54 protein-coding genes, 1 tRNA gene and 1 pseudogene (2 of these 56 running past the window's edge) are annotated in these 55,490 nt (G+C 62.7%); 25 read left to right on the top strand and 31 right to left on the bottom strand.

The window, feature by feature from the left end; genetic code table 11:
- A protein-coding gene (locus BLU15_RS05310) for a DUF2000 family protein (protein WP_060522237.1) crosses the window boundary here: on the top strand, positions 1-131 show its final stretch. Its footprint begins 277 nt before the window's first position; 131 of the gene's 408 nt are visible here — the last part of the coding sequence; its start codon lies beyond the left edge, outside the window; the stop codon is at positions 129-131.
- A gap of 46 nt (positions 132-177) precedes the next feature.
- On the opposite strand, the gene BLU15_RS05305 is transcribed toward BLU15_RS05310, so the two are convergent.
- The 4 genes from BLU15_RS05305 to BLU15_RS05290 all read right to left on the bottom strand — a co-directional run bounded on the left by BLU15_RS05305 (position 178) and on the right by BLU15_RS05290 (position 5,373).
- Positions 178-1,227: an adenylate/guanylate cyclase domain-containing protein gene (locus BLU15_RS05305; protein ID WP_034803810.1), complete on the bottom strand. Its 1,050-nt coding sequence runs from the start codon at positions 1,225-1,227 to the stop codon at positions 178-180.
- A gap of 160 nt (positions 1,228-1,387) precedes the next feature.
- On the bottom strand, positions 1,388-2,560 hold the full coding sequence (gene rnd, locus BLU15_RS05300; protein WP_060522151.1) for a ribonuclease D: 1,173 nt from the start codon (positions 2,558-2,560) through the stop codon (positions 1,388-1,390).
- Positions 2,561-2,637: 77 nt separating this feature from the next.
- Positions 2,638-4,038, bottom strand: coding sequence for a multicopper oxidase family protein (locus BLU15_RS05295; protein ID WP_090294571.1), 1,401 nt, complete (start codon positions 4,036-4,038; stop codon positions 2,638-2,640).
- 93 nt (positions 4,039-4,131) lie between these two features.
- Entirely contained in the window at positions 4,132-5,373 is a 1,242-nt protein-coding gene (locus BLU15_RS05290) for an MFS transporter (RefSeq protein WP_089043952.1), read from the bottom strand.
- Positions 5,374-5,700: 327 nt separating this feature from the next.
- Here BLU15_RS05290 and aspS point away from each other — a divergent pair, with 327 nt between their 5' ends.
- Positions 5,701-7,488, top strand: coding sequence for an aspartate--tRNA ligase (gene aspS, locus BLU15_RS05285; RefSeq protein WP_060580900.1), 1,788 nt, complete (start codon positions 5,701-5,703; stop codon positions 7,486-7,488).
- A 427-nt stretch (positions 7,489-7,915) separates the two neighbouring features.
- Here the strand turns inward: aspS and groL are convergent, their stop codons facing one another.
- The 5 genes from groL to BLU15_RS05260 form a co-directional block, all read right to left on the bottom strand.
- Positions 7,916-9,541 (bottom strand): chaperonin GroEL, encoded by a 1,626-nt coding sequence (groL, locus tag BLU15_RS05280; RefSeq protein WP_090294569.1) that lies wholly within the window; start codon positions 9,539-9,541, stop codon positions 7,916-7,918.
- 95 nt (positions 9,542-9,636) lie between these two features.
- Positions 9,637-9,870 (bottom strand): hypothetical protein, encoded by a 234-nt coding sequence (locus tag BLU15_RS05275; RefSeq protein WP_034803790.1) that lies wholly within the window; start codon positions 9,868-9,870, stop codon positions 9,637-9,639.
- A gap of 134 nt (positions 9,871-10,004) precedes the next feature.
- The gene (locus BLU15_RS05270; RefSeq protein ID WP_162731779.1) at positions 10,005-11,012 is read right to left on the bottom strand and encodes a lysophospholipid acyltransferase family protein; all 1,008 of its coding nucleotides are present in this window, start codon (positions 11,010-11,012) and stop codon (positions 10,005-10,007) included.
- A complete protein-coding gene (locus tag BLU15_RS05265; protein ID WP_226020675.1) occupies positions 10,999-12,327 on the bottom strand; it encodes a cytochrome P450 in 1,329 nt (442 codons plus the stop codon). The genes BLU15_RS05270 and BLU15_RS05265 overlap by 14 nt, the downstream gene beginning before the upstream one ends.
- 583 nt (positions 12,328-12,910) lie before the next feature.
- Entirely contained in the window at positions 12,911-14,110 is a 1,200-nt protein-coding gene (locus tag BLU15_RS05260; protein WP_034803785.1) for a hypothetical protein, read from the bottom strand.
- Positions 14,111-14,556: 446 nt separating this feature from the next.
- On the opposite strand from BLU15_RS05260, the gene parC reads away from it, so the two are divergent.
- Entirely contained in the window at positions 14,557-16,833 is a 2,277-nt protein-coding gene (parC, locus tag BLU15_RS05255; RefSeq protein ID WP_034803783.1) for a DNA topoisomerase IV subunit A, read from the top strand.
- A 173-nt stretch (positions 16,834-17,006) separates the two neighbouring features.
- Positions 17,007-17,300: pseudogene (locus BLU15_RS05250) on the top strand (transcriptional regulator); the annotation flags it as partial.
- Positions 17,301-17,426: 126 nt separating this feature from the next.
- Here the strand turns inward: BLU15_RS05250 and BLU15_RS05245 are convergent.
- The 5 genes from BLU15_RS05245 to BLU15_RS05225 all read right to left on the bottom strand — a co-directional run bounded on the left by BLU15_RS05245 (position 17,427) and on the right by BLU15_RS05225 (position 21,057).
- The gene (locus tag BLU15_RS05245) at positions 17,427-18,323 is read right to left on the bottom strand and encodes a DMT family transporter (RefSeq protein ID WP_060522160.1); all 897 of its coding nucleotides are present in this window, start codon (positions 18,321-18,323) and stop codon (positions 17,427-17,429) included.
- A gap of 3 nt (positions 18,324-18,326) precedes the next feature.
- Positions 18,327-19,115 (bottom strand): arginyltransferase, encoded by a 789-nt coding sequence (locus tag BLU15_RS05240; RefSeq protein WP_034803779.1) that lies wholly within the window; start codon positions 19,113-19,115, stop codon positions 18,327-18,329.
- A 187-nt stretch (positions 19,116-19,302) separates the two neighbouring features.
- Positions 19,303-19,767, bottom strand: a complete 465-nt coding sequence (locus BLU15_RS05235; RefSeq protein WP_034803777.1) for an RDD family protein — start codon at positions 19,765-19,767, stop codon at positions 19,303-19,305.
- 88 nt (positions 19,768-19,855) lie between these two features.
- Positions 19,856-20,872, bottom strand: coding sequence for a porphobilinogen synthase (gene hemB / locus BLU15_RS05230; protein ID WP_090294563.1), 1,017 nt, complete (start codon positions 20,870-20,872; stop codon positions 19,856-19,858).
- Positions 20,869-21,057 carry a hypothetical protein gene (locus tag BLU15_RS05225; RefSeq protein WP_060522162.1) on the bottom strand — a complete coding sequence of 63 codons (189 nt, stop codon included), beginning with the start codon at positions 21,055-21,057 and terminating at the stop codon, positions 20,869-20,871. The genes hemB and BLU15_RS05225 overlap by 4 nt, the downstream gene beginning before the upstream one ends.
- Here BLU15_RS05225 and BLU15_RS05220 point away from each other — a divergent pair.
- From BLU15_RS05220 to BLU15_RS05190, 7 genes are all read left to right on the top strand, one after another.
- Positions 21,056-21,493, top strand: a complete 438-nt coding sequence (locus tag BLU15_RS05220; protein ID WP_090294561.1) for a DUF6163 family protein — start codon at positions 21,056-21,058, stop codon at positions 21,491-21,493. The genes BLU15_RS05225 and BLU15_RS05220 overlap by 2 nt on opposite strands.
- Positions 21,494-21,623: 130 nt before the next feature.
- Complete coding sequence (gene ldtR, locus BLU15_RS05215) at positions 21,624-22,136, top strand: transcriptional regulator LdtR (protein ID WP_034803764.1); 513 nt, start codon at positions 21,624-21,626, stop codon at positions 22,134-22,136.
- Between the two features lie 493 nt (positions 22,137-22,629).
- Positions 22,630-23,958, top strand: a complete 1,329-nt coding sequence (locus tag BLU15_RS05210) for a L,D-transpeptidase family protein (RefSeq protein ID WP_034803761.1) — start codon at positions 22,630-22,632, stop codon at positions 23,956-23,958.
- Between the two features lie 184 nt (positions 23,959-24,142).
- A complete protein-coding gene (glyA, locus tag BLU15_RS05205) occupies positions 24,143-25,438 on the top strand; it encodes a serine hydroxymethyltransferase (protein WP_034803759.1) in 1,296 nt (431 codons plus the stop codon).
- A gap of 10 nt (positions 25,439-25,448) precedes the next feature.
- Positions 25,449-25,922: a transcriptional regulator NrdR gene (gene nrdR / locus BLU15_RS05200; RefSeq protein WP_034803756.1), complete on the top strand. Its 474-nt coding sequence runs from the start codon at positions 25,449-25,451 to the stop codon at positions 25,920-25,922.
- Positions 25,923-25,940: 18 nt separating this feature from the next.
- Positions 25,941-27,050 carry a bifunctional diaminohydroxyphosphoribosylaminopyrimidine deaminase/5-amino-6-(5-phosphoribosylamino)uracil reductase RibD gene (ribD, locus tag BLU15_RS05195; RefSeq protein ID WP_090294560.1) on the top strand — a complete coding sequence of 370 codons (1,110 nt, stop codon included), beginning with the start codon at positions 25,941-25,943 and terminating at the stop codon, positions 27,048-27,050.
- Positions 27,050-27,670 (top strand): riboflavin synthase, encoded by a 621-nt coding sequence (locus BLU15_RS05190; RefSeq protein ID WP_060522164.1) that lies wholly within the window; start codon positions 27,050-27,052, stop codon positions 27,668-27,670. Before ribD ends, BLU15_RS05190 begins: the two co-directional genes overlap by 1 nt.
- Before the next feature lie 74 nt (positions 27,671-27,744).
- On the opposite strand, the gene BLU15_RS05185 is transcribed toward BLU15_RS05190, so the two are convergent.
- The 5 genes from BLU15_RS05185 to BLU15_RS05170 all read right to left on the bottom strand — a co-directional run bounded on the left by BLU15_RS05185 (position 27,745) and on the right by BLU15_RS05170 (position 30,325).
- Positions 27,745-28,095: a hypothetical protein gene (locus BLU15_RS05185; RefSeq protein WP_060522165.1), complete on the bottom strand. Its 351-nt coding sequence runs from the start codon at positions 28,093-28,095 to the stop codon at positions 27,745-27,747.
- A gap of 282 nt (positions 28,096-28,377) precedes the next feature.
- Positions 28,378-28,953, bottom strand: coding sequence for a GNAT family N-acetyltransferase (locus BLU15_RS05180; protein ID WP_089043957.1), 576 nt, complete (start codon positions 28,951-28,953; stop codon positions 28,378-28,380).
- A gap of 24 nt (positions 28,954-28,977) precedes the next feature.
- Positions 28,978-29,478, bottom strand: coding sequence for a cupin domain-containing protein (locus BLU15_RS05175; RefSeq protein WP_090294558.1), 501 nt, complete (start codon positions 29,476-29,478; stop codon positions 28,978-28,980).
- Between the two features lie 191 nt (positions 29,479-29,669).
- Complete coding sequence (locus tag BLU15_RS39960) at positions 29,670-29,858, bottom strand: hypothetical protein (protein WP_244546713.1); 189 nt, start codon at positions 29,856-29,858, stop codon at positions 29,670-29,672.
- Positions 29,859-29,878: 20 nt separating this feature from the next.
- Positions 29,879-30,325 (bottom strand): HAD family hydrolase, encoded by a 447-nt coding sequence (locus BLU15_RS05170; RefSeq protein ID WP_244546710.1) that lies wholly within the window; start codon positions 30,323-30,325, stop codon positions 29,879-29,881.
- A 245-nt stretch (positions 30,326-30,570) separates the two neighbouring features.
- Here BLU15_RS05170 and ribH point away from each other — a divergent pair, with 245 nt between their 5' ends.
- The 4 genes from ribH (at position 30,571) to BLU15_RS05145 (ending at position 35,077) form a co-directional block, all read left to right on the top strand.
- Positions 30,571-31,032 (top strand): 6,7-dimethyl-8-ribityllumazine synthase, encoded by a 462-nt coding sequence (ribH, locus tag BLU15_RS05160; RefSeq protein WP_034803742.1) that lies wholly within the window; start codon positions 30,571-30,573, stop codon positions 31,030-31,032.
- A complete protein-coding gene (nusB, locus tag BLU15_RS05155; RefSeq protein WP_034803740.1) occupies positions 31,029-31,511 on the top strand; it encodes a transcription antitermination factor NusB in 483 nt (160 codons plus the stop codon). The genes ribH and nusB overlap by 4 nt, the downstream gene beginning before the upstream one ends.
- Positions 31,512-31,516: 5 nt before the next feature.
- A complete protein-coding gene (locus BLU15_RS05150) occupies positions 31,517-32,746 on the top strand; it encodes an MFS transporter (protein ID WP_060529814.1) in 1,230 nt (409 codons plus the stop codon).
- Between the two features lie 195 nt (positions 32,747-32,941).
- Positions 32,942-35,077, top strand: coding sequence for a sodium-translocating pyrophosphatase (locus BLU15_RS05145; protein ID WP_090294555.1), 2,136 nt, complete (start codon positions 32,942-32,944; stop codon positions 35,075-35,077).
- 70 nt (positions 35,078-35,147) lie between these two features.
- Here the strand turns inward: BLU15_RS05145 and BLU15_RS05140 are convergent, their stop codons facing one another.
- A complete protein-coding gene (locus BLU15_RS05140; protein ID WP_034804258.1) occupies positions 35,148-35,654 on the bottom strand; it encodes an outer membrane protein assembly factor BamE in 507 nt (168 codons plus the stop codon).
- Positions 35,655-35,792: 138 nt separating this feature from the next.
- On the opposite strand from BLU15_RS05140, the gene BLU15_RS05135 reads away from it, so the two are divergent.
- The 6 genes from BLU15_RS05135 (at position 35,793) to BLU15_RS05110 (ending at position 40,316) form a co-directional block, all read left to right on the top strand.
- Positions 35,793-36,332, top strand: a complete 540-nt coding sequence (locus tag BLU15_RS05135) for a ubiquinol-cytochrome C chaperone family protein (protein WP_034803730.1) — start codon at positions 35,793-35,795, stop codon at positions 36,330-36,332.
- 88 nt (positions 36,333-36,420) lie between these two features.
- Complete coding sequence (locus tag BLU15_RS05130; protein WP_034803727.1) at positions 36,421-36,972, top strand: YceD family protein; 552 nt, start codon at positions 36,421-36,423, stop codon at positions 36,970-36,972.
- 202 nt (positions 36,973-37,174) lie between these two features.
- Positions 37,175-38,233, top strand: a complete 1,059-nt coding sequence (gene plsX / locus BLU15_RS05125; protein WP_034804255.1) for a phosphate acyltransferase PlsX — start codon at positions 37,175-37,177, stop codon at positions 38,231-38,233.
- 4 nt (positions 38,234-38,237) lie between these two features.
- Positions 38,238-39,209 (top strand): beta-ketoacyl-ACP synthase III, encoded by a 972-nt coding sequence (locus BLU15_RS05120; protein WP_090294554.1) that lies wholly within the window; start codon positions 38,238-38,240, stop codon positions 39,207-39,209.
- Between the two features lie 92 nt (positions 39,210-39,301).
- Complete coding sequence (locus BLU15_RS05115; RefSeq protein WP_034803721.1) at positions 39,302-39,640, top strand: integration host factor subunit alpha; 339 nt, start codon at positions 39,302-39,304, stop codon at positions 39,638-39,640.
- Positions 39,641-39,779: 139 nt separating this feature from the next.
- On the top strand, positions 39,780-40,316 hold the full coding sequence (locus tag BLU15_RS05110) for a MerR family transcriptional regulator (protein WP_060580887.1): 537 nt from the start codon (positions 39,780-39,782) through the stop codon (positions 40,314-40,316).
- Between the two features lie 191 nt (positions 40,317-40,507).
- Here BLU15_RS05110 and BLU15_RS39450 read toward each other — a convergent pair whose 3' ends face one another.
- On the bottom strand, positions 40,508-40,672 hold the full coding sequence (locus BLU15_RS39450) for a hypothetical protein (RefSeq protein ID WP_089043959.1): 165 nt from the start codon (positions 40,670-40,672) through the stop codon (positions 40,508-40,510).
- 374 nt (positions 40,673-41,046) lie between these two features.
- On the opposite strand from BLU15_RS39450, the gene BLU15_RS05100 reads away from it, so the two are divergent.
- Positions 41,047-41,123 (top strand) — tRNA-Pro (locus BLU15_RS05100).
- 334 nt (positions 41,124-41,457) lie between these two features.
- Complete coding sequence (locus BLU15_RS05095) at positions 41,458-41,751, top strand: hypothetical protein (protein ID WP_034803714.1); 294 nt, start codon at positions 41,458-41,460, stop codon at positions 41,749-41,751.
- A 94-nt stretch (positions 41,752-41,845) separates the two neighbouring features.
- Here the strand turns inward: BLU15_RS05095 and BLU15_RS05090 are convergent, their stop codons facing one another.
- From BLU15_RS05090 to BLU15_RS05070, 5 genes are read right to left on the bottom strand one after another with little or no spacing between them, the layout of a single operon-like run.
- Complete coding sequence (locus BLU15_RS05090) at positions 41,846-43,039, bottom strand: glycosyltransferase (protein ID WP_090294552.1); 1,194 nt, start codon at positions 43,037-43,039, stop codon at positions 41,846-41,848.
- A gap of 2 nt (positions 43,040-43,041) precedes the next feature.
- Positions 43,042-44,286, bottom strand: coding sequence for an O-antigen ligase family protein (locus BLU15_RS05085; protein WP_090294551.1), 1,245 nt, complete (start codon positions 44,284-44,286; stop codon positions 43,042-43,044).
- Complete coding sequence (locus BLU15_RS05080) at positions 44,283-45,845, bottom strand: undecaprenyl-phosphate glucose phosphotransferase (RefSeq protein WP_034803694.1); 1,563 nt, start codon at positions 45,843-45,845, stop codon at positions 44,283-44,285. The genes BLU15_RS05085 and BLU15_RS05080 overlap by 4 nt, the downstream gene beginning before the upstream one ends.
- Before the next feature lie 59 nt (positions 45,846-45,904).
- Entirely contained in the window at positions 45,905-47,077 is a 1,173-nt protein-coding gene (locus BLU15_RS05075) for a glycosyltransferase family 4 protein (RefSeq protein ID WP_090294549.1), read from the bottom strand.
- Positions 47,078-47,082: 5 nt separating this feature from the next.
- A complete protein-coding gene (locus BLU15_RS05070) occupies positions 47,083-47,658 on the bottom strand; it encodes a polysaccharide biosynthesis/export family protein (protein ID WP_034804249.1) in 576 nt (191 codons plus the stop codon).
- Between the two features lie 203 nt (positions 47,659-47,861).
- On the opposite strand from BLU15_RS05070, the gene BLU15_RS05065 reads away from it, so the two are divergent.
- Positions 47,862-50,045 carry a GumC family protein gene (locus tag BLU15_RS05065; protein WP_090294548.1) on the top strand — a complete coding sequence of 728 codons (2,184 nt, stop codon included), beginning with the start codon at positions 47,862-47,864 and terminating at the stop codon, positions 50,043-50,045.
- Positions 50,046-50,102: 57 nt separating this feature from the next.
- Here the strand turns inward: BLU15_RS05065 and BLU15_RS05060 are convergent, their stop codons facing one another.
- The 3 genes from BLU15_RS05060 to BLU15_RS05050 all read right to left on the bottom strand — a co-directional run bounded on the left by BLU15_RS05060 (position 50,103) and on the right by BLU15_RS05050 (position 52,486).
- Positions 50,103-51,347: a GNAT family N-acetyltransferase gene (locus BLU15_RS05060; RefSeq protein WP_090294546.1), complete on the bottom strand. Its 1,245-nt coding sequence runs from the start codon at positions 51,345-51,347 to the stop codon at positions 50,103-50,105.
- A gap of 152 nt (positions 51,348-51,499) precedes the next feature.
- Positions 51,500-52,240, bottom strand: coding sequence for a metallophosphoesterase family protein (locus BLU15_RS05055; RefSeq protein ID WP_060580882.1), 741 nt, complete (start codon positions 52,238-52,240; stop codon positions 51,500-51,502).
- 33 nt (positions 52,241-52,273) lie between these two features.
- A complete protein-coding gene (locus BLU15_RS05050; protein ID WP_034804246.1) occupies positions 52,274-52,486 on the bottom strand; it encodes a DUF2842 domain-containing protein in 213 nt (70 codons plus the stop codon).
- Between the two features lie 173 nt (positions 52,487-52,659).
- Here BLU15_RS05050 and BLU15_RS05045 point away from each other — a divergent pair, with 173 nt between their 5' ends.
- On the top strand, positions 52,660-53,763 hold the full coding sequence (locus tag BLU15_RS05045; protein WP_090294545.1) for a COX15/CtaA family protein: 1,104 nt from the start codon (positions 52,660-52,662) through the stop codon (positions 53,761-53,763).
- Positions 53,764-53,839: 76 nt separating this feature from the next.
- Here BLU15_RS05045 and argC read toward each other — a convergent pair whose 3' ends face one another.
- The gene (argC, locus tag BLU15_RS05040; protein ID WP_090294544.1) at positions 53,840-54,772 is read right to left on the bottom strand and encodes an N-acetyl-gamma-glutamyl-phosphate reductase; all 933 of its coding nucleotides are present in this window, start codon (positions 54,770-54,772) and stop codon (positions 53,840-53,842) included.
- A 145-nt stretch (positions 54,773-54,917) separates the two neighbouring features.
- Positions 54,918-55,490: the 3' portion of an agmatinase gene (gene speB, locus BLU15_RS05035; protein ID WP_090294542.1), read on the bottom strand. The gene runs 390 nt beyond the window's last position; 573 of the gene's 963 nt are visible here — the last part of the coding sequence; the start codon falls outside the window, past its right edge; the stop codon is at positions 54,918-54,920.

Raw genomic sequence — 55,490 nt, 5'->3', positions numbered from 1 at the left:
GTCACGACCACGCCAACCGTGCGGTTTTCGCCGAGACCAGGCCGGACGACGCGGCAGTCGCCGGCATTGCCATTCATGCGGACAAGAAGCTGGTCGACAAGATCACCAAGGGTGCCAAGCTGCACGGCTGACGGCGATCGCGATCCGGCCGATCGATGCCCTGCGCGCCGGCCGGGATCACTCGGCCGCGGTCGATGCCAGCTGAGGAGCCGCGCTGCCTGCGCGCAACGACAGAACGCCAAGCTTCTGCCCGCGTCCTCTGACGGCGTGCTCGCCGAGATCCTCGACCCGCACATAATGCGGCAGACGCATCTTGCGGGCGAGATCGGTGGAGATCAGTACCTGGTGGCCGAGCGTCTTGCAGAAACCTTCGAGCCGGGCGGTGGTGTTCACCGTATCGCCGAAATAGGTGATCTTGTGCCGGTCGAGCCCGATTTCCGCCGCAACGATGGTGCCGCCATGAAGCGCCGCGCGCAGCCGCGGAACCTCGCCGAACTCCTTTTGCCAACGGCGCGCATCCGCATCGATCATTTCCAGAATGTCGAAGACGCAATGAATGCAGGCCGCATTGTTGGTGGCGCGATCGAAAGGCCAGGTAATGACGGCGGCGTCACCGATATAGTCGTCGATCGAGCCGCGGTAGCGCATGACCGGGTCGGCGATCGTCGCAAACAGCCTGCCGAGATACTCCTGCATCCGCAGGTCGCCGTGTTTCTCGGCATAGGCGGTCGAGCCGGCCAGGTCGATGAAGAGGAAGACGCGTTCTTCCTCGACCGGTCTGCGATAGCGGCCGGTGAGCAGGCTCAAAAAGACGTCGCGCCCGAGGAGTTCGCGAACCCTGAGGATGAAGACGAGCGAACCTGATACGCCGAGCGCGAAGATTAGGACCGTCTTGGACGGCATCATCGCGTCCATCCAATGGTCCTCCATGACGCCGCCCGACTGCATGAGCAGGCCAGCGGCGGCATATCCGATGTCGAGAAGCACGAAGTAGATCACCAGCGACGCGACGAAAAAGACCGGCGTGGAAAAGGCGTGGATCCGTCGATGCAGGCGCCGGAAAATGATGCGTCGCTCGAAGGCGATGATCGGCAGGCACATGAAGAGCGCATAGGTCGCGCCGATCAGGGCGCCCTTGCCGTAGAAAACCCATGCGTAGACCGCGCCGGCGCCTGCGACGACCAGCAGCAAGAGAAGTCCTTCGAAAGTCGAAAAGCGCCAACGCATGCAGAAAGCTCCGGTACCGGAAAGGCGGCATCCGTGTCGGTCGGCGTTGCCCAAGGCGCCGGCTCACGTCACATCGTTTGATACGATGGTGATTCTGTTCCGCCCGGCCCTTCGCTAGAGCTGGATTCAGGCGGAAACTTGTCTCCGCCCAATCCCTTTTTCAAGCTGACGCGGACGTGATCTCGGCGCTGATTTCCACTGCTTCGATCTTCTTGTCGACGAAGCGCAGGGCAACGTCGCCGTTGATCAGCTTCAGTGCCGTTTCGCCGAAGAGTTCGCGCCGCCAGCCCTTGAGCGCGGCGACATCCGCCTTCTCGCCCTCGGCAGCTATTTTGTCGAGATCTTCGCTGTTGGCGATGATCTTCGCGGCGACACCCTGCTTCTCGGCGATCAGCTTCAAAAGCACCTTCAGCATCTCGCCAGCGGCCGCAGCACCTTCCGGCGCATGGCTTTGGCGCGGAAGCTTCGGCAGATCGGTCTTCGGGATCGCCAGCGCCTCGTTGACGGCCTCGACGACCGCCGTTCCAGCGGTGGAGCGTTCCCAGCCCTTGGGGATGGTCCGGAGCCGTGCCAGTGCTTCCGCATCCTTCGGCTGCTGCTGGGCGATCTCGTAAATGGCGTCATCCTTGAGGATGCGGCCGCGCGGCACGTTGCGGGCGCGTGCCTCGCGCTCGCGCCAGGCGGCGACCGTCTTCAGCACGGCGAGCTCGATCGGCTTCTTTACCCGCATCTTCAGCCGCTGCCAGGCGTCGTCAGGGTGCAGGTCGTAGGTGTCGCGGGCTTCGAGAATGGCCATCTCTTCGGTCAGCCAGAGCGAACGGCCTTCGCGTTCGAGTTCTGCCGCTAGGTATTTGTAGATGTCGCGCAGATGCGTGACGTCGGCCAGCGCATAGTCGAGCTGCTTTTCGGTCAGCGGACGGCGGCTCCAGTCGGTAAAGCGCGAGGACTTGTCGATCTGCGTGCCGGTGACGCGGTTGACCAGCTGGTCATAGGAGACGCTGTCGCCAAAGCCACAAACCATCGCTGCGACCTGCGTATCGAAGATCGGATGCGGAATAAGGTTTCCGAGATGGAAGATGATCTCGATGTCCTGACGCGCGGCATGGAACACCTTGATGACCTCAGGGTTTGCCATCAACGCGAAGAAGGGCGCAAGATCGATGCCCTTCGCCATCGGGTCGACGATGACGGCAAGGTCCGGGCTCGCCATCTGGATCAGGCAAAGCTCCGGCCAGAAAGTCGTCTCGCGAAGAAATTCGGTATCGATCGTAATATAATTTGATAGGGCCAGCTGCTGGCAGGCGGCCTCAAGGTCTGCTGTTGTTTCAATCATCAGATTTAAATCACTGTGGCGAAAATGCGGCTTGGAATTTCGTGTAACTCTTCGCGGCATCTGTCACAATCGAAATCTCAGACGACTTTGAAATAACCCGTCATGCCGGTCTTCTGGTGCTCGATGATATGGCAATGCACGACCCAATCGCCCGGATTGTCCGCCACAAGCGCCACTTCCGCCTGTTCATCGGGCAAAAGCAGGATCGTATCGGTCGGCGGCGGCAGGAAAGTCCGCTTGTTGGAATTGAGAATGCGGAAGCTCAGGCCGTGCAGATGGATCGGGTGCGCATGCGGCGTCCGGTTGGCGACCTCCAGCACATAGCTCTTGCCGAGCTTCATCTCCTCGATCGGCGCGATCGGATCGGGCGTGTCGCCCGGCCACGGAACCTTGTTGATCGCCCAGAAGGTGTAGCCAAGCGAACCGCAGATCGAAGGCGTCGCCTTGTGCTCCGCCGTCGCCGTCAGTTCGAGCGGCACGCGGGTGGCGGTGGAGAGGTCGGCTTCCGCGATCGGGTTGGCGGGCAGGGGGCTGACATCCCGAAGATCGCGCTCGAGCGACGCTCCGGCTGACCGGAAGCGCGCGATCGTCCAGGGATGCGATCCACGCAGGTTGCCGAGCGCAACCGTCTGACCCTCGCTGTCGGGCATGCGCACGACAAGATCGACGCGCTGGCCGGGCCCAAAATCGTAGCGATCAAGTGCAAAGGGCTTGTCGACCGGATTGCCGTCGAGCGCGATGACCATCGCCTCAGCGCCCTCAAGGCCGATCGTATAGATGCGGGTGACGTCGGTTGCGGCGATGCGCACGCGCACCAGGCCGCCGGCCGGTGCGTCGTAAGTTGGCTCCTGCTGCCAGTTGGCGGTGCGCACCGTGCCGTAAGTGCCGCCGCGGGCCGCATCCCGCGGCTTGAATGCGTCGATGAACGCGCCGCCGGTGCCGAGCCGCCAATCGCGCAGGTTGAGCACGATCTCGGCATCGAACGTCGGATCGTCCGGGTTCTCGACGACGATCATGCCGGTCAGGCCGGCGCCCATCTGGGTCAGCGTGTTGCAATGTGGATGATACCAGAAGGTGCCGGCATCCGGCGGGGTGAACACATAGTCGAAACGGTCGCCCGGATAGACATAGGGCTGCGTCAGTTCCGGCACGCCATCCATGGCGTTGGCAATGCGCAGTCCGTGCCAATGTACCGTCGTCGGCTCGTCCAGCCGGTTGAAGAGGCGGGCCGCATAGGGCTCGCCCTTGCGCATGCGCAGGACGGGCGGCATGCCGGTACTTGGAGCCTCACCCAAGCCGTAGGTCATGACCTTGGGCGTAAGCCCATCCTTGGCGATCTGGGCTTCGGCAAGCTGTGCCATCAGGATCTGCGGATCGGGTGCGGTGCCGGCGCGCGCCGCCATGCCGGCGCCGAGCGCGAAGGCGCCTCCGAGAGCAGCGGAGCCTTGGAGGAAGGTGCGACGGCTGATGACGGGCATTTCGGCAATCTCGGCTGCTGTTTGAGGTGCCCCGGTTCTAAACCTGATTATTGCGTTCAGCAATTATCCGGATCGCGCGCATCTTGCCGCAGGTCAGCGATCCTTGCGCTTGTGGTTGTTGCCGGCGGCGAGCTTGTTGAAAAAGGACGAGGTGCGCAGGAGATTGCGGAACGGCAAGGCGCGCTCCCCGGCGGGCACCGGCCCGCGCGCCGTCATGCGCTGCAGGGTGTAGAGCATGAACAGGAAGAGGATCGCTGCCGTGTAGATGAACAGCGCCTGCGGCCCGAAGATCTCGAGCAGGAAGGAGGCAAACAGCGGCCCGATGATCGCGCCGAGCGACCAGAAGAACAGCATGCCGGCGGAGACGAGCGCATGCTGCCCCTCGGCCGCGTGGTCGTTCGCATGGGCCGAACAGAGCGAATAGAGCGGCATGGCAAAGGCGCCGAACAGGAAGATGCCGGCAAAGTTCAGCCATTCGTCGTTGCCGGCGCCGAAGGCGAGAAACAAGCCTGCGAGCAGCGACCCGAAGGTGGCGATCAGGATGATCAGGCGGCGGTCGAACCGATCGGAATAGTGGCCGAGCGGATACTGCAGCACGACGCCGCCGATGATGCCGGCGCTCATGAAGGTGGCGATTGCCGTCACCGACAGGCCGATGCCCTGCGCATAGATCGGCCCGAGCGAGCGGAAGGCGGCGTTGGTCAGACCGACGACGATGCAGCCGACGGTCGCAAGCGGCGAGATGTTCCAGAGCGCTTTGACGTCGAAGCGGATCGCCTCCGGGGCCACAGGGCTCGAGCGGTCGGCAAAGGAGATCGGCACCAGCGACAGCGTCAGCGCCATGGAGATGATGGCAAAAAGCTCGAAGCCGCCAAGCCCGATGCCAGGAATGACATATTGTGCGGCCGTGACCGAGCCGAGGTCGACGAGGCGATAGACCGAAAGCGTGCGGGCCCGGTTTTTATTGGTGACGCTGGCATTGAGCCAGCTCTCGACTGTCGCAAACAGGCAGGCGAAACAGATGCCGGCAAGAAGCCGCATCAGGAACCACATCAGCGGATTGATGACGAGCACCATCGAGATGGCTGCGGCCGAAGCGATCGCCGCCATCGCCGAGAAGGTGCGGATGTGACCTATCGAGCGCAGGATGCGGGTGACGTAGACGCAGCCAAGCGCGAAGCCGATATTGTAGCCGGCGCCGATAACGCCGATCAGCGATGTCGAGAAACCTTCTTCGAGTGCACGCAGCGAGATGAAAGTGCCCTGCAGGCCGTTGCCGCCGATGAGGATGCCTGCGGTGACGAGGAGGGGGATAAGCGGGCGAATCTGGGACATGGGGCAGGCGACATCCGGGCAGGCGGCCACGACTCGGGTGGGATCACTATCGGGCCTTGCTCATGTGTAGCCCCGCATTCTGCCGCCGGACAGTCCCGAATTGTGACGATTGCCGTTCTTTTCGCGGCATTTCGGCCGCCTTCTGTCACAAGCGGTCTTGGACTGGCTCTTGCCTTCGTTTACAACGCACCTCCATCGGGGGCGGCAGCGGGCGCTGCAGCTTGACAAAGGCTGCGCATCATGCGCTTTTCCGCCCGATTTTGACCATGTTGCCGCGCGCTGTGTCCCACGAGCTTGCGCGGCTCTTTGCAATTCCGGGATAAGACGATGCACCGTTACCGCAGCCACACCTGTGCCGCCCTCCGCAAGTCGGACGTCGGTTCCACCGTTCGCCTTTCGGGCTGGGTCCACCGCGTCCGCGACCATGGCGGCCTGCTCTTCATCGACCTGCGCGACCACTACGGCATCACCCAGGTCGTTGCCGATCCCGACAGCCCCGCCTTCAAGGCGGCCGAGACCGTTCGCGGCGAATGGGTCGTGCGCATTGACGGCCTCGTCAAGGCGCGCATGGATGACACCGTCAACAAGGGCATGCCAACCGGCGAAATCGAACTCTATGCGCAGGAGATCGAGGTTCTCTCGGCCGCCAAGGAACTGCCGTTGCCGGTCTTTGGCGAGCCGGACTATCCGGAAGACGTGCGCCTCAAGTACCGCTTCCTCGACCTGCGTCGCGACACGCTGCACAAGAACATCGTCAAGCGCACCCAGATCATCTCGTCGATGCGCCGCCACATGGGCGACGTCGGTTTCACCGAATACACGACCCCGATCCTGACGGCCTCGTCGCCGGAAGGCGCGCGCGACTTCCTCGTGCCTTCGCGCATTCATCCCGGCAGCTTCTATGCCCTGCCGCAGGCGCCGCAGCAGTACAAGCAGTTGCTGATGGTCGCCGGCTTCGACCGCTACTTCCAGATCGCCCCGTGCTTCCGCGACGAAGACCCGCGCGCCGACCGCCTGCCGGGCGAGTTCTACCAGCTCGACCTGGAAATGAGCTTCGTCGAGCAGGAAGACGTCTGGTCGACGATGGAACCGGTGATCCGCGACATCTTCGTGGAGTTTGCCGACGGCAAGCCGGTGACGGAAAAGTTCCCGCGCATTCCTTACGACACGGCGATCCGCAAATACGGCTCCGACAAGCCGGACCTGCGCAACCCGATCGAGATGCAGGCGGTTACCGAACACTTCGCCGGTTCCGGCTTCAAGGTCTTCGCGAACATGATCGCGTCTAACCCGAAGGTCGAAGTCTGGGCGATCCCGGCCAAGACCGGTGGCTCGCGCGCCTTCTGCGACCGCATGAACGCCTGGGCGCAGAGCCAGGGTCAGCCCGGCCTCGGCTACATCTTCTGGCGCAAGGAGGGCGAAAAGCTCGAAGGCGCCGGCCCGCTCGCCAAGAACATCGGCGAAGAGCGCACGGATGCGATCCGCACCCAGCTCGGCCTCGACGACGGCGACGCCTGCTTCTTCGTCGCCGGTGACCCCGCCAAGTTCTACAAGTTTGCTGGCGAAGCCCGCACCCGCGCCGGCGAGGAACTGAACCTCGTCGACCGCGACCGCTACGAATTCTGCTGGATCGTCGACTTCCCGTTCTACGAATGGCTGGAAGACGAAAAGAAGATCGACTTCGCCCACAACCCCTTCTCGATGCCGCAGGGTGGTCTGGAAGCGCTGAACGGCGAAGATCCGCTGTCGATCAAGGCCTACCAGTACGACATGGTCTGCAACGGCTTCGAAATCGCCTCCGGCTCGATCCGTAACCAGCTTCCGGAAGTCATGGTCAAGGCGTTCGAGCTGACCGGCAAGTCGCAGCAGGAGGTCGAAGATCAGTTCGGCGGCCTCTACCGCGCCTTCCAGTACGGTGCACCGCCGCATGGCGGCATGGCATTCGGCATCGACCGTATCGTCATGCTGCTCGTCGGCGCCAAGAACCTGCGCGAGATTTCGATCTTCCCGATGAACCAGCAGGCCGTCGACCTCCTGATGGGCGCACCGTCGGAAGCGACGCCGGCCCAGCTGCGCGAACTGGCGATCCGCCCGATTCCGCAGAAGAAGGACTGAGGTCGAACGGACCTGACCCCAAAAGGAAAGCCCGGCGATCGTCTCGCCGGGCTTTTTCTTTGTCTGCGCCAGATGTCTGTTCAGTGCCTGCCGTAGATGGCGTCGCGAACCTCGCGGGTGAACGGACCCCACATGCCCTCGAAGGTCGTGTTCGTCATGGCTACGACGGTGATCTTCTGCCCTGCGCAGTGAGACGCTGGCCTTGCTGGAGGCGCGCTTCCGGCAGGGCATAGCGGACGGAGAACTACGTGCGGATACCGATGCCGGCGGCCTCGCGCGCTTCGTCGGCGCCATTCTCCAGGGCATGACCGTGCAGACGCAGGACGGTGCCGGCGATGCGGACCTCCTGCCGATCGCTGAACTTGCGATCGCCGAGGTCGGGCGCACCGGCAGCCGTCCGGTTAGGCGACCGACCGCCTGGCGCGGGTCAGAAATCCATGCCGGGGCCGGGCGGTGGCGTGGGTGGGTTCTTCTTCGGTTTTTCGGCGACCATCGCTTCGGTGGTTACAAGCAGGCCGGCGACCGACGCCGCATCCTGCAGCGCCGCCCGCACGACTTTCGCCGGATCGATGACGCCCATGCGGTAGAGATCGCCATATTCACCGGTCTGCGCGTTCCAACCCTGGGCGAAGTCGCTCATCTCCCGAAGTTTGCCGACGATGACCGAGCCTTCGGCGCCGGCGTTTTCGGCGATCTGGCGCACCGGCGCCTCCAGCGCCCGCCGGACGATCTCGACGCCGACGCGTTGGTCGTCATTTTCGGGCTTGAGCCCATCGAGCGCGTGGACGACGCGGAGCAGCGCGACGCCGCCGCCAGGTAGAATGCCTTCCTCCACCGCGGCCCGCGTCGCATGCAGCGCATCGTCGACCCGGTCCTTCTTTTCCTTCACTTCCACTTCCGTCGAGCCGCCCACCCGGATCACCGCGACGCCGCCGGCAAGCTTGGCCAGCCGTTCCTGCAGCTTCTCGCGATCGTAGTCGGAGGTCGTTTCCTCGATCTGCGCCTTGATCTGGCCGACACGCCCGTCGATGTCCGCCTTGGTGCCGGCGCCATCGACGATGGTGGTGTCTTCCTTCTCGACCATCACCCGCTTGGCCCGCCCGAGATTGGCGAGCGTCACGGTTTCAAGCTTGATGCCGAGATCTTCGGAGATGACGGTCCCGCCCGTCAGGATGGCGATGTCCTCGAGCATCGCCTTGCGCCGGTCGCCGAAGCCCGGCGCCTTGACGGCGGCGATCTTCAGCCCGCCGCGCAGCTTGTTGACGACCAGCGTCGCCAGCGCTTCGCCTTCCACATCTTCGGCGATGATCAACAGCGGCCGGCTTGCCTGGATCACTGCTTCGAGAATCGGGATCATCGCCTGCAGGTTGGAAAGCTTCTTTTCGTGAATGAGAATGTAGGGGTCTTCGAATTCAACCCGCATCTTCTCCTGGTCGGTGACGAAATAGGGGGAGAGATAGCCGCGGTCGAATTGCATGCCTTCGACGATCTCCAGCTCTATTTCGGCCGTCTTCGCCTCCTCGACCGTAATCACGCCTTCGTTGCCGACACGCTCCATTGCCTTTGCCAGATAGCTTCCGATTTCGGCGTCGCCGTTGGCCGAGATCGTGCCGACCTGCGCGATCTCCTCATTGTTGGAAATCTTGCGCGCATGGGTCTTCAGTTTTGCGACGATCGCATCGACGGCGAGATCGATGCCGCGTTTCAGATCCATCGGGTTCATGCCGGACGCGATTGCCTTCACACCCTCCTTGACGATGGCCTGTGCGAGCACGGTGGCCGTCGTTGTGCCGTCGCCGGCCACGTCGCTGGTGCGCGACGCGACCTCCCGCAGCATCTGCGCGCCCATGTTCTCGAACTTGTCGTCGAGCTCGATTTCCTTGGCGACCGACACGCCGTCCTTGGTGATGCGCGGCGCGCCGAAGGCGCGTTCGATGACGACGTTGCGTCCCTTCGGGCCGAGCGTGACCTTGACCGCATCGGCGAGAATGTCGACGCCGCGCAACATCCGATCGCGGGCATCGCTACTGAACCTGACTTCCTTGGCAGCCATTGTGGACCTCCCTCAACACGAACATATGGCCTCACGCACCCAGCCGCCCGGAAGGCGGCTTGCAATCGGACGTACCCGGCAACCGGCTTTCGCGACTACAGTCCCAAATTCCGCTCTTCTTCGTTGTCCGGGGTCAAGATATCGATCAGCGCCGCAACGCGGCCGGCCGGCAGATGGCGGCCTTCCCCGATCAGCGCTTCATCGTTGTTGACCCAGGCGATCGCCTCCGCAAGCTCGCCGGCCGTCGCGCCGGTCGCAAGCAGTTCGGCCATCAGCGTCTCGTCAACCGGGCCAAGGATGGCTGTAATGTCCGCCTGCTTCAGTCCCATGGGTTTCTCCTTCCGTTTTATCGGTCAGGAACATGGATTTCGGTCCTTGGTGGAATAAATAGGCCAGACCCGGCCGGCATCAAGCGCCGATCGCAAAGCCGCGACGTGCAGGCGTTAAAAAGGCGTGAGTAAGCTCACTGCGGCCGTAGCGCGTTATCGAGGAAATACCATTGGTCGAGATGGGCGCGGACGACCGGCTCGATCGTGTCGTTCAGCAACTGCATGTCATCCAGCAGCCGGGCATTGGGGCGCTCCTCCGCCGGCAAACGTATCGGCGGCAAGGCCGTGCATTCGAAGCGGAAGTCGTCGGTGCGAAGGCCGTACCAGGGGCAGATCGTAGCGCCCGTCATGCGCGCCAGCCGTATGGCGATGGCGATGTTGCCTTCCTGATGCGGCCGGCGGCCGAAGAACGGCCCGCGGATCATGCCGCCGAACCCCTCGTCGCAGAAGATGCTGACAACGCCGCCGCCTTTCAGAACCTTCAGTGCCGGCCGGATCCCGTCCATTCCCGGAGGCAGAAACTGCAAGCCAGCCTTGCTGCGCACCCGATCGGCGATCCACGCCTTGGCCCGGCCCTTGGGCGGCACATAGAAGGCATGCGGCTGGAGGCCGAGCTTGCGGAATGCGATCGTGCCCACTTCCCAGTTGCCGAGATGCAGGCCGACGAGAATGACTGGGCCACGGTTTGCCGCCTCACGGATGGGTGCAAGGCCCTCGGTCTTCAGCCGCTCCGGCCGCTGCTGCAATCGGTTGACGACGGAGAACTCCGTCATCAACCGTCCCTGAGCGCGACAGTTTTCGAGAAACAGTGCCTCGCGTTGCGGGGCGTCAAGGTCCGGCCGCAACTGTTCGATGGTTTCACGGGCGCGGCGGGTTGCCACCTTGTGGAAGCGCGGAACCATGAAGAGACCGAGCGCCGCCCCAAGCCTGGAGCAGGCGTCCATCGGCAGCAGCTTCATGCCGAAATGGGCGGCGATGTTGGCGACGTTCCAGATGTTGTCGGTGATCCAATAGCGCCGGAAGGCCCGCGCCCTGTCGCCACCCGCCAGTGCATCGGCGAGCCGCGGGGCGCTTTCCTCGGCGAAGATCCAGGCCCTGCGCTTGCCGATCGGCTGCGCCGCGTGCGGATCATCCGGCGCCATGCGACGGGGCCTCTCGCTTGTGCAAGGTGACCGGCAGGCCATTCTTCGGCCTGAGGGTCAGGCGGCAGATCGGTTCGACCGCGTGGCGCTGGCTCACACGAACCCGGTAGCGCTGCGCGATGATCGCCAGGCACAGGATCGCTTCGGTCAGCCCGAAATGCAGGCCGGGGCAGACGCGCGGTCCGCTGGCAAAGGGGATGAAGCTGTAGGGCGTCGGGCGCCGGCCTTCGGTAAACCGTTCCGGATGGAAGTGGTGTGGATCCTGGAAGAGGCTTTCAGTCCGGTGAAGGAGCCACGGCACGATCAGCACGAGCGAGCCCGGCTCTGCGGCAACGTCGCCGATCATATCCGCCTCGCGGGTCTGCCGCGCCAGGATCGGAACCGGTGGATAGAGGCGAAGCGTCTCCTCGATAACTGCCCGGCACCATTCGAGCTGAGGCACGTCGTCGATCGTCGGTGTCCGGTCGCCGCAGACCCTGGCGATTTCGTCGTGAACGGCCTTCTCGACCCAGCCTGCCTTCGAAAGCAGATACCAGGTCCAGGTCAGCGTCGCCGCCGTCGTCTCGTGCCCGGCCATGAAGATGGTCGCGGCCTCGTTACGCAAGGCGACGAGGTCGAGTTTCAGTTCCGGGTTTCGTTGCTGGCGCCGGATCAGCAGCTCGACCATCGAATTGTGGTCGCCGCGTCCGGCAAGGTGATCCTCAACCACCTTGTCGATGGTTGCGTGGATGCGCTTGACCGAACGACGCAGGCTCGGCGTGCGCAGCACCGGCAGGCCGTCGTCAAAGCCGAGGAAGTAACCGATGTTGATGGAATCGACCAGCGACTGGTAGCTGGTGAAGCCCTCGGTCACCGCCGCCGCGCTACCGTCGCCGAGCTGGTTACCGAAGACGCTGCGCGCGATGATTTCGGCGGTCAGCCCCGCCATTTCGTGCAACGCGTTGACCTCGGCGCCATCGGGCATGCGGTTCCAGCGCTCGACCAGTTCGCTGGTCGTATTTTCCATGACGGGCCCGAAAGAGGGGACCCGCTTGGCGTGGACGATGTCCGCCACTAGCGGCCGGCGTTGCTTCCAGGTGTCCCCGTCCGAAATAAACAGCCCGTCGCCCAGCAGGAATTCGAGTGCCCGGCGCATCTGCGGGCTCTTGCGCTCGAAGTTTTCATGACGCTTGACGACGACCTGCCGGATCAGGTCGGGCGAGTTGACGACGATGATCTGCCGCCCAAGGATCCGGGTCTGCGAGATCGTTTCGGTATAGTCGCTCGCCCGCCAGATCGACAGGAAATCCGTTCGCGCCTGGAGCAGCAGCCGCAACGGCTTACCGGGCGGGCCCGTATAGTAGTCAGCTCGGACGGGGGCGAATTTCCCCTCCAACAATTCTTCAGTGAAATTTACAGACTGCTGGAGCCAGGCGAGCATTTACGTCCGATCTGCCGTAACGTGGAGACGATATTCGGGCATGTATTTGTATATTTGCACAAAGTCCGAGACGTCCCCTTCGAGGCCTAGATGCTCTCAAGTTCGTTGGAAGTCGGATTCTGAATTGCCTGAGGGTGGCATGCACGATTTCGATGAAAAACGCTATCGCCTTACGGTGAAAATTTCTTGGTGCAAGCAATAGCTCACCGGGAAGAAAAGAGCCCCGCAGCCGATGCGTGCTCCACAAGGGCGTGCAACGTGATCCGACTATGCGGTTCGCAAGTAAGGGCGATGCTTGTTCTTTCACGGGAGGGCGGCGGCGCAGCTTTCGGCCGGCGAGGTCCGCCGAGTGAATGCCGTGGGCCACATGGGAAGCCGGTGCGGCGCCATCAAGCCTTGCGTGCCTGTCTCGGCGCGCAAGGCTGTCGTCATGTCGGTTTCTCCCGGGCTCGGCTGAGGCCGGGAGAGACCTGAACGATTAGTCGTTCGCCGTTACCTTGACGCCGAGCACCGACGGGATGGTGTTCGGCGCGCCCATGGCGGCACCCATGATCATCGGGAACGGAACCGGCTTTTCCGGTGCCGCGCTGATCGTCAGGCTCTTCGGGCCATCGAGATAGGCATTGACGGCAGCCGACACCTGGTTCTGCAGTTCCGGCACGTTGAGCTGCGCCATCATGATCGGCACCAGGCCCTTCAGCGACTGTGCCATCTGCTCACCGGTCACGCCCTGCTGCGAGCCGGCATAGTCGAGCGCCTTCTTGGTGATCGAGGCGTCGTCGAAGCGGATTTCGGCGCTGTTGAAGGTCAGCTGTTGCATGAGGCCCATCATGGCGAGACCCATGGCCTGGTTGGCCTCTTCCTTGTTCGGATTGGCTTCGGCAGCCTTCATCGCTTCCTGCATCGATTTGACGAAGGCAAGCGTGTAGCCGGAGATGTCGAGAGCGAAGTTCAACCGGCCGACATTCTTGAAGTCGAGCGCATATTCTTCGAGCGCGACATTGCCGCTTTCGACTTCCCAGCTGCCCTTCATCGTCAGGGCGCCGTCGATAGTGGTGAGGCCGAGCTTTTCGATCGCCTCCTTGGTCTTGGCGTCCTCGACCGACGACAGGTCGGCCTTGATGCCGGAAGCGGTCGCGTCGAAGTCGAAGCCGGCGTCATTTTCCTGGCGCGCGAGGTTGGCTTCGGTGCTTTCGAGCGAGAAGACTTCCTTGCCCTTGGAGCTGACGGCGATCGGGCCGGTGCTGGCGCTTTCATAGAGAATGATGTCGTTGATCGTTCCGCCGGTCGCATTGGCCGGGATCGTCAGGCCGGAGAGCAGGATATCCTTGACGGAAATGGCGCCTTCGTCCTGGCTGACATTGACGTCGGGGAACGAAACGGTTTCGGCGTAATAGCCGCCGCCTTCGGTCTCCTCGACGCCCTCAAAGGTCAGGTCCCCGATATTCAGGTCCACAGCGTCGCCCGGCTGGCTCGCGACCTTCAGCTTCACGCCGGTCACCGTCACCTTGTCGCCGTCGACTTCGGCCTTGTCATAGGTGATCGAGGTGCCGTTCGCGTTCGTCGCTGCGTCGAGCTTCTTCATCAAATCGGCGCCATCGAGCGCGAAGGCCGGGCCGGTCAGCGTGAGAAGCGCGGCGCTCGCCATCATCAGGCGGATCTTGCGCGTGTGCATCATTTCGAGTTCCTTCGTGAAAATCTTTGATTGTGTAGCTGTTTAAGAAGATAAGGCGTCGCTGATCTGGTTCCCTTGGCGAGGGCGTCAACTGTAGGCACATGGCAGCATTCGTCTTTGTCGGCGGCGCGCGGCCGCCAGTTCCGTCTGCCAATGCGCGTCCTGCGATCCCCCTTGCAAATCGTCCAAATCAACTCCAGCCGAAGCTATTACGAAACAGGGCGAAATTATATTCGCTTGGGCGAACCGCACATGTTCCTGCTCGGGCATGCTTTCCGGGACGTTACCTGGCGGCAGCCTCCGACGCATAGCGGCGCGACCGTTGCACGAACATTGCGCCGGGGCAAGCGGATCGGTGCGAGAGCCGGTTATTTGGGGCGAGGGGGTTCTCCACAAGCGCAAGCCCTGAAAACCTTGCCGTTCCGGGTTTGTTGCGCTAGCAAGAACCTATGGGACAAAGCCTCAATCCCCCGTCAGGCGGGGACGATCACATTCAGCCGGTTGACCTCAAGGCGGCGCTGGAAGAGCGTTACCTCGCCTATGCCTTGTCGACCATCATGCACCGCGCGCTTCCGGACGTTCGCGACGGGTTGAAGCCCGTGCATCGTCGTATCGTGCATGCGATGAGCGAGATGGGGCTGAGGCCCAACTCTTCGTTCAAGAAATGCGCGCGTATCGTCGGCGACGTGATGGGTAAGTTCCATCCGCACGGCGACGCGTCGATCTATGACGCGCTGGTGCGCCTGTCGCAGGAATTCGCGATCCGCTATCCGCTGGTCGACGGCCAGGGCAACTTCGGCAACATCGACGGCGATAACGCCGCGGCGATGCGCTACACCGAAGCGAAGATGACGGACGTCTGCTCTCTGCTCCTGGAAGGCATCGACCAGGACGCGGTGGATTTCCGCCCGACCTACAACGAGGAAGACCAGGAGCCGACCGTGCTCCCCGGCGCTTTCCCGAACCTGCTCGCAAACGGCGCGACCGGCATCGCCGTCGGCATGGCCACCTCGATCCCGCCGCACAACGCGCATGAACTCTGCGACGCGGCGCTGCATCTCATCCGCCATCCCGACGCGACCGTCGAGGATCTGCTTTACGATCCCGCCAACCCGCAAAAGGGCGGCATCGAAGGGCCCGACTTCCCGACCGGCGGCGTGATCGTCGAGGGCCGGGAAAGCATGGCCGAATCCTACCGCACCGGCCGTGGCGGTTTCCGTGTTCGTGCCCGCTGGGCGCAGGAAGACCTTGGGCGCGGCGGCTACCAGATCGTCGTCACCGAAATCCCCTATCAGGTGCAGAAGTCCCGCCTGATCGAAAAGATTGCCGAGCTCCTGGTCGCCCGCAAACTGCCGCTGCTCGAAGACATCCGCGACGAATCGGCCGAAGACATCCGCATCGTCCTCGTGCCGAAGACCCGTTCGGTCGATGCCGGCATTCTGATGGAATCGCTGTTCAAGCTGACCGAGCTCGAAAGCCGCATCCCACTCAACATGAACGTGCTGTCGCTCGGACGCGTGCCGCGCGTCATGGCGCTGAACGAAGTGCTGTCGGAATGGCTGGCGCATCGCCGCGAAGTGCTGCAGCGCCGATCGCGCCACCGGCTGGCCGCGATCGACCGCCGGCTCGAAATCCTCGGCGGCTACCTCGTCGCCTATCTGAACATCGACGAAGTCATTCGCATCATCCGCGAAGAGGATGAGCCGAAGACGGTGATGATGGAGCGGTTCTCGCTCACCGATCTCCAGGCCGAGTCGATCCTCAACATGCGCCTGCGCTCCTTGCGCAAGCTCGAGGAATTCGAGATCCGCACCGAGTTCGATGCGCTCTCGAAGGAGAAGGCCGAGATCGAGGCGCTGCTCGCCTCCGACGAAAAGCAATGGCAGACCGTCGCCTGGGAAATCGGCGAAGTCAAAAAGAAGTTTGCCAAGGCGACCGAGATCGGCAAGCGCCGCAGCACCTTTGCCGATGCGCCGGAAGCCGACGTAGAGGCGATCCAGCAGGCGATGATCGAGAAGGAACCGATCACCGTCGTCATCTCTGAGAAGGGCTGGATCCGCGCGCTGAAGGGCCACATCTCCGACACGTCTTCGCTCCAGTTCAAGGAGGGTGACGCGCTGAAGGTGGCGTTCCCGGCGCAGACGACCGACAAGATCCTCGTCTTCACGACAGGCGGCAAGGTCTATACGCTCGGCGGCGACAAGCTGCCCGGCGGTCGCGGCCATGGCGAGCCGCTGCGCATCATCGTCGACATGGAGACCGACCAGGACGTCCTGACGGCCTTCGTTCACGACCCGGCGCGCAAGCTCATCGTCGCCTCGGTTGCCGGCAACGGCTTCGTCGTCACCGAAAGCGATATCGTCGCCAATACCCGCAAGGGCAAGCAGGTGATGAACGTCTCGGCCAGCGACGAAGCGAAGCTGGTCGTTCCGGTCAAGGGCGATCACGTGGCCGTCGTCGGCGAAAACCGCAAGCTGGTCGTCTTCCCGCTCGTCCAGATCCCCGAGATGGCACGCGGCAAGGGCGTGCGGCTGCAGCGTTACAAGGATGGCGGCATCTCCGACATTCGCTGCTTCACGATCGCTGACGGTCTCGTCTGGGAAGACAGCGCCGGCCGGGTCTTTACCAAGACCAAGGACGAACTGATCGAATGGCAGGGCGACCGCGCTTCTGCCGGCCGCGTCGTTCCGAAGGGCTTCCCGCGCAGCGGCAAGTTCAGCGGCTGACCGGGATAAGGAGAGCCATGCGGTCGAGAGGCCGCGTGGCTCCTGTTTCGTTTTGGCGCAGTTTGGCGCAATCTCTTAAATCATTGGAAATCCAAATGAAACGCAGGCGCAACTGGCGCTTGTAAGCCGGAAGGCTATAATGGATCACTGCGCGTCCAACAGGGATGACAGCGATGCCGAATGCCACAGCCCTTGATGACGTCCTGCTGGCCCTTGCCCACCCGGTCCGCCGCCGGATGTTCGAGATCCTTTTTGCCGGCGAGGCGCGCGTCGCCGATATTGCCGTAGCCGTCGCGGTAGCCCGCGAAGAGCTGGAGACGCACATCGCGCTCCTGGAGGCTGCAGGCCTCGTCACCCGCCTCAAACGGCGCGACGGCGACGCCTTGATCGGCAATCCGGCGCCGTTGAGCGTCGCGGCCACCTGGATCAACACCAACCGCGAACTGTGGGTCATGCGCGTAGAGATGCCCGGCGTCCGCCCGGCTTCGCTGGGACAGCCGCAGGAGCCGCTGCCGGTGCGCGATCGGGGCGTCGACCACAAGCAGCGTCGTCCGCGGCCCAGCGGTCAGCGCGACGACAAGTCTTGAACACCGTTACTCGGCGCAGGCAACGGCCGCTCTCAGCGACCGGCTGCGCAACTGCCAAAGCGAATGGCCGATCAGCGCGAAGACGAGAATCGAGCCACCGATCAGCGTCTGCGTTGTCGGCGTTTCAGCGAAGACCATCCAGACCCAGATCGGCGCGAGAATAGTCTCTAGCAGATAGAACATGCCCACTTCCGGGGCTGAGAGATAACGCGGCCCGGTCGCAAGGCAGAAGAAGGCGAGCGGGATCATCACCAGGCCGTTGAAGAGGATGTAGCCGGGGGCGGCGATCGTGAAGCCGCCGGCCGGCAGCATCAGGAGAGCGACGGCCGCCGGGAAGATCGCCGTCACCAGCGGCACCAGCGCCATGTCGCGCTTGCTCGCACGGCTGATCGTAATCGCGCTTGCCAGCAGAAAGGCGGAGGATGCCGCCATGGCGTCGCCGAAGAGGTGACCGCTTTCCAGTCCGTCCTGGACGATCAGCCCGACGCCGAGCACCATGACCAGCATGGTCACGAGCGTCGCGTTCGATGGTCTCTCCTTCAGAAAGATCCAGGAGAGGATGGCGGCAAACATCGAGGTGAAGGCGAGGATGAAGACCACATTCGCCGTCGAGGTGTTGAAGACGGCGAGCAGGAACGTGCAGGAATTGATTCCGTAGAAGACGCCGACCAAAAGGCCGGTCTTGCCCGGCAGCAGCGAAATCTTCCGGCCGAGCACCCGGTTGAGCACGAACCAGGCGCCGAGCGCGATCACGAAAGTCGACAGGCTGCGCACGGCGAGCAGCGACCAGACGTCGCCGCCGGCGGATCGGATGAGCGGAATGTCGAAGGAGAGGGCAAGGCCGCCGAGGCCGGTGATGGCAAGGCCGCGCCGGTGCATCGCGGCATCGGAAGATGAACTCAATTTCTAACCCGTTTTCGTAGGAGCGGCTTCCAGGGTGGTGTCTCCGCCTTCATAGCGCTCCCAGCCACGGGCCATGAGGTGCTCTTGCGGCAAAAACTTTGTTTTATACCCCATCTTGCGCGAGCCTTTCACCCAGTAGCCGAGATAGACGTGGGGAAGGCCGCGCTCCCGGGCGCGGCGAATGTGATCGAGAATCATGAAGGTGCCGAGCGACCGCTCTTCCTGCGTCGGGTCGAAGAAGGAGTAGACCATCGACAGTCCGTCGCCCATGCGGTCGGTGAGCGCCGCAGCGATCAGCGGCCCGCGTGCCTTCTCGCTGACGCCGTCGCCTTCGACCCTCAGGCGATACTCGATAATCTTGGTGTGCACATGGGTGTCCTCGACCATCATCGCATAGTCGAGCACCGACATGTCCGACATGCCGCCCTTCTGGTGACGTCGGTCGAGGTATCGACGGAAGAGGTTGTACTGCTCGCTCGACGGCTCGGCCGGATATTCCGCCGAGATCACGTCGTGATTGGCGGCAAGCACCCGGCGCATGGAACGGGTGGGCTTGAACTCGTTGGCGAGGATGCGCACCGAAATACAGGCGCGGCAGGTCTCGCAAGCCGGGCGATAGGCGATGTTCTGCGAGCGTCGGAAGCCGCCTTGCGTCAGGAGATCATTGAGCTCGGGCGCGCGCTCGCCCACCATGTGGGTGAAAACCTTCCGCTCCATCTCGTTCGGCAGATAAGGGCAGGCTGCCGGCGCAGTCAGATAAAATTGCGGAGACGGTGCGGTCTGTGTGTTCATCGAGTGCGGAGGTCACTCTTCGCGCTGTGGTTCATGACAGTAGCATGGCGCAAGAATGGAAAACGTCAACTCACTCGTTTGCCGCTTCCGCCTGCGCCGGCCGATATTTTAGTGGTGACCACAATAGGTGGCGGCGGTGAGGCGGAAAACACCGCCTTACGCTTTCAGCTCTATGCCTGCGCCGGTTTCAATACATGTCGCGGCGCACCGTGACGGTACCGATCAGCAGGTCGTGCAGCAGGCGGCTGCGGTCGGTGAAAAGGCCGATCAGCAGGATCAGCGGCGTCAGCAGCGCGTTGGCGATCCAGAAGATGACGAGGTGGACGATCGCCGTCAGGAAGTCCATCGGGCGTCCATCAGTTCGAGCGATCGCCAGGCCCATCAAGCGCATACCGGGAGAGGCCTGTTCGCGGCCACCGACCGTCAGTCCGAAATAGAGCATGGCGACGATCGCAAAGAGCGCCGGATAAAGCATAAAGCCGAGGCCGAGCGTCAGGATGCCGAGGAAGAAGACGACGACCGCCGCGGGGATCCAGAGGAGCGCGATGATCGCGTAATCGAGCAGAAAGGCAAAGACGCGTCGCGACAGCACGCCCTGATAGGCGCGCCAGTCATTGCTCGGCAGCCTCAGTTCTTCGTTGTGCATGGTCATCGGTCAAAAGCCTCGTTTGGTTGCAGCAAGGATATGGGATGGCATTCCCTGCAAAACAAGGATCGGAGCCGGGATCAAGCGGTACGTTTCAGCGGCCTTTGGCGAGAATGCGGGCCACTTCGACCGCGAAGTAGCTGAGGATGCCGTCGCAGCCGGCGCGCTTGAAGGCGAGCAGCGTTTCGAGCATCACCTTCTCGCCATCGATCCAGCCGTTGGCAGCCGCCGCCTTCACCTGCGAATACTCGCCGGACACCTGATAGGCAAAGACCGGCAGGCCAAAGGCTTCCTTCATCCGCCAGCAGATGTCGAGATAGGGAAGGCCTGGCTTCACCATCAGCATGTCGGCGCCTTCCTCGACGTCGAGGGCTGCGTCGCGGATCGCTTCGGTGCCGTTGGCCGGGTCGATGTAATAGGTCTTCTTGTCGCCTTTCAGAAGGCCGCCGGTGCCGATCGCCTCGCGATAGGGACCGTAGAAGCCGGAGGCGAACTTCGTCGCATAGGACATGATGCCGACATTCTGGTGGCCGTGAGCGTCGAGCGCCTGGCGGATGGCGCCGATGCGTCCGTCCATCATGTCGGAGGGGGCGATGATATCGGAGCCGGCGTCCGCCTGGGCGACGGCCGCCCTTGCGATCGTCTCGACCGTCTCGTCGTTGACGATCTCGCCATTGCGCAGGATGCCGTCATGGCCGTGGCTCGTGAAGGGGTCGAGCGCGACGTCGGTGATGATGCCGATCTCAGGCACGGCTTTCTTGAAGGCGCGCGTCGCCTGGTTGATCAGGTTGTCGGCGGCAAGACTGTTGGAGCCGGTATCGTCGCGCAGCGACAGGTCGATGTTGGGGAAGGTGGCGATCGCCGGGATGCCGAGATCGGCCGCTTCCTTCACCGCTTCGACCGCCTTGTCGATGCTCATGCGGTTGACGCCCGGCATCGCGTCGATCGGCTGGATGATGTTCTCGCCCGGCACGATGAAGATCGGCCAGATCAGGTCGTCGACGGTCAGGCGGTTTTCCTGCACCAGCCGGCGCGTCCAGTCGGCCTTGCGGTTGCGGCGCATGCGGCGGTGGCCGGTGACCCTGTCCACAAGATTTGTCCTGTCGTTCATCGCGCCGCGCCTTTCCCGTGAAAATCGTCGATAGCCAAGCGCTTTATCATGGGCTGGCCGCCATTGGGAACCGCGCGGCCGGCGAACGGGCTGCGGCATTTCTTCTCTTTAAGAGGAGCCATGGGGGAGGGGACGGCGCGATGCCGCTGGCGGATGGCAAAGACCCGCCCTATCTTGCCGGCCATGCTTCATGATTCTGCCCATGTGCCGAAACCGTCGCTGACCGAGATCCTCTTCGGTCTCTTTCTGCGTCTGGTCTCCGCCTCATGCATCTGGTTCGCGCTGAACTACTGGGCCATGCTGATCGGCTTTTCCCATGGCGGCGCCGGACGCTTCGATCTCCTGACGCCGGAGTGGCGGGCGGCCGCAACCGCACTTGCCGTCATCTATCCGGTCGCCGCCCTCGGCCTGTGGCTGCTGGTCTCCTGGGGGCCGGTCGTCTGGGTGGTTGCGGCAGCCATCGAGATCGTGATGTGCGAGTTCTATCCGGCCAGTTTCGGCGGCCGTCCGCTGCTGGTCGTGCTGCATGCGGCGGTTGCCGTTACCTTCGTTCTTTTCCGCGCGGCGATCTTCTACCAGCGCTGGCGGCTCGCCAGGCAGGTAAGGGTTGATTCACCCTGAGACAGGGTCGCCAAATGGCAAGCTCTTGTTAAGGCTGCGGTTTAAGTAGAATTTTAGACGTATTCGATAGGGTCTCACTCAAGGCGGGAAGACAAACAGACACCGCCAAACAAAACAGTGAGGCAGTCAAATGAACACCAAGATGAAGCCGCAGGCAGTTCAGCCCCGAGACCCCCAGGAAGAAACCATCCGCGGTCTCTATATGGAATCCCTTCACCTCGTCGAGCGTCTGCACCGCCGCCTGCTCGACGTCATCAAGGACGAGTTCGACCGCGAAGGTCGCAGCGACGTCAACGCCGTTCAGGCCCTGTTGCTCTTCAACATCGGCAACTCGGAACTGACCGCCGGCGAACTTCGCTCCCGCGGCTACTACCTCGGCTCGAACGTCTCCTACAACGTCAAGAAGCTCGTCGATCTCGGCCTGATCAACCACCAGCGCTCCCGCGTCGACCGCCGCTCGGTCCGCATCAGCCTGACGGAAGACGGCCAGGAAATCGCCGAAACCGTTGCCAAACTCTACGAGCGCCACGTCGGCTCGATCCAGAAGGTCGGCGGCATCGGCTCGGACGAGTTCACCCAGATGAACAAGCTCTTGCAGCGCCTCGATCGCTTCTGGAACGACTCGATCATGTATCGCCTGTAATCAGGCCAAAACCTCCAGTTCAAGGGTCGGGCGCAATCCCTGCGTGTCCGACCTTTGCCATTTGCGGCACCCCGTTCTGTTGCCGAAAAGCTGCACCGCTGCGGCACGCTTTCCTCGCGTTCGCGTGATTTTTCAAACCAAAAACATTAGTAAACCAGAATGTTGCCGTTTCCGGTTCGGCCGCAACCCAGTCGCGTCCAGCGAAAAGCAAAAGGCATGCCATGTCGCCGTTCGCTCGCGCCGAGACACGAATTGGCCATATTGCTATGACAGCGACGACGGCATGCGGTAGGTGCGCCCACGTGTTTTCTTGCATGTGGATTCGTTTCGCGTTTCGCCTGCCGGATGAGGGTCCTCACTCGCGGCATCGTGAAGACATGTGAGGGCAGGGTGGCTCGTTGGTTGACCTTTGTTAACCACGATCGTGTTAGGGCTCCGGCAACGTGCGTGTCAGCGCATAGGGCGCGTGCCGACGCATTGGGATGGTAGGATTATGTCGAAAAAGAATGGAATTGATGCATTCTCGCGCCGCGCCTTCTTGCGCTCGGCAGCGACCTTCGGCGCCGTGGCAGTCGCCGGCGCGGCAAGCGCACAGGACGCCCTGAACGAGATCATCAATTCGCCTCGCCGTGGCTCCTGGGACGACCAGTTTGACGCGAAAGGGGCATCGCGCACCGCGACGACGGTCGTTTCGAACACGCCGGTTTTCGGCCCGGAAACGATCGCCCATGTGCAGCAGGCGATCTTCGACTATCAGAACATCGTGTCCCAGGGCGGCTGGCCGTCGGTCCAGACCAGCGTCAAGCTTGAACTCGGCGTCACCGATCCGTCCGTGCAGCAGCTCCGCCAGCGCCTGATGGTTTCCGGCGACCTGCCGCGTTCGGCCGGCATCTCCTCGTCCTTCGACAGCTACGTCGAAGGCGCGGTCAAGCGCTTCCAGGCCCGCCACGGCCTGCCGGCGGACGGCGTCATCGGCGAATACACGCTGAAGGCGATCAACGTCGACGCCAACACCCGCCTCGGCCAGCTCCAGACCAACCTCGTGCGCCTGCAGTCGATGTCCGGCGACCTCGGCCGCCGCTACGTGATGGTCAACATCCCTGCGGCCTACATCGAAGCGGTCGAGAACGGCCGCGTGGCGCTGCGCCACACGGCGATCGTCGGCAAGATCGACCGCCAGTCGCCGATCCTGAACTCGAAGATTTACGAGGTCATCCTCAACCCCTACTGGACCGCGCCGCGCTCGATCATCCAGAAGGATATCATGCCGCTGATGCGTAAGGATCCGACCTATCTGGCGCGCAACTCGATCCGCCTGTTTGATGGCAGCGGCGGCGAAGTGTCGCCGGAGACGGTCGACTGGAACGCCGAAAAAGCGCCGAACCTGATGTTCCGCCAAGACCCGGGCAAGATCAACGCGATGTCGTCGACGAAGATCAACTTCCACAACGAGCATCAGGTCTACATGCACGACACGCCGCAGCAGGGCCTGTTCAACAAGCTGATGCGCTTCGAATCGTCGGGCTGCGTGCGCGTACAGAACGTGCGCGACCTTTCGACCTGGCTTCTGAAGGAAACGCCCGGCTGGTCGCGCCAGCAGATCGAGGCGACCATCAAGACCGGCGTCAACACGCCGATCACGCTCGCCGAGGAAGTCCCTGTTTTCTTCACCTACATCACCGCCTGGTCTGCCAAGGACGGCGTCGTGCAGTTCCGCGACGATATCTATCAGCGCGACGGTGCCACCGAACTGGCGCTGCAGACCCCCTATGGCGTCGAGCAGTCGCCCGGCTCGGTCGACCAGGACGCCTTGCCGCAATAAGCGAATTTGCGACACGGAATTCTTCGAGCCGCGCTTCCCTTGGGAGCGCGGCTTTTTCATGGGTTGAGCGCCGCGATATTTCGGCGCGGCAGATGGGGGAAATGACGCAAACCGCACAGCGGATATTGCTCTCGCCGTGCGAGGAAGCTAAAGAACTGCCACCCTTGAGAGGAGCCTCGCGCCGATGACTGCACAGACGAATGACGCCTTCTTCACCCGCTCTCTGGCCGACAGCGATCCGGACATCTTCGGTGCGATCGAAAAGGAGCTGGGTCGCCAGCGCCACGAGATCGAGCTGATCGCCTCCGAGAACATCGTTTCCCGCGCCGTGCTCGAAGCCCAGGGCTCGATCATGACCAACAAATATGCCGAGGGCTACCCGGGCAAGCGCTACTACGGCGGCTGCCAGTTCGTCGACATCGCCGAGGAGTTGGCGATCGAGCGCGCCAAGAAGCTCTTCGGCGTCAACTTCGCCAACGTTCAGCCGAACTCCGGTTCGCAGATGAACCAGGCCGTGTTCCTGGCGCTCCTGCAGCCGGGTGACACCTTCATGGGCCTCGACCTCAACTCGGGCGGTCACCTGACGCACGGTTCGCCGGTCAACATGTCCGGCAAGTGGTTCAACGTCGTCTCCTACGGCGTGCGTGAAGACGATCACCTGCTCGACATGGACAACGTCGCCGAGCAGGCGCGCAAGCACAAGCCGAAGCTGATCATCGCCGGCGGCACCGCTTACTCGCGCATCTGGGACTGGAAACGCTTCCGCGAGATCGCAGACGAAGTCGGCGCCTGGCTGATGGTCGACATGGCGCACATCGCCGGTCTCGTTGCCGGTGGCCAGCATCCGTCGCCGTTCCCGCATTGCCACGTTGCAACGACGACGACGCACAAGTCGCTCCGCGGCCCGCGCGGCGGCATGATTCTGACCAACGACGAAGATATCGCCAAGAAGATCAACTCGGCCGTCTTCCCGGGTCTCCAGGGCGGTCCGCTGATGCACGTCATCGCCGCCAAGGCCGTGGCACTCGGCGAAGCGCTGCAGCCGTCGTTCAAGGACTATGCGGCTCAGGTCGTCAAGAACGCCCGCACGCTCGCCGAAACGCTGAAGGCCAACGGCCTCGACATCGTATCGGGCGGCACGGACAACCACCTGATGCTCGTCGACCTGCGCAAGAAGAACGCAACCGGCAAGCGCGCGGAAGCCGCCCTTGGCCGTGCCTTCATCACCTGCAACAAGAACGGCATTCCGTTCGATCCTGAAAAGCCCTTCGTCACCTCGGGTGTCCGTCTCGGCACGCCCGCCGGCACGACCCGTGGCTTCAAGGAAGCCGAGTTCAAGGAAATCGGCGAGCGGATCGTCGAGGTTCTTGACGGCCTGAAGGTCGCCAACTCCGACGAGGGCAATGCCGCCGTCGAAGCCGGTGTTCGCGACAAGGTCATCAAGCTGACCGACCGCTTCCCGATGTACGGCTACATGTGATCGGTCGCCCATGCGCTGCCCCTATTGCGGTTCTGAAGACAGTCAGGTGAAGGATTCCCGTCCGGCAGAGGACGGGAATGCCATTCGCCGCCGCCGGATTTGTCCGGATTGCGGAGGTCGTTTCACGACCTTCGAACGGGTGCAGTTGCGTGAACTGATGATCATCAAGAAAACCGGTCGGAAGGTTCCTTTCGACCGGGACAAGCTTCTCCGGTCCTTCGAGATTGCGCTGCGCAAGCGCCCGGTCGATCGCGACCGCATCGAGCGGGCTGTTTCCGGCATCGTCCGTCGCCTCGAAAGCTCCGGCGAGACCGAGATCCCTTCGGAAGAAATCGGCCTGCAGGTGCTCGAAGCGCTGAAGAGCCTCGATGACGTGGCCTTCGTGCGCTACGCTTCGGTCTATCGCGATTTCTCCCATGCGGAGGATTTTGAGAAGGTCATCACCGAGATCAGCGCCAAGATCGCGCGCGATCCCGGCGAGTAGATTACGCTGGATAGAGCCATGACAGCGCCCAACCGTGAAGACGAGAGGTTCATGGCCGCGGCGCTGAGGCTGGCTCGCCACCATCTCGGACAGACATCCACCAATCCCTCCGTCGCCTGCCTGATCGTCAAGGACGGCGTTATCGTCGGCCGGGCCGTAACCGCGCGGAGCGGCCGCCCGCATGCCGAAACCCAGGCACTGACGGAGGCCGGTGCGAAGGCGAGGGGTGCTACGGCCTATGTGACGCTGGAGCCTTGCTCCCATCACGGCAAGACGCCGCCTTGCGCCGATGCACTTGTCGCCTCCGGCATATCCCGCGTGGTGATTTCGATCCTCGATCCGGACGTGCGGGTTGCCGGGCGTGGCGTCGTGCGCCTGCGCGATGCTGGCATCACCGTCGATATCGGTGTGCTCCCCGAGGAAGGGCATCACGCGCTTGAAGCCTACCTCATGCGCCAGGTCAGCAAGAGACCTTATGTGACTCTCAAGCTTGCGGTTTCGGCCGATGGCATGATCGGCCGCAAGGGCGAGGGGCAAGTGCGCATCACCGGTCCGATTTCGCGCGGGCAGGTACAGATGCTGCGCGCGGAGACCGACGCGATCCTGGTCGGGATCGGCACGGCTGCGGCTGACGATCCGGAACTGACCGTACGCTTGCCGGGGCTCGAACATCGCTCGCCGTTGCGCATCGTTCTCGACCGCCGGCTCGACCTGCCGCTTTCCTCCAAACTGGTGTTAACGGCGCGGGAGGTCCCCGTCATCGTGGTCTCCAGCGACGGATCCGGCGATGCGGATGCGGACGTTGATGACGGCCGAGCAGCACGCAAGGCGGCCCTCGAGGCCGCCGGTGTCGAGGTGCTCGAAGCCGGCTCGATCGCCGACCTTCTTGCGGCACTCGCTTCCCGCGGTATCTCCTCGCTGATGGTCGAAGGCGGTGCTGTGGCTGCACGCGCCTTTCTCGATGCTGATCTGGTCGACCGTATCCAGCTCTACACCGGACCGGGGACCATTGGCGAAAACGGCATTGCATCCCCATTTGACCGTAAGTCCGTGCCGGCAGGCTTCCGGCGCGTCGCCCAGGCACGGTATGGCGGCGATCTGTTCGAGGAATACGAAAGAGAAAACTGATGTTCACAGGCATTGTTACCGATATCGGCACCGTCGACGCCGTCACCCCGCTGAAAGAAGGTATCAAGCTGCGTGTCGCCACGAGCTACGACCCGAAGACCATCGACATGGGTGCCTCGATCGCCCATTCCGGCGTCTGCCTGACGGTGACGGCTTTGCCTGAAGCCGGCAGCAACGAGCGCTGGTTCGAGGTCGAGGCCTGGGAAGAGGCGCTCCGCCTGACGACGATCGCCGGCTGGACCAAGGGAACGCGCATCAATCTCGAGCGCTCGCTGAAGATCGGCGACGAGCTCGGCGGCCACCTGGTTTCCGGCCATGTCGACGACAAGGCGGAAATTCTGTCGGTGGAAGCGGAAGGCGACGCTGTGCGCTTTCGTCTGCGGGCGCCTGAGCATCTGGCGAAATTCGTCGCGCCGAAGGGATCGGTCGCGCTCGACGGCACGTCGCTGACGGTCAACAAGGTCGCCGGCGCCGAGTTCGACGTGCTCCTGATCCGCCATTCGCTGGAGGTCACGACCTGGGGTGAGCGCAAGGCCGGCGATTTCGTGAACTTCGAGGTGGACACCATGGCGCGTTATGCGGCGCGCCTCGCCGAATTCCCGGCACCAAAGCCGGAGTAAGCCGACTTCCTCTTTTGCCGAATGCAAACCGCCCCCAATTGGGGGGCGGTTCTGGTTTCGGGAGGTGTTGACACTCAACGCACGTAGAGGGTCAGGCTGCCATCGGCTGCCTGTTCGGCGCCGGCAATGTTGTTCATCTCGACATTCTGCGCCTTGAGCTTGGCTGCAAGCGGCTTGTTGCCTTCGACGGCCGCGTGCAGGGACGAAATCTGTTGCGGCGTCGCTTCGTTGATCCACATGCGCGTCTGGCTCGATTCCTTCAGCGTATCCACGTCGACGACGTTGAAATGATCGCCCTTGAAATCGCGAACGGTGTGGTCGATTTCGGCCGGCCAGTTCATGGCTGCGCTCGCAGCATAGGAGACGCCGCCGAAGGAAAAGGCGGAGAGAGCAGCGATGACGGAAAGCTTGGCTATGCGGTTCATGGTCATGCTCCTTTGTTTGCCGGCAACAAGGCGCAAACCGACCCGTTACGGGAACGCGGAACCTTGCGGGTTTCCGGGCCGGTGAGGACCGCCCTTTGCGGCGGCCAGCAGGGTTCGTTTGCGGGCGTTGTCACCCGCAAGCAAAGGCGCTGGACTGTTTCGACTGATTGGTCGGCGTTTGCTCCCTTCTTGGGGAGGGCGCGTCGTGCCAACGACTAGGAAACTGGGCCGGAATGTGGCCCTTTCCATGGCGCTGGCATCAGGAAAACAATTAAAAATTGTTCATGTTTCGGCGTGCGCGCGAGCCCTTGGGTCGCCTGTCGCAGCTGCTGCCTTCTGCTGGCGCTCGAACATGATCACGTGGTTGCCGTGATAGGTCGTTCGCCAGAATTCCTTGAAGCCGTGCTTCTCCGCGACCCGGATCGAGGCGCGGTTTCCGACGTCGATGATGCAGGTCTTGCGTAGCTTCGGAAACTGGTGGTCGGCCCACTTGAGCGCCGCACTGACGGCTTCCGTCGCCAGCCCCTTGCCGTGCGCTTTCGGTGACAATGCCCATCCGGTTTCCATCGTCCCTTCGAGCGAAGGCGTGATGGCGCGGTGCACGTCGTGGAAGCCGGCCTCGCCGAGAAAACCCCCGGTCTCCCGGTCCTGGATGGCAAAGAAGCCAAAGCCGAAATAGTGCCACATGCCGACCTGGCGCAGGAATCGCGTCCAGGACTGTTCGCGCGTAAACGGCACCCCGCCGACATAGCGGATCACCTCGGCATCGCCGAACAGCGCGGAATAGGCGGGGAAATCGTCACGGCGGTAGGGGCGCAGGATGAGGCGGTCGGTCTCGATAATGGGAACGCTATGCATATTCGATCCTAAGCTGTGATGAAATCAGGCGCCGGGCTCGCCGTCCCAGTAGTCGACATCGCTTTCCGGACGGCCGGTGAAAAGGAAGCGTCTTTGGCCATCAGAACCACGCGTCCTGGCAAGGAATTTGCCGGAGTCCGGATACTCGCAGATTTCCGTGGCCGCCTTGGTCGAGATGGAAAGGTACTTGAGCGGCACCGAGCCGGTGTTGATCAGGTGGTGGGCCGTTTCCGGTCCACCCGCAGGGGCGCCCAGAATGTCGCCGGGGCCGACCGGATATCGCTCGCTGCCGAAGCGATACGTGCCTTCGCCTTCGATGATGATGAAAAGTTCTTCTTCGACGTGATGATTGTGGAACGGGCAGCCGGACTTGCCCGGCGGTACTTCACCGTAGCCGATGCCCAGATCCTTGAGGCCGAGTAGCGCGCCGAAGGCGGCGTCGCGGGATTCGAAAAAGGTGCCTTGCGTCCAGTAGTCGAGTTCTAGGTTTTTGGGATTAACGATCGGCTTTTTCGTATCGGTCACATGTTCCTCCCTTGCGTACCGTTGTCGCGGCAACGCTAATACGTTCTATCCGTGTCGCGCGTTCGTCCCGTCGTCAACCTGCGATCGCTAAAATTAGCGACGATGGTTACAGGAATACATCCTAGTGTTGCAATCCATTGGCGAAAGCATATGGGCGCTATCGCGCGTTGGTTTAACGCCGAGCTGCGCGGTCACGTTCGTCTGCCGATCAGCGCCGTGGCGACCTCGTGAAGACACCTGGCGATCCCAACGAAAAGGGTTTTCATTTCTTCGGTCGGTGGCAGGAGATCGGGCACCATGACCGTCATCATGCCGGCAGACGAAGCCGAACGCACGCCGTTGTGGCTGTCTTCGAGAGCGAGGCAATACTGCGGCGCGATACCGAGCCGACTTGCAGCCGTCAGGAAGGGGCCGGGTGCGGCTTGCCATGATCGTAGTCGCCAAAGGCAACGACCGTCGGGAAGCGGTCGCGCAATCCGTGCCGGTCGAGATTGCGCTGGACGTCGTGATGTTGTGACGAGGTGGCAATCGCAAACGGCAGGCCCATGCCGTCAAGCAGGTCGAGGAGATCGACGACGCCAGGCTTCAGCCGCAGCTCGGTCGTTGCCATTGTCGCAAATTGCGCCGAGGCACGCTCCCAGAACTGAGCGAGGTCGAAGGCATCGCCGAAACGACCGCGCAGCGACACGCGTGTCGCCTCGGCCGAAAGCCCGATCGTATCGAGATAAAGGGAGACAGGCATGTTGTGACCGAGCGCTGCCGCCGTCTGGATCATCGCGTCGCGGTAGAGCGCTTCGGTGTCGAAGAGCAATCCGTCCATGTCGAAGACGACGCCAAGAGGTTTCATGGGCAGGACGATGTTACGAAAAATCCAGCTTGATATCGACGGCTTCGAACTTGGAACCAGCAACGCGGCCGCGCAAGACCCACGGCACTGGCTTTTTGCAGCGGCAACGGCCGCATGTTGCGGCCCTGTAAACGCGGCAAAAGGCCGTCTGCGGCGGAATTTGCTTGCCATTCGGCGCCGGGCGTGGTTTTACCGCCGCCTCAGCCGGTCGCATCCGGCGCGGAACTCTCAAAGACAGGTGATCCATGGCAGAGACCACGGCAGCCCACATCCTGATTGTGGAAGCGCGTTTCTATGACGATATGGCCGATGCATTGCTCGACGGCGCCAAGCATGCGCTGGACGCAGCCGGGGCCACCTATGATATCGTGACGGTTCCGGGTGCGCTCGAAATCCCGCCGGCGATTGCCATGGCACTCGACGGCGCCGACGAGGGCGGCACCGAATATGATGGTTTCGTGGCCCTTGGCATGGTCATTCGCGGCGAAACCTACCATTTTGACATCGTCGCGAACGAGTCTTCGCGCGCGATCATGGACCTCGCCGTCAGCGAGAGCCTTGCGATCGGCAATGGTATCCTGACGGTGGAGAACGACGATCAGGCCTGGGCGCGCGCCCGCCGGTCGGAAGGCGACAAGGGTGGCTTTGCTGCGCGTGCGGCACTGACCATGATTGAACTTAAGAAGAAATTGGGCACGGAAAAGTGACGAAAACCCCCTCGGATCAACCGCTGAAGCAGGTCAACCAGCGCGGTGCAGCACGCCTCGCTGCGGTGCAGGCGCTCTATCAGATGGACATCGGCGGCACCGGTGTCCTCGAAGTGGTTGCTGAATACGAAGCGCATCGCCTCGGACAGGATGTCGACGGCGACACCTACCTGAAGGCTGACGCCTCCTGGTTCCGGTCGATTGTCGCCGGTGTCGTGCGCGACCAGCGCAAGCTTGATCCGCTGATCGGCTCGGCCCTCCAGGACGACTGGGCTCTGTCGCGCCTCGATTCCACCGTGCGTGCCATCTTGCGCGCGGGCACATTCGAGATGCTCGAGCGCAAGGACGTGCCGGTTCCGGTGATCGTCACGGAGTATGTCGAGATCGCCAAGGCTTTCTTCTCGGATGATGAGCCCAAGCTGGTCAATGCCGTTCTCGACCGCATTGCCAAGCAGGTCCGCGGCGAACCGAGGAAGTAAAGTCGATGGTTGCGGCTGCTGCTGAGGACATGGGGAACACCCTTCGCGAAACACGCCGCAACGTTTACCTCCTGACAGCCGCACAGGCCGTTCTTGGCGTCGTCGGCCCCATCTGCTTTTCGGTCGGCGGTGTCGCCGGCTACCAGATGCTGGCGGAGGACAAGTCGCTGGCCACCGCGCCGCTCACCGCCTTTAACGTCGGCATGGCGCTCGGCGTCGTGCTGGTTGCGGTGTTGTCGCGCCTGATCGGCCGCCGCTTCGCCTTCATGAGCGGGACCGCAATCGCGGCCGCCGGGGCAGCACTCGCCGCCGTCGCGCTCTTCCGCGAGAATTTCTGGCTTTTCGCCTTCGCCCTTGCGATGCTCGGCTCGTCGAACGGCTTTACGCAGAAGTTGCGGTTCGCCGCCGCCGACGCCTCGCCGTCGTTCTACAAGCCCAAGGCAATCTCGCTGATCCTTGGTGGCGGCATCGTTTCGGCCGTTCTCGGTCCGCAGATCGTCATTTTTGCTGGCGACCTGTTCGCGCCGGTTTCCTTTGCCGGGGCTTTCGTCGTCCTGATGCCGATTTGCCTGGTTGCAGCCCTGTTTTTCGCGCCGCTGCGGCTGCCCGAGCCGGGCGCAATGGTGAGTGCCCACCACGATCAGTCTGTCCGTCCCCTCGGCGAGATTGTCCGCAGCCAACGCTTCGCCACCGGCATGATCTGCGGCATTTCCAGCTACGCGCTGATGACCTTCATGATGACCGGGGCGCCGGTCGCCATGGTGATCGGCTGCGGCTTCTCGACCGAACTCGCCACGCTCGGCATCCAGTGGCACGTGCTGGCGATGTTCGCGCCAAGCTTCGTCACCGGCATGCTAATCAGCCGCTTTGGCGCCGAGCGCATTGTCGGCTGCGGCCTCCTTCTGCTGATGGCCTGCGCGGCGGTTGCGCATATGGGTATCGAGCTCTGGAACTTCTGGGGCGCGCTCGTATTGCTCGGCCTTGGCTGGAATTTCGGCTTCATCGGCTCGACGGCGATCGTTGCCAGCAGCTATCGCCCACAGGAGGCCGACAAGGTTCAGGCCTTCCACGACATCATCCTGTTCACCACGGTGGCACTGTCGTCGTTTGCCTCGGGCAAGGTGCTAACCGCCTATGGCTGGGACATGCTGAACGCGGTCGTGTGGCCGGTAACGATCGTCTGCCTTATCCTCCTGCTGCTTCTGAAGCGGGCGCCGCGCAAGGCCGCCGCCTAACGCTCCATTCCCCTGAAATCTAAAGCGAACGAGGCGCCGCCAGTGGCGTTTCTCGGGGCTTGACGATCTCCTGTTGCAACCGCACTCTGGCCGCGCCGTGAGGGGTGCTGCTTGAGGAGGTGGTGCGTGATTCGCGGTTTTGAGGGGCCTGCGGCCGGGAGTGAGTCCGCGGGTTGTAACGGAGGGTAATGCGAAATGACCATTTTATTGGGCGTTATCGCATGCGGGTTGCTCGCGGTGGCTTATGCCATCTGGGCAACACAGTCGGTGCTTGCCGCCGACCAGGGGAACGCCCGCATGCAAGAAATCGCAGGCTACATTCGTGAAGGGGCGCAGGCCTATCTCACGCGTCAATACAAGACCATTGCCATTGTCGGCGTCGTCGTATTCATCGCCGCTTGGGTTCTTCTTTCTCCCGCCGCCGCTTTCGGCTTTCTGATTGGTGCGATCCTTTCGGGTGCCGCGGGTTTCATCGGCATGCATGTTTCGGTCCGGGCAAACGTCCGCACTGCCCAGGCGGCGTCCGTGAGCCTCGCCTCCGGTCTCGATATCGCATTCAAATCCGGCGCGATCACCGGCCTTCTTGTGGCCGGCCTCGCACTCCTTGGCGTCTCGGTCTACTACGTCGTCCTCACGGCCGGCCTGGGTCATGAGCCCGCCTCGCGCGAAGTCATCGACGCACTGGTGTCGCTCGGCTTCGGCGCATCGCTGATTTCGATCTTCGCCCGTCTCGGCGGTGGCATCTTTACCAAGGGTGCCGACGTCGGCGGCGACCTCGTCGGCAAGGTCGAAGCCGGCATTCCCGAGGATGATCCGCGCAACCCGGCAACCATCGCCGACAACGTCGGCGACAATGTCGGCGACTGCGCCGGCATGGCAGCCGACCTGTTCGAGACCTATGCGGTCTCGGTCGTGGCGACCATGGTTCTGGCGGCGATCTTCTTTGCCGGCACGCCTGTGCTTGCGACCGTCATGGTCTATCCGCTCGCCATCTGCGCGGCTTGCATCATCACCTCGATCGTCGGCACCTTCTTCGTGAAGCTCGGGTCCAACAACTCGATCATGGGTGCGCTCTACAGGGGCTTGATCGTGACCGGTGTCCTGTCGATCCTCGGTCTCGGCGCCGCCACGTCCTTCACCATCGGCTGGGGCACGATCGGCACCGTCGCCGGCAAGGAGATCACCGGCTGGAATCTGTTCCTCTGCGGTATTCTCGGCCTGATCGTAACGGCCCTGATCGTGGTGATCACGGAATACTATACCGGCACCAACAAGCGGCCGGTCAACTCGATCGCCCAGGCGTCGGTGACCGGTCACGGCACCAACGTGATCCAGGGCCTGGCCGTCTCGCTGGAATCGACGGCTTTGCCGGCGATAGTCATCGTCGGCGGCATCATAGCGACCTACCAGCTTGCCGGCCTCTTCGGCACTGGCATCGCCGTCACCGCCATGCTTGGCCTTGCCGGCATGATCGTGGCGCTCGACGCCTTCGGTCCGGTCACCGACAATGCCGGCGGCATCGCGGAAATGTCGCATCTGCCGCCGGAAGTGCGTAAATCCACCGACGCGCTCGACGCCGTCGGCAACACCACCAAGGCCGTCACCAAGGGCTACGCGATCGGCTCGGCCGGTCTCGGTGCGCTGGTGCTCTTTGCCGCCTACTCGAACGACCTCAGCTACTTTGTCGCCAACGGCGACAAGTATCCGTACTTCGCCGATGTCGGGCAGATCTCCTTCGATCTCTCCAACCCTTACGTGGTCGCGGGGCTGATCTTCGGCGGTCTCATTCCCTACCTCTTCGGCGGTATCGCGATGACTGCGGTCGGCCGTGCGGCCGGGTCGATCGTCGAGGAGGTTCGCCGCCAGTTCCGCGAGAAGCCCGGCATCATGCAGGGGACCGAACGGCCGGACTATGGCCGCGCCGTCGACCTTCTGACAAAAGCGGCGATCCGCGAAATGGTCATTCCTTCGCTGCTCCCGGTGTTGGCGCCGATTGTCGTCTATTTCGGCGTGCTGCTGCTCTCGGGCTCGAAGGCTTCGGCTTTCGCGGCTCTCGGTGCCTCTCTGCTCGGTGTCATCGTCAACGGCCTCTTCGTGGCGATCTCGATGACCTCGGGCGGCGGTGCCTGGGACAACGCCAAGAAGAGCTTCGAGGACGGGTTTGTCGACAAGAATGGCGAACGCCATCTGAAGGGCTCCGAGGCCCACAAGGCGTCGGTAACCGGCGACACCGTCGGCGACCCCTATAAGGACACGGCCGGGCCGGCTGTGAACCCGGCGATCAAGATCACCAACATCGTGGCGCTCTTGCTTCTGGCCGTCCTCGCCTGATCGCATCGATGCGCAAACAAAAGGCCCGCGGAACATCGTTCCGCGGGCCTTTTGTTTGGAATGGGGAGGCTTAGTTGCCGAAGTCCTTGAACAGGCTGCGCGCCGCGGCCTGACCGGCGCCGGGGCCCGTCAGCAGCTGGCCGAGGAAGCTCGTTTCCTTGCCACCTGTCGGCGTCGTGCGTGTCAGCATGTCGAAGACCTTGCCGTCCTTCAGCGTATAGTGAGCCAGCTGGCTGACGGTGCCTTCCTTGTCGAAATAGACGGCCAGGATCGATTGGTCGATCAGCTTGGGCTTCATGAAGGCGACAGGGCGCTTGCGCGTCTGCGAGATGTAGTAGAACACTTCGTTGTCGAAGGTCGCGGTCGTCGACGGCGTGCCGAGCGAGAGCAGCACCTGCTCGCGGCTGGAACCGACCGGAACGAGGTTTAGCGTTTCCTGATCAACCACATAGCCCTGATGGAGAACTTCACCGACATTGGCGGACTGGCAGGCGGAAAGGGTAAAACCGGCGATGGTGGCTACGACCGCCACGCGGCCGAGGGTCTTAAAGTTTTTTCTCAAATACCGCTTCGTCAACGACAGCTCCCCTTGGAGAAACGATGGCAGATCCGCCATTGCAATTCGTGCCTGCTTCGGTAAACCAGCTTCGGCTGTCATGCAACAACGTCATGGGCGCTTGCGCGCATTTCGAGAAAGCCAAGCCCGAGCTTTGTGATGATTTTTGGACTGTTTAAAAGAAAAAGTGGCAACACCGCGATTGTCGAGCGGCAATATGCATTGCTGACGGCGGCGGCACGCCAGCCCTACCTTTACACCGACCTCGATGTTCCGGACACGGTCATGGGCCGGTTCGAGATGCTATCGGCGACGCTGATCCTCTATTTCCGCCGCACACGTGCTTCGGCAAGGCCTGGCCAGGAAATCGCCCAGGAGATCATCGATGCCTTCTTCGAGGATGTGGATCACTCGATCCGCGAGCTCGGTGTCGGCGATGCCGGCGTGCCGAAGAAGATGAAGAAGTTGGCCGGCATGTATTACGGTCGACTCGAATCCTATGCGGCGGCGCTGGAAGCAAGGGACGTCGAGGCCCTGGCGGCAGCGCTCAGGCGCAACTTCCACCCTGATGGCGGCGACGCGGCGCCTTCGATGGTTGCGCTCGCTGGCTATCTGCTGGCGGTTGAGGCCCAGCTCGTCGACGTCGCGGAAGACGCCGTCGAAATCGGCCAGTTGCACATTCCGCCGGCTGGGGCGTAATAGAAAACAAGAGCGTCGCCACCGGCAGCCGGTTGGCGGCTGCGTTCGCGATGGGTGCCAGGTAGCCCGCGCGAGGAAGGATCCAATCATGAAAGACGAAAGTCAGGCGGCCTTTTCTTATCCGGTGAAAGTAGGGCACATTTCGGCGAACGCGGTCAGCGTGCATCTCTCCGCCAACGAGCGCGAGCGCAAGGCGCTTGCCGCGCTTTGGAACATCAACGAGGTTCTGTCGCTCGAAGCCGACCTGCAGATCGCGCGCTGGAAGAAGGATGGCGTGAAGATCAAGGGCGACGTCAGGGCCCGCGTCGTGCAGAGCTGTGTTGTCACTCTTGAGCCGGTCGAAGCCGATATCGACGAACCGGTCGAAGCGATCTTCGTGCCCGAGGGCTCGCGGCTTGCCCGCCAGGCGAGCAATGACGGCGGCGAGATGATTCTCGACCCTGACGGCCCCGATATTCCCGATACCTTTATCGGCGACACCATCGACGCCGGCGTCGTCGTCAGCGAGCAGGTTGCACTCGCGATCGAGCCTTATCCCCGTAAGCCCGGCGTGACGTTCGGCGAGCGCATCGAGAGCACATCTGCCGATGACAAGAAGCCGAACCCCTTTGCGGTCCTGAAGGACTGGAAAAAGGACTGAGGTCGCGAAAGCGTCATCTACAATTCGGTTGTCACGCAAAGGAAAAGCAGTATTTTGGCCCCAAACCGGCCAGAAGAGCCGCTAAAGCGATCTGCCGCGTGCTTGGCTCAAGCGTCAGAAGCAATATGTTTCGTCAATGCGTTTCCGTTGAGTACGCCGCGGCGGCACGTGTTGTGTGGCAGAAATGAAGGATAAGACACGCGTGGTCAGAATTTCACTTGACGTGATGGGGGGCGACTATGGTCCTGAAGTCGTCATCCCCGGCGCCGCAAGGGCGCTTGAACGTCATCCGGACATCAAGTTCGTTTTGTTCGGCATCGAAGCGCAGTGCGCGGGCCTCCTTGAAAAACATCCGAAGCTGAAGGCCAACAGCACCTTTTACGACTGCGAGATTGCAGTCGCCATGGACGAGAAGCCGAGCCAGGCGCTTCGCCGCGGCCGCGGCAAGTCGAGCATGTGGAAAGCGATCGACGCGATCAATGCCGGCGAGGCAGATGTCGTCGTTTCCGCCGGCAATACCGGCGCGCTGATGGCCATGTCGGTCTTCTGTCTGCGCACCATGCAGGGAATTCAACGGCCGGCGATCGCCGCCATCTGGCCGACGCTGAAAGGCGAGAGCATCGTGCTTGATGTCGGCGCGACGATCGGCGCGGACGCGCAGCAATTGATGGATTTCGCGCTGATGGGCGGCGCCATGGCACGGGCGCTGTTCGAGATCGAGCGGCCGATGGTCGGGCTGCTGAATGTCGGCGTCGAGGAAATCAAGGGACAGGAAGAGGTCAAGGAAGCCGGCCGCCTGATCCGTGAGGCCAACATCGACGGCTTCGACTATTACGGCTTCGTCGAGGGCGACGACATCGGTCGCGGGACCGTCGACGTCGTCGTCACGGAAGGTTTTTCCGGCAACATCGCACTCAAGGCCGCCGAAGGCACCGCGCGCCAGATCGCCGAATATCTGCGCGCGGCGATGTCGCGCACGCTTCTTGCCAAGATCGGCTACATCCTGGCCAAGGGCGCATTCGACCGCCTGCGGGAGAAGATGGACCCGAGGAAGGTCAATGGCGGCGTGTTCCTCGGCCTCAATGGCGTCGTGATCAAGAGCCATGGTGGTGCAGATGCCGAGGGTTTTGCAGCCGCGATCGATGTCGGCTACGACATGGTGAAGAATGGCCTGAAGTCGAAGATCGAGCTCGATCTGGCGAAGTACCATGGCGGCGAACCGCCCAAGGCCCTTTCCGCCGGCATGAATGATGAGGTTTGAATAGATGATCCGTTCCGTCGTTCGCGGTTTCGGCGCAGCTTTGCCGAAGCGCGTGGTCACCAATCAGGAGCTGGAATCCAAGGTCGATACGTCCGATGAGTGGATCGTGCAGCGCACCGGCATCCGGCAGCGCTACATCGCCGGCGAGGGCGAAACCACAGCTTCGCTCGGCGAAGGTGCCGCGCGTGCTGCGCTCGCCAATGCTGGGCTTACCCCTGATGATATCGACCTGATCATCCTGGCGACCTCCACTCCCGACAACACGTTTCCGGCAACAGCTGTCAACATCCAGGACCGCCTCGGTATGCGCCATGGCGCGGCCTTCGACATGCAGGCGGTCTGCTCGGGCTTCGTCTACGCGGTTACCACGGCGGATGCCTATATCCGCGGTGGGCTTGCCAAGCGCGTGCTGGTGATCGGCGCGGAGACCTTCTCGCGTATCCTCGACTGGAACGACCGCACGACCTGCGTGCTCTTCGGTGACGGCGCCGGCGCCATCATCCTGGAAGCCCAGGAAGGCGAGGGCACCATTGCCGACCGGGGCGTGCTGACGGCGAAGCTTCGCTCCGACGGCGCACATCGCGACAAGCTCTATGTGGATGGCGGCCCTTCGACCACTGGGACGGTCGGCCATCTGAAGATGGAAGGCCGCGAAGTCTTCAAGCACGCGGTCGGCATGATCACCGATGTGATCGAGGCTGCCTTCGAGGCGACCGGGACGACGGCCGAAGATCTGGATTGGCTGGTGCCGCACCAGGCCAACCGGCGCATCATCGACGGCTCCGCCAAGAAGCTCGGCATCCCTCTCGATAAGGTTGTGGTCACGGTCGATCTCCATGGCAACACCTCCGCAGCCTCCATTCCGCTGGCGTTGAATGCGGCGGCGGGCGACGGCCGGATCAAGAAGGGCGACCTCGTCCTGCTCGAGGCCATGGGCGGCGGCTTCACCTGGGGCTCCGTGCTTCTCCGCTGGTAAAGAAATTGCTTAAGCAACAGACGCTTGACCGCAAAAGGCAAGGGCAATAGTCTTCGGACGCTGATCGGCGTACCAGACGTTGGTGGGGGAAGATGAGCGGAAAAACAGTAACACGGGCGGACTTGGCTGAGTCGGTTTTTCGCAAGGTGGGTCTGTCGAGGACAGAGTCTGCCGAATTGGTGGAAACCGTCATTGACGAAATATGCAACGCAATCGTGCGTGGCGAGAGTGTGAAGCTGTCCTCTTTCGCGACCTTCCAGGTCCGCGACAAGAACGAACGCATCGGGCGAAACCCGAAAACCGGCGAGGAAGTGCCGATTTCGCCCCGGCGCGTGATGACCTTCAAGGCGTCGAATGTCTTGAAGCAGCGCGTCCTGAAGGCGCATCTGGGCCGCAGGGCCAAGCAGAAACCGGTATCTCCCGTTTCGTGAACGCCTGACGACAGCCACAAATGTGGTTGAAAACCCATCCATAAGCCGTTGAAATGGAGCCGATTCGTGCCATCATTGGCGCGGTATCGGCTCACTACGGCTTTCGAGCCTGAGTCGCACGGCATGGATTGGGAACGATATGGAAAAGAGCCCGGACGCTTTTCGCACCATCAGCGAGGTCGCTGACGATCTCGATCTGCCGCAGCATGTCCTGCGTTTCTGGGAAACCCGCTTCCAGCAAATCAAGCCGATGAAGCGCGGCGGGGGCCGGCGGTACTACCGGCCGGAGGATGTCGACCTTCTGAAGGGTATCCGGCATCTGCTCTATGATCACGGCTATACGATCAAGGGCGTGCAGAAGCTCCTGAAGACCAACGGCAACAAGTTCGTCGCGGCGATTGCAAGCGGCGATCTCGCGACCGTCGAGGCGCTGGCAGCCTCCAGCAACGAGGAGCCGGCACCGCCGAAGGCTGGTCTTTCCGAGGAGGATCAGATCGTCGGCCGCGCCAAGGCGCCGGCGAGCCGCCGTTTCTTCTCCTTCGGCGGCAACAGCGACGACGTGCCGGAGATCTCGCTCGGAAAATCCTCGTCCGTTGGCAAGGAAGATCGCGCCCTGCTTCAGGAGGCGCTCTACGACCTCCTGGAATGCAAGCGGCTTCTCGACCAGGTGCGCTGAGAAAGCCATTTCAGGCGATTATCAAGACCGGTTCCGCACGGCCGAACGTCTGCCGAATGCGGTTGCCTCCACAGACACCTTTTACACGATTGCCAAGATGGTGCCGTCGGCGGGGTGCCCGCCGACGGGGGGCATATGCGCGTCCGTCCGCAGGGCGCCCGCGCGACTATTCCAGCAAGGATTGAAAGGCGTCAGTAGGAGATCCGGAAGCCGCCGGGGCTCGCCGCGGAGACGTCGGGCTCCGGGTAGGGGCCGGTCCACTGCGCATAGGTCGTGTTGGTCGAACCGGAGGTCGCACAGCCGGAGAGCGTGAGAAGCGCAAGCGCGGTGAGGGCCATAAGGGACTTAAGAGGCATGGTTTTCTCCTAGAAGGGGAGACGCTCCAGGCCTCAAGGGCCAGTATCAAACTGTCCCTCAAATCATCCATGATGGCAAGCTCACGTTGCGTTAGGCAGCAAGTTTCGAGCGACGGGATCTCGTTTTGGTGAAGGTTCGGTAGACGGACGAGCGGTCGGTGATTTCCTCGTCAAGCAGCATCGGAACTTGCAGACACCCAGTGGCGCTCCACGGTCGCATCACAGGCGCGACGCCATGCTGTGAGTTTCCGGAAAGTCCCGTTGGACTTTCGGTTCCCAAACATACTTTTCCACGCCGTTTGTTCCTTTTTCGATCCAGGCCGCATTTTCCCGCTTGCGCTCTAAGCGTTGGTTATATAGGGGTTTCCTCGGTTCGGAGCGTAGCGCAGCCCGGTAGCGCACTTGACTGGGGGTCAAGGGGTCGTGGGTTCGAATCCCGCCGCTCCGACCATTTTCCTCTTTGATTTCAGTCATACAGCAGCGCTACCGCAATTGGCGGCTGGCGGTAGCCAGCAGTTCCACGCGTAAAATCGCGCATTCGGGCACCCATTGCCCCGGCAAAAATCTCAAACGCCTGCTGATTGTTTCGCTTTGGCCCACCGTGTCTGCTCCGAGATCGGATGCGGTTTTGTCGCTTGCGCCTGACAAAATTTATCGCCCATCGGAAATCGCTAAAATGCCTCGTTCCGGTGCGATGGTCCACGCGGCTGGGGTCGATCGCCGTCCTCGCGAAAGTGATGGAATGGCCTCATGGCGGGCGTCTGTCTGCCAAAGGAGGAAATGTAATGAAGACGTTTTCGAAGATTTTTGCCGCGTCGTTGCTCGGGCTTTCGGCCCTGACGGCGATGCCGCTCATCTCGGCGTCCGGCACTGCCCGTGCAGACGACGCCGTCATCCTCGTTCCGGGCCAGCCCACCGGCTCGCCGGGCGATACGGGTACAGCGAGTTCCAACCCGGACACCGGTGCTCCGAGCTCCAACCCTGATACCGGCACCGCAAACGCCAACGGTGATACCGGGGCGCCGAGTTCAAATCCCGATACCGGTGGCGGTTCGGGCGCAGAAGGGTCGACGCCTTAAGCGATCCTGCAAACGCAGCAAAAGAGGTCCTTCAGCAGGGCCTCTTTTTTGTTTCCCGAGAATACAGCGCGGCAATCACGCCGTTCTTTCTGCGCTACCTGGTTGACTGGAGCAGGTCGACCGTCTGCCGCTTTGAGGCCGCCTTCTGGTAGAGGGCCTCTGTGCGATCGAGCATGACGGCGAGCGTAAAGCGGTCCTTCAGGTTTTCGGCGCTAGCCGACAGGGCCTTGAAGCGTTCGGGATCCGCCGCCTGGATCATGGTCTTGGCGAGCGCGGACGTGTCGTCGCTATTGGGCAGGATGTAACCGTTCCGCCCGTCCTCGATCACCGTGCGCGCGCCACCGATGTCGGTTGCGATGATCGCCTTGCCGGCGGCGGCCCCTTCGAGCATCACATAGGACATGGCCTCGTAGCGGCTTGGCATCACCAGGAGGTCGAAAGCGGGAACGGCTTGCGGGCCGGTAAAGGCAGAGGTGAGATGCATGCGGTTCTGCAGTCCGCTTTCGGCGATCGCCTTGCGAAGGTCACCTTCGAGCTCGCCGCTGCCGACCATGACCAGGTGGCTGTTTCTGACGGAAGCGGCGACACTCTTGAACGCTGCGATCAGCCGTTCCGGCGCCTTCTGTACGGAAAGTCGTCCAACGAAGCCGAAGACGAAAGCGTCCGGCGCGATCCCGAAGCTCGCGCGCAGCGTCTGCGCCATTTCGCATGAGGGCGGTGCCACGCCGTTGACGATCACCGACATGCGCTTCTCGGGCATATGCAGCGAGAGCGCATGGTGGAACTCGTCGTCGGAAACGCAGATCAGTTGATCGGTAAAGAAACGGGCCAGCGCCCATTCGATCGTGCCGTAGATCAACCGTCCACCACGGCCGAGCGTCGGGTCCAGTGTGCGAAAGGCGTGGGGCGTGTAGATCCGCGGAACATGAGAACCAGGCAGCCGCAGGCGTGTCAACGCACCGGCCTTGGAACTGTGGCCATGGATGATGTCGAAAACGTTGGCCCGCATGATGCGGCGGAGTTCGAGAAAGTAGCCGAAGTCAGACGGTCCGGGTGCGCGCTTCATGTTGACGGCGTGTACGGCCGGCAGGCCGATTGCCTTCAGTTCACGAACGAAACCTTCCTCGGCGCGCACTGGCGAATAGACGGCCTCGACGTGATGCCCGCGCTTGTGCATGCCGCGGCACAGATCGAGAAAGTGCCGGCCCGAGCCGCCGCCACTCGGCTCCAGCACCTGCAGGAGCTTGAGGGGAGGGGCCGGCGACCGGCGCGGAACCACATGTTCCATGGTCAGGAGCTCCGGCCGGCGCGCGCCTGCCGGCGATGGCGATATTCAAGGGCGGCGCATCCCCAGATGATTCCGATGAGCAGATAGAAGTGGCGCCAATGGTCCGTGTCGATGACATTGCCGACCCCGACATGGCCGAGAACGGCGACCCAGGCGATCATCAGATAGGTCTGCCAAGGGCGGTTGAGCAGCAGAAAGCGAAAGCCGAGCGAGAGCGTCCAGACGATCAGCGTCACGTAACTGACAAAGCCGAGCCAGCCGTAGGACGTCAGCGACTTCAGCCAGACGTTGTGCTCATCCTCCGGGAAGATCGTGCTGAAAACCATCGGGCCGATGCCGAGCGGCTTTTCCATCGACATCAGGAAGCCGAGGCGATGGCGATCGAAGCGGCCGAGGTGGCCGCCGTCATAATCCTGCACCAGCTGCGAGCGGCTGGAAAAGAGTGTCGCGACCTGCTCGGACTGCAGCGCGACGAGGAGGGCGCCGACGATCATGATCCCGCCGACGAGAGCCAACACCAGAATCCGCAGGCGGAAGAGGCCGTTTCGCTCCTTGAGCAGCATGACGAAGACGAAGGCGACGACACAGAAGAGGTTGAGGGCCCAGGCTGCGCGGGAGAACGAAAGAAAGACGCCGAGCGCCAGCACCATCAGCGCGGCGATCTTCGGGGGGGCTTTCTGGATGGGCTGCGTGAGGATGCAGTGGATGAGGTACATGGCCGGCACCGAGAGGAACGGGCCGAAGACGTTCGGATCCTGGAACGCGCCTTTGGCGCGGCCATAGAGCGTGAAGCTTTCCGCGCCCGGCACGGCGCCGAAATAGCCGAGGATGCCGAGCAGGGCGGTGATGATGGCCGCCGCCGTCCAGGCATTGAAGATCAGCCGCAGGCGTTCGTGGCGATCCTCGATGATGGCTGCGAAGAAGACCGAGGAGAGCGCGAGGAAGCCGGAGACCGCCATGTACATCGGCCCCTTCGTCAGGTCTGTCATGACCGTCAGGGACAGGATGCCGCCGACCATGAACAGGGTCAGAAGCGTCAGCAGCGGGGCGACGCTGCGCGAGATCTTGAGGCCCACGAGCGCCCAAAGGCCGATGAGCGCGACCAGGAACAGCTCATAGGGCGCCGGCTCGAAAATGACGAAACCGGAGAGAAACACGGCAAAGGCGACGAGCCCGGAGCCGAGCAGCGAGAGCGCCGCGAGCTGGGGGCGAGCGATCGGGAGCCGACCTGAATCGACGGTGCTCAATAGGCGTTCTCGGTATTGAGAAGCCGGAACGGCGTCAGGAACAGGATCTTGAGATCGAAGAGCAACGACCAGTTTTCGATGTAGTGCAGGTCGAAGGCGGTGCGCAGGCGGATCTTGTCGTCATTGTCGATCTCGCCGCGCCAGCCGTTGATCTGCGCCCAGCCGGTGACGCCGGGCTTGACGCGGTGGCGGGCGAAATAGCCTTCGACGACGTCGGAGTAGGTCCGGTTCTGGGTCTGGGCGAGCACGGCGTGCGGCCGCGGCCCAACGAGCGACAGCTCGCCCTTCAGCACGTTGAAGATCTGCGGCAGTTCGTCGATCGAGGACTTGCGGATGAAACGGCCGACGGGGGTAACGCGCGGGTCGCGCTTGGTCACGGCGTTGCGGGCCGTCGGGTCGCTCATATGCGTATACATCGAGCGGAACTTGTAGACCTCGATGGTCTCGTTGTTGAAGCCGTGCCGCTTCTGCTTGAAGATGATCGGGCCCGGGGACGTCGCTTTGACGGCGATCGCCGCGCCGAGCATGATCGGCCACAGAAGCACGAGGGCGACCAGGCTGAAGAAGATGTCGAAGCCGCGCTTGGCGACCGAGTCCCAATCGGCGATCGGCTTGTCGAAGATGTCGAGCATGGGGACATCGCCGACATGGGAGTAGCTGCGCGGGCGGAACCGCAGGTTGTTGGCGTGGGCGGCGAGCCGGATGTCGACCGGCAGGATCCAGAGCTTCTTCAGAAGCTGGAGAATGCGCTTCTCCGCCGTCAGCGGCAGCGAGATGATCAGCATGTCGATGCGCGCCAGGCGGGCGAATTCCACCAGTTCGTCGACCGTCCCGAGCTTCGGATAGCCAGCGATCACATTGGGCGAGCGGCGCTCGTCGCGGTCGTCGAAAATACCGCAGATGCGGATGTCGTTGTCGGGCTGGTCCTCGAGCGTGCGGATCAGGTCCTTGGCCGGCTGGCCGCCGCCGACGACGACCGCGCGGCGTTCCATCGTACCGTTCCGGGCCCAATGGCGGATGGAATAGGCGATGAAGGCGCGCTCGGCGATCAGAAAGATTGCGCCGCCGATGAACCAGCCGCCGAACCAGACGCGCGAATACTGGTGACCGGATTTCAGAAAGAACAGCGCGATGGCGATGCCGCCAAACGCGATGGCCCAGGAGGCGAGGATGCGCGGCATCACCCGCAGCCAGGCGCGCAGCGCCGGGATCTGATAGGTGTCGGCGATCTGCATAGCGGCGACCGCCAATGCGGAACCACCGACGAGAATTGCCAGGTACAGCGGCAGTTGTTCGAAGCCCGGCTGGACATAGAGCGCGTTGATGGCATAGCCGATCGTAAAGAGCGCGCTGAATTCGAACAGGCGCATCAGCCCCATGATCATCGCAGGCGAATAGGTATCGGCGCTGAACTGCTCGGCGATCTGCCGCGCCAGCGGATTGAGATCCGTGGTCGTTGTTTCGCCCGGCATTTCGCCGGGCGCGCGGGCGCGGATTTCCGAAATCTTCTTGCGAAGCGCTTCGGGATCGAACGAACCCGGGCGGTCAAACTTGTTCATGGCTGTCTTCCGGCGCTGAAGTCCCTCAGCCGGGATAGCAGAAAGCCACTAAGAAACGCTTACGTTGTGGGCAACACGCTATCGGCGGGCGGCTGGTAACGGCACAATTCCCGATAGAGGCTTAGCATATCCGCCGACATTACCGAAGCTGCAAATTGCGACTTGAACGTGCTCGGATCGGGCATCACACGTGCCGCCCAGTCCTTCTCGGTGATTGCGCGGGCCATGATGTCGGCGAGCGACCGGGCATTGGCGGGTTCGGCAAGTGCGGTGCTGTCGCGTCCGAGAATTTCCGGGATGCCGCCGACACGGCTGGCGATGACCGGCTTCCGCGCGGCAAGCGCCTCGAGCACGATATAGGGCATGGACTCGGCGCGCGAGGGAACGACGATGTTGCGCGTCAGCGCGAAGGCCTCGCGCGTCTTCATCGCCGGCTGCATGCGGATGCGGCGGGCGAGGCCCTGCTGCAGCACCAGATCGCTGTATTCGTGCTGCTGCGGGCCGTCGCCGATCATCAGCGCCGACAGCGGCCTGCCGACAAGCCTTTCGGTCTGGGCGAAAGCTTCCACAAACAGATCGGGACCCTTCAGGTCCCGCATCATGCCGATATAGAGAAAGTCGACCGCATCCGGCCCAGGCGGGACGGTCTCGAACTCCCGGTCGTCGATGCCGTTGTAGATCAATTCGTTGCGCTCACGCGGCGCGCCGACCTTTGCGAAATAGGTCTGCCGCTCGAAATCGCAGACGAAGACGAGGGCGTCGGTAATCCGCTGCTGGATCCGCTCCGCCGGGAAGACCAGCCGGCCTGTCATAGAGCCTGGACGGTAGTGCAGGCTGCCGCCATGCGGCGAATAGAGGCGGGCTACGCGATACCTGTTGACCCGCAAGGCTGAACCGATGAGCCGGGCAATGACGCCGCCTTTGGCGCCGTGCCCATGCAACACATCCGGTCGCAAACTTCTGATTTCCTTATAGCCGCGCCACAACGCGGCAAAATCCGACGGCCCGACCGAGCGATGGATCGGCATCCGTATGAGGCCGAGCGCCAGATAGGGGCGGATTTCGTCGAACAACCGATCCTCGTGACTGCCACCCGTCGTGCTGTCGCAGAGGATCCCGACCTCGTGGCCGGCCTTGGCATGCGCCTCGGCCAGGTCGCGCACGTGGCGGAATATCCCGCCGACAGGCGACCTGAAGCAGTGGATGATGCGCAAAGGCCGCTCTTGTTGCATCGAGATCAGAACAGGCGTTCGCGAACATAGATCGTGTCGCCGGCAAGAACCGCGTCGGTGATCGGCACCCGGCCGGTGATGATGCGGCCATTGATCTTGCGCGTGATGTCGGCGTTGGACTGATTGGCGCGCGGAGAGAAGCCTCCGGCGACAGCGATCGCGTTCTGCACGGTCATGCCGGGCACATAGGCATATTGGCCAGCCTGGCCGACTTCGCCCATGATGAAGACGGAACGGTAGCGATCGACCTCGATCGTGACGTCTGGATCGCGCAGATAGCCCTGCTTCAGCTTGGCGGCGATCATGCCCTCGAGTTCAGGTAGGGTCCTGCCGCGCGAGGCGACGGTGCCGATCAGGGGGAAGGCGACGTAGCCGGCCTGATCGACCGTGTAAGTGCCGCTGAGACCGGCCTGTTCGAAGACGTTGATGCGCAGGCGGTCGCCGCTGTCGAGCCGATAGGGCTGGATCGTGGCTTCACTGAAGGCCTTGGGCGCGGGCTGGTAGCTCGTGCAGCCGCCGAGCAACATCGACAGCGCTGCCGCCGTGATCGCGAGACCCGTCTTGATAGCTGCGGTGGACATGCGGTTCATAGGCTCCGGAAACGACCAGCTTTTGTGACGTTATCGGTCCGTTAGGGTTAATAGCAGGTAAACTCGCGGTAGAATTTTCGCGGAGACCTGGCGATACCGCCCCGTCTTTATCATCCGCAGGTTGATCGCATTAACCCTTGCGTTACCATGTTCCTTTACGGTCCGGCGAGATTTGAAGGTTCGGAGCGACTAGCATGTCGGGAAGCGGCAGCGCACAACAGGATGTGGATATCGACCTCGGCGGCCTGTTTCGCGCCGTCTGGGATCGGCGCGTCAAGGTTTTGCTCGCCACCGTCGCTGTGGCGGCGCTTGCCTTCGGCGCAGCAAAGATGATCGCGCCGGATTACCAGAGCGAAACCCGTGTGCTCATCGAATCGCGCGAGCCGGAGTTCAGCGGCCCCAACCAGGCTTCCCAGGCGGGCGCCGACCGCGTCTTCGACGAATCCGGCATCCTCAGCCAGGTACAGGTGCTCAAGTCGGCCGACCTCATCAAGCAGGTCGCCCGCAACATGAAGCTCTATGAGCTCAAGGAATTCGACCCGTCGTCGGCGCCCTCGGCGCTTTCGGATCTTCTCGTCATGCTCGGGTTGAAGAAGAACCCGCTGGAGATGCCGCCCGAGGAGAGGGTGCTCAAGGAATTCTCCGACAAGCTCCAGGTCTACCAGGTGGAGAAGTCGCGGGTGATTGCGATTGGCTTCACCTCGAAGGACCGCCAGCTTGCGGCCGCCGTGCCCAATGAGATGGCGAAGGTCTTCCTGGCGCTCCAGAGCGGTGCGAAACTCGACACCAATTCCGAGGCGACACGCTGGCTCGAACCGGAGATCGCCAATCTGCGCGAGAAGGTGCGCGACGCCGAGGCGAAGGTGGCGGCCTATCGCGCCTCGTCGGACCTGCTACCAACCGGCGAAACCACCAACTTCGCGACGCGGCAGCTCACGGACATCTCGACGGAGCTGACCCGGGTGCGCGGCGAGCGTGCCAATGCGGAGGCGCGTGCCGCCGGCGTGCGTTCGGCGCTTGCGAGCGGCCGCGCGCCGGACACCATCGCCGACGTCGTCGGTTCACAGATGATCCAGCGGCTGAAGGAAACCGAGGCCAATCTCCAGGCGCAGGTCGCCGATCTTTCGACGACCCTGCTCGACGGTCATCCGCGCCTGAAGGCGCTGAAGTCGCAGCTCGAAGGCATCCGCGGCCAGATCAGCTCCGAGACCCGCAAGATCCTGACGAGCCTTGAAAACGAGGCGAAGGTCGGTGAACTGCGCGAACAGCAGTTGACCCAGCAGCTGAATGCGCTGAAGGCGCAGTCGGCTCGGGCGGGCGAAGAAGAGGTGGGGCTGCGCGCGCTCGAGCGCGAGGCAACGGCGCAGCGGCAATTGCTGGAGACCTATCTCGCGCGCTACCGCGAAGCGACATCGCGCACGGTGGAGAATGCGACGCCGGCCGATGCACGGGTCATTTCGAGTGCCGTGGTTCCGACCGGCGCGAGTTTCCCGAAAGTGCTGCCGATCACGATCGTCGCAGCGCTTGCCACGTTCCTCCTGACCTGCATTGGCATCATGCTCGGCGAGCTTTTCAGCGGACGAGCCTTGCGGCCGGTCGCAGCTACGGGCGAACGGGCACCGGTCCACCCGCGTCCGGCGCTGGCCGCAAGCGTCGCCGATTTGCCGCCGGGCGAGATGGCTCAGGCTTCGCCTGCAATTGCGCCCGCAGCAGATGACGCCGTCGACTTGCTGCCTGCTATGGACGTGTCGCTTGCACCGGACATGGAGGAAGAGGCAGCCGAGGCGGATTTCTCGATCGAGGCCGTCGCCGAGCATCTGCGCGCCACCAACGTGCGCGTTGCGATTTCGGTTTCGCCCGGCGGAGACGAGGGTTCTACCGCCACCGTGATGCTCGCCCGGTTGCTGGCCGAAGAGGAGCTGAAGGTCGTATTGATCGACCTGACGGGTTCTGCCTGCCCGACACGCCTGATGGCGCGCTCGCAGCAGCTTCCTGGTATCACCAACCTGCTGGCGGGGGAGGTGCCCTTCACGGACACGATCCACGCCGACCGTTTTTCCGACGCGCACATCATTCCTCAGGGCGATGCCGATCCGCGTCAGGCGATGCGCGGCATCGACCGGCTGAAGATGATCATCGACGCCTTGACCAACGCCTATGATCTCGTCCTGCTCGAATGCGGCCCTGCCGATGAAATGGCTGTTGAGAAGATCGCTGGCCGCGATGGCGCGGAAATCATCCTGTCGGCACCGTCGGTGAGCGATGAGCGGATCGTCGAGGTGCTGACCGGATTCGGCGCAGCGGGCTATCGCGACATCGTGCTGATGACCGGCCAGGTACAATCGGACCCCGAATACCCGGACCGCGACGCGGCATAATGGTCTCGCCGGCCACCGGCGACAACGCGCCTGGGCCCCGTCCTCTTATCTCGGTTATCAGTCGGCGCTGCTGTCGAAGGTCTTGTCTTGCCTGTGCCGTCGCGTGCGCTGGATGCGGGCATAAACGGCCCGGTTCGCCTTGATCGCCCTTTTTGCCCTCACGACGAGGTGATGCCGCAGGCCTGCGAGCCGGCCGGCGAACGTCACCGGCAACACGATGTCGCGCAGCGGTGTCTCGATCGTGCACCAGGAGCGTTTGTAGGGCTGGTCGCCGACGCCGAAATCGAACAGGCGCACGCCTTCCCCCGATAGGCGCTCGATCATGCGGTAAAACAGCAATTCACCCGGGCTGGCATCGCCGGCCAAACCTTCGTCGATCGACCCGAACTGGCAGATCACGTGATCTGCCTTGCGGGAAAGTCCGGCGACGGCGACGATGCGGCCGTCGTTTTCGCCCCGCAGGCGGATGGCATTGAGTTCCATGAGTTGAACGTCGTCGCCCATACGGGCGGCGAGCGCATGGAAAAACGCCTGCGTTTCCTTGTCCTGGAAGACATCGGGAAGGCCGAGCGCAGCAAAACGCGTCGCCTTCTGCCGAAAGAAGGTATCAAGCAGCGCGTGGGCCTCGTCACCCGTACGCGCGACCACATAGTCGTAGCCGCCCATTTCAGCCAGCCGTCGCTCGGAAATGCGCATCTTCTTGCGCCGCCGCTTGGCGTTGAGCTGGGCCAGTGTCGGTTGAATGCCACCGAGAAGGGGAAGCTGAAACGACGGGTTGGGATTGGCAACGCCCGAAAGCAGGGCGAAGGGGCTGGGGGCGCCGCGCCAGTCGCTCGGTAGACGATCGAGCATGACGATGTCGGCAAGGCCGCGCAGTGCGCCACAGATGGCGCGGGCAAGCGCGTCGGCAAGCGCGGGCGTGCTGATGATCGCCGCGGCGTTGGGGGCAAAGAGCCCGGTGTTGAGGTTGCTATGCTCGGTTCCGATCAGCTTTGCCGTTCGAAACAAGCGTCCGCGCGCCACTTCCAGCGGCAGGACGAGCAGGAGTTCGCCATCGAAGGTAACGCGCAGAAGGGCCAGGTCGCTGACATGGGTCGCAGCCCAGGCGCTGCACCATTGATAGGCATGATGCAGCGAGTTCTCAGGAAGACCGTCGAGCAGGCGCCACTCGGATTCGAGCGCCTCCATATTGCGGTGAAGCGAGATTTCGAAGCGGCCGGCGGCATCGGTCGGATCTGCACGCAAGGACGCGTGCGCGCGGCGGTCGCCGGAGCCGTCCATGGTGAGTTCCGAGTTCGTCATCGCAGGTGCCGTCCGGTCCTTGTTGCGGAGAGATTGAACCTCAAGCCCGCTACGATCGCTTTAATTCGGGAATACTTATGAAGCCGATTGGGAATAACCGGCGAACGCGGTTAGCAAAGCGTGAAGCGAGGAATGTGAAGCGCGCGCAAATTTCAATCGAGAAAGCCGGTGGCCAACGCCTTTGCCCATTCCATGCGGTTGCGGCTGGCCGCAAGCTGGGACATTGCCATCCAGTCATAGGGGACATTGCGGAAGGTGACGTGCCACCCCGAGGCCGATTTCTCGATGATCGCGTAGCGGGCGTCCGGGGAGCCCGCTTCGACCTTGTGCGGCACCGGTTGGTCGTCGTCATACCCGGGGCAGCCGACGCTGCCGGGATTGACGACGAGGCGGCCGTCGGAAAGCCGCACGGCGCGCTGGATATGGGTGTGGCCGCACAGGATAACCGGATAGTCGACGCCGGCTGCTTTCGCTTCGATGGCCGAATGCTGCGCCATGTGGACGGTGCCATCGGCCGTCAGGGCCTCCAGCCAGTAGGTCTCGTCATCGGTCGGCGTCGCATGGCACAGGAAGAACGCTTCCTCGTGGACGTGTGCGACGGGCAGGGTCGCCAGCCATTCGCGGTGCTGCGGCTGCAATTGATCATAGGCCGCGCGATCAGATTGCCCCATTTCATGCGGATCCATGGTCAAAAGATAGCGATCGTGATTGCCTCGGATCGAAAGGATCGCCCGTTTGATGAGGATGTCGGCCGTGCGTGCGGCATTGAGGGGGCCGCTCAGATGGTCGCCAAGATTGACGATATCGGTGATCCCTTGCGCATCGATGTCGGCGAGCACCGCTTCGAGCGCAAGATCGTTGCCGTGGATGTCAGCGATAACTGCAAGTCGCATGGGCGTCCCCCCGAATGGCTACCGGATTGAGGATCAACGATCCTTCGCGGGCTTTTCCATCCATTTGATGATCAGCATGGCCGGCAATATCCAGAGCAGGCCGGTGAAGAAGAAGTAGGCCAGATGCACGTACCAGGGGGCAGCGCCGAGCAGCAGCGAGGCGAAGGTGACGGCGGCCAGCGCATAGACGACGACGAGGATGATGATCAGGATCGTGCCGATCAGCTTTCTGAGGCGTACGGGCATTTCATATCTTTCACATGGGCAAATGCGCGCGGAGCGGCCGCGACCGCATGCCGCAAAGGTTTCGGCCTTGTTTTGCATGCCGCTCTGGTGCAAATCAACGGCTTTCCTGAAGGTGCGACCGTTTATCCGTCCGGTTGCACCGCCGACAACCCTGCGACACCAGAGGGAACATGATGGCCGGCGTCGAAATGGCGACTGAACAAATGCTTCGACACGAGATCGGCAGGACCGACCGCAACCGCCGGCAGATCCGCGGCTGGCTGGCAGTCGTGCTGTTCACCCTCTTTGCCCTGGTGCTCGTCGGCGGCGCGACGCGGCTTACCGAATCGGGCCTCTCCATCACCGAGTGGAAGCCGATCCATGGCGTGATCCCGCCGCTGACGGTCGCCGAGTGGGAAGAGGAATTCCAGCTTTACCAGCGCATTCCGCAGTATCAGCAGATGAACAGCAGCATGACGGTCGACGAGTTCAAGACGATCTTCTGGTGGGAATGGGCGCACCGTCTGCTTGCCCGCACCATCGGCCTGATCTTCGCGTTGCCGCTTGCCTATTTCTGGTTCACCGGAAAGGTCGAGCGCAAGCTGCGCATGCCGCTGCTCGGTATCCTTGCGCTTGGCGGTTTCCAGGGGTTCATCGGGTGGTGGATGGTTTCATCGGGCCTCGTGGAGCGCACCGAGGTCAGCCAGTACCGGCTTGCGACGCATCTCGTCATCGCCTGTCTGATCTTTGCCGCCTGTATGTGGATCTTCCGCGGGCTGAGCGCGCATTCAAATGACACGGCGCCCACCGACCGTTCGCGCAAGATGGCGGCGATCATCGCCATCTTCAGTCTGTTCCAGATCTATCTCGGCGCGCTCGTCGCCGGTCTCGATGCGGGCTTCAGCTACAACACCTGGCCGCTGATGGATGGCGCGATCATCCCGCAGGACCTGTTCCTGCAGCAGCCCTGGTGGATCAACCTGTTCGAGAACCCGAAGACGGTCCAGTTCGTCCACCGCATTGGCGCCTATGTGCTCTTTGCCTTCGCAGTGATGCACATGATTGCCTCGCTGCGGGCCGCACCCGAAACCACCCATGCGCGCCGCGCCGTGCTCCTGTTCCTGCTCGTCTCGGTGCAGGCGGTGATCGGCATTACCACGCTGGTGCTGCAGGTGCCGGTCGGCTGGGGCGTGGCGCACCAGGGTGGCGCGCTTGTGGTGCTTGGCTTTGCCATCGCCCACTGGCGCGGTTTCTACGGCGAGTACCCGCGGCCGACGGCGATCGAACTACGCGACTGACGCCGGACGAGCTCCGGAAAAAGAAAGACCCCGGCGAGCGGCTCGCCGGGGTCTTTTGTTTTGAGCTCCGTGCTGATCAGGCCGACAGCATCAGGTCCATGTTCTGGACCGCCGCGCCCGAAGCGCCCTTGCCGAGATTGTCGAGCAGGGCGACGAGGTTCACATGGTTGCCGCCAGGGGTGCCGAAGACGAAAAGCTTCATCGTGTCCTTGCCGGCAAGCTCGGTGGCGTCGATGCGGCCGAGCTTTTCACTCTCCTGGAGCGGCACGACCTCGACGATCGACTGGCCGGCATAATGCGCGACGATTGCAGCATGGATCGTCTCCAGCGTCGTGCCGGCGGCGAGGTCTTCGAGATAGAGCGGCACCTGGACGATCATGCCCTGTGCGAACTTGCCGACCGAGGGCGCAAAGACCGGTGCGCGGTCGAGCAGCCCGTGCATCTTCATCTCGGGCACATGCTTGTGCTTGAGCGTCAGGCCGTAGAGGAAGTGCGGTGCGCTGATGTGATCCACATTGGTCTCGTCTTCCATCTGCGCGATCATCTGCTTGCCGCCGCCCGTGTAGCCGGAGACCGCGTTGACCGTCACCGGATAGCCGTCCGGCAGGATGCCGGCCTGGCGCAGCGGCCGGATCACGCCGATCGCGCCGGTCGGATAGCAACCGGGATTGGCGACGCAACGGGCGCTGCGGATCTTCTCCGGTTGCGCCTTGTCCATTTCGGCAAAGCCATAGGCCCAGTCGGGCGCAATGCGATGCGCGGTCGACGTGTCGATGATGCGGACCTTGTTGTTGCCCGAGACCATCGAAACCGCCTCGCGCGAGGCGTCGTCCGGCAGGCAGAGGATGGCGATGTCTGCTTCGTTCAGAAGATCTTCTCGCATCGCGGCGTTGCGTCGTTCCGCTTCCGGAATGGAAAGCAGTTCGAGATCGCTACGGCCGGCCATGCGCGTGCGGATCTGCAGGCCCGTGGTGCCGTGTTCGCCATCGATGAAGATCTTCGGTTTCATGATTTTCCCGTTCTGCCAGACAGTTAGAAGCCGTTCCGGAATCATTCTGGCATAGAATTGAATCAATTTCTCAACGGGCCGGCGGAACGCCGCCAAACCCACCTGTTCCTATATAAGCAGCGGCCAATCCTCGCAACGGCAGCGCTCAGCGAAGCGGCGCACGCTCGGCAAGCTTCTCCGCATGCAGGCCCAGCATATACATCGCGACCGTCGCACCGGCGATTGCGGTGACGTCGGCATGGTCGTAGGCTGGCGCCACTTCGACGACGTCGCTGCCGACCACCGTCAGCGCCCCGAGCTTGCGCAGCACCGAAAGGATCTTGGCGCTCGACGGGCCGCCGGCGACCGGGGTGCCGGTGCCGGGCGCATAGGCCGGGTCGAGGCAGTCGATATCAAAGGTCAGATAGGCCTTGCGCTCGCCAACCTGCCTTATGATCGTCTCGGCGATCTCGGCAGCGCTCATCTCTTCGACGTCGTAGCCATAGAGAATGCGGATGCCGCAATCCTCAGGCGCGCGCGTGCGGATGCCGATCTGGATCGAGGCATCTGTATCGATCAGGCCCTCGCGCGCCGCACGGCCGACAAAGGAGCCATGGTCGATGCGACCGCGTTCATCCGGCCAGGTATCCTGGTGGGCGTCGAACTGTACGAGGGCGAGGGGGCCGTGCAGAGCCGCCTGCGCCTTCAGGATCGGGTAGGTGACGAAGTGGTCGCCGCC

The organism is Ensifer sp. YR511 (assembly GCF_900103045.1).
GTDB lineage: Bacteria > Pseudomonadota > Alphaproteobacteria > Rhizobiales > Rhizobiaceae > Ensifer > Ensifer adhaerens.
This window is presented reverse-complemented; position numbering and strand designations above follow the sequence as displayed.

What these genes read in the sequence shown, in the direction of transcription:
- BLU15_RS05240 (WP_034803779.1), bottom strand. Translation starts at nt 19,115, where the DNA reads ATGAACACACAGACCGCACCGTCTCCGCAATTTTATCTGACTGCGCCG.
- nrdR (WP_034803756.1), top strand. Translation starts at nt 25,449, where the DNA reads ATGCGCTGCCCCTATTGCGGTTCTGAAGACAGTCAGGTGAAGGATTCC.
- BLU15_RS05095 (WP_034803714.1), top strand. Translation starts at nt 41,458, where the DNA reads ATGAAGACGTTTTCGAAGATTTTTGCCGCGTCGTTGCTCGGGCTTTCG.
- BLU15_RS05110 (WP_060580887.1), top strand. Translation starts at nt 39,780, where the DNA reads ATGGAAAAGAGCCCGGACGCTTTTCGCACCATCAGCGAGGTCGCTGAC.
- BLU15_RS05290 (WP_089043952.1), bottom strand. Translation starts at nt 5,373, where the DNA reads ATGTCCCAGATTCGCCCGCTTATCCCCCTCCTCGTCACCGCAGGCATC.
- groL (WP_090294569.1), bottom strand. Translation starts at nt 9,541, where the DNA reads ATGGCTGCCAAGGAAGTCAGGTTCAGTAGCGATGCCCGCGATCGGATG.
- aspS (WP_060580900.1), top strand. Translation starts at nt 5,701, where the DNA reads ATGCACCGTTACCGCAGCCACACCTGTGCCGCCCTCCGCAAGTCGGAC.
- ldtR (WP_034803764.1), top strand. Translation starts at nt 21,624, where the DNA reads ATGAACACCAAGATGAAGCCGCAGGCAGTTCAGCCCCGAGACCCCCAG.
- BLU15_RS05120 (WP_090294554.1), top strand. Translation starts at nt 38,238, where the DNA reads ATGATCCGTTCCGTCGTTCGCGGTTTCGGCGCAGCTTTGCCGAAGCGC.
- BLU15_RS05070 (WP_034804249.1), bottom strand. Translation starts at nt 47,658, where the DNA reads ATGTCCACCGCAGCTATCAAGACGGGTCTCGCGATCACGGCGGCAGCG.
- BLU15_RS39450 (WP_089043959.1), bottom strand. Translation starts at nt 40,672, where the DNA reads ATGCCTCTTAAGTCCCTTATGGCCCTCACCGCGCTTGCGCTTCTCACG.
- BLU15_RS05180 (WP_089043957.1), bottom strand. Translation starts at nt 28,953, where the DNA reads ATGCATAGCGTTCCCATTATCGAGACCGACCGCCTCATCCTGCGCCCC.
- glyA (WP_034803759.1), top strand. Translation starts at nt 24,143, where the DNA reads ATGACTGCACAGACGAATGACGCCTTCTTCACCCGCTCTCTGGCCGAC.
- BLU15_RS05080 (WP_034803694.1), bottom strand. Translation starts at nt 45,845, where the DNA reads ATGAACAAGTTTGACCGCCCGGGTTCGTTCGATCCCGAAGCGCTTCGC.
- BLU15_RS05135 (WP_034803730.1), top strand. Translation starts at nt 35,793, where the DNA reads ATGATTTTTGGACTGTTTAAAAGAAAAAGTGGCAACACCGCGATTGTC.
- ribH (WP_034803742.1), top strand. Translation starts at nt 30,571, where the DNA reads ATGGCAGAGACCACGGCAGCCCACATCCTGATTGTGGAAGCGCGTTTC.
- argC (WP_090294544.1), bottom strand. Translation starts at nt 54,772, where the DNA reads ATGAAACCGAAGATCTTCATCGATGGCGAACACGGCACCACGGGCCTG.
- rnd (WP_060522151.1), bottom strand. Translation starts at nt 2,560, where the DNA reads ATGATTGAAACAACAGCAGACCTTGAGGCCGCCTGCCAGCAGCTGGCC.
- BLU15_RS05220 (WP_090294561.1), top strand. Translation starts at nt 21,056, where the DNA reads ATGCTTCATGATTCTGCCCATGTGCCGAAACCGTCGCTGACCGAGATC.
- BLU15_RS05235 (WP_034803777.1), bottom strand. Translation starts at nt 19,767, where the DNA reads ATGACCATGCACAACGAAGAACTGAGGCTGCCGAGCAATGACTGGCGC.
- parC (WP_034803783.1), top strand. Translation starts at nt 14,557, where the DNA reads ATGGGACAAAGCCTCAATCCCCCGTCAGGCGGGGACGATCACATTCAG.
- BLU15_RS05150 (WP_060529814.1), top strand. Translation starts at nt 31,517, where the DNA reads ATGGTTGCGGCTGCTGCTGAGGACATGGGGAACACCCTTCGCGAAACA.
- BLU15_RS05075 (WP_090294549.1), bottom strand. Translation starts at nt 47,077, where the DNA reads ATGCAACAAGAGCGGCCTTTGCGCATCATCCACTGCTTCAGGTCGCCT.
- BLU15_RS05260 (WP_034803785.1), bottom strand. Translation starts at nt 14,110, where the DNA reads ATGATGCACACGCGCAAGATCCGCCTGATGATGGCGAGCGCCGCGCTT.
- hemB (WP_090294563.1), bottom strand. Translation starts at nt 20,872, where the DNA reads ATGAACGACAGGACAAATCTTGTGGACAGGGTCACCGGCCACCGCCGC.
- BLU15_RS05225 (WP_060522162.1), bottom strand. Translation starts at nt 21,057, where the DNA reads ATGGCCGGCAAGATAGGGCGGGTCTTTGCCATCCGCCAGCGGCATCGC.
- BLU15_RS05295 (WP_090294571.1), bottom strand. Translation starts at nt 4,038, where the DNA reads ATGCCCGTCATCAGCCGTCGCACCTTCCTCCAAGGCTCCGCTGCTCTC.
- BLU15_RS05045 (WP_090294545.1), top strand. Translation starts at nt 52,660, where the DNA reads ATGGCCGGCGTCGAAATGGCGACTGAACAAATGCTTCGACACGAGATC.
- BLU15_RS05115 (WP_034803721.1), top strand. Translation starts at nt 39,302, where the DNA reads ATGAGCGGAAAAACAGTAACACGGGCGGACTTGGCTGAGTCGGTTTTT.
- BLU15_RS05210 (WP_034803761.1), top strand. Translation starts at nt 22,630, where the DNA reads ATGTCGAAAAAGAATGGAATTGATGCATTCTCGCGCCGCGCCTTCTTG.
- BLU15_RS05305 (WP_034803810.1), bottom strand. Translation starts at nt 1,227, where the DNA reads ATGCGTTGGCGCTTTTCGACTTTCGAAGGACTTCTCTTGCTGCTGGTC.
- BLU15_RS05170 (WP_244546710.1), bottom strand. Translation starts at nt 30,325, where the DNA reads ATGAAACCTCTTGGCGTCGTCTTCGACATGGACGGATTGCTCTTCGAC.
- BLU15_RS05270 (WP_162731779.1), bottom strand. Translation starts at nt 11,012, where the DNA reads ATGGCGCCGGATGATCCGCACGCGGCGCAGCCGATCGGCAAGCGCAGG.
- BLU15_RS05190 (WP_060522164.1), top strand. Translation starts at nt 27,050, where the DNA reads ATGTTCACAGGCATTGTTACCGATATCGGCACCGTCGACGCCGTCACC.
- BLU15_RS05275 (WP_034803790.1), bottom strand. Translation starts at nt 9,870, where the DNA reads ATGGGACTGAAGCAGGCGGACATTACAGCCATCCTTGGCCCGGTTGAC.
- BLU15_RS05130 (WP_034803727.1), top strand. Translation starts at nt 36,421, where the DNA reads ATGAAAGACGAAAGTCAGGCGGCCTTTTCTTATCCGGTGAAAGTAGGG.
- BLU15_RS05065 (WP_090294548.1), top strand. Translation starts at nt 47,862, where the DNA reads ATGTCGGGAAGCGGCAGCGCACAACAGGATGTGGATATCGACCTCGGC.
- BLU15_RS05145 (WP_090294555.1), top strand. Translation starts at nt 32,942, where the DNA reads ATGACCATTTTATTGGGCGTTATCGCATGCGGGTTGCTCGCGGTGGCT.
- BLU15_RS05185 (WP_060522165.1), bottom strand. Translation starts at nt 28,095, where the DNA reads ATGAACCGCATAGCCAAGCTTTCCGTCATCGCTGCTCTCTCCGCCTTT.
- BLU15_RS05050 (WP_034804246.1), bottom strand. Translation starts at nt 52,486, where the DNA reads ATGCCCGTACGCCTCAGAAAGCTGATCGGCACGATCCTGATCATCATC.
- ribD (WP_090294560.1), top strand. Translation starts at nt 25,941, where the DNA reads ATGACAGCGCCCAACCGTGAAGACGAGAGGTTCATGGCCGCGGCGCTG.
- BLU15_RS05090 (WP_090294552.1), bottom strand. Translation starts at nt 43,039, where the DNA reads ATGGAACATGTGGTTCCGCGCCGGTCGCCGGCCCCTCCCCTCAAGCTC.
- BLU15_RS05060 (WP_090294546.1), bottom strand. Translation starts at nt 51,347, where the DNA reads ATGACGAACTCGGAACTCACCATGGACGGCTCCGGCGACCGCCGCGCG.
- BLU15_RS05055 (WP_060580882.1), bottom strand. Translation starts at nt 52,240, where the DNA reads ATGCGACTTGCAGTTATCGCTGACATCCACGGCAACGATCTTGCGCTC.